The organism is Candidatus Krumholzibacteriia bacterium (genome assembly GCA_029865265.1).
Lineage (GTDB): Bacteria > Krumholzibacteriota > Krumholzibacteriia > WVZY01 > JAKEHA01 > JAKEHA01.
Genome location: JAOUHG010000027.1, coordinates 1 through 44,337 on the forward strand (window position 1 = coordinate 1; position 44,337 = coordinate 44,337).

Consider the following 44,337-nt stretch of genomic DNA (forward strand, 5'->3'; position numbering starts at 1 on the left):
AGGGCAGGCTTTGTGATCTTCGGGCTCTCAACAAGACGTATGCCGGGCTCTCGGCCATCGCGGTCATAGTGTTGGCGGGCTTCCTTCTCTACTGGCCGGAAGGTGGATATGGATAGTTGCCCTTCGATACTCCAAATCACAACGACCACGATGACCGCGCGCTGCTGGCTGGCAGAGCATCGTCAAGGCGGGGCCGTTCGAACGGCCGGGCCAGAGCATCAAGGTGGCTGCGAACCAGGCGTGGTTCGAATTCATTCCCGCACGCGTCGCCGCGCCGGGCGGGTCGCTGGAGCGCTTTGATCCTCCCGCGGTACACGACGTTCCCATCGAGGACTTCGACGACGACGGGCTGGGGGTGGAGCCCAACAACCTGACCGCGATCAACAGCCTCAAGGCATATCGCGCGCTGCGCTACGGGCGGTACCTGGACCTGATCATCACCGACCAGCACAGCTATCGGAGCGCGGATCCCTTCGGCGATCCGTCGCTCGCACAGCTCGGCGGCGACGAGTTTCTCGGCATGTTTCCGGAGCGGGAGATGCAGGTACTCGACGGCGGGCGCGCCTTCGACGGCGGCGATCCTCCCGCGGAGATCCGCTTCAACGACGCGCACGTGCCCAACCCGCAACGCAGCGCACCGCCGCAGACGATCCTTGGGGGCGACGTCGGCCTGTCGATGTGACGGTCCGGGCCGCCTGGCCTCACTCTGCGACCGTGAACATCTCCGCCACCTCGGACTCGGCGATGGTTTCGTCGAAGGGGTCGGCGTCGCGGTAGGCGCGGATGTACCAGCGCACGCGCGCGCCCGGCGCGAAATCCTCTTCGAACTGGAACTCGGGCTCCGTCACCGTGCGCGACAGATCCAGGAAGTGCCCCGTGCCGGCCTGCACCTGGTAACTGTCCGCCCCGGGCACCGGCTCCCAGCGCAGGATCGGACGCCGGTCGACACCCGTGGACCCGTTGGCGGGGGACAGCGGCACCACGGCCGGAACCACGCGGAGGTCGCCCACGTCCACCAACTCATCGCCCGCAACCTCGAAGATCGGGTCGTCGGCGACGCTTCCCACATAGCCGTCGTCCGGCAGGAACCCCGCGTCGATGTAGTACGTGCCCGGCGGGAGGTCGTTGAACTCGAACACGCCCTTCGCGTCCGTACGCAGCGAGGCTCCGAGCACCGGGACCCGCTGCGGTTTGTCGTCCCCCTTGGCGGGACCGTTCCGCGGTGGGTACGGGATGGTGGTGTAGTCGAGCGCCACCGGCAGACCGTCGACGGCGCGGCCGTTCACATCCACCACCCGTCCGTGGATCGCCGAATTGCCGTCCGCCGGCTGCAACGCGACATCGAACACCAGCACGCTGTCCGGATCGGCCGGTAGCGGCACGTCCAGCATGTAGATCGGCGCGTAGCCCTCCTTCGATATGCCGAGCTGGGCGGTGCCAGGGCTGTTGAACACCTCCATGGGTACCACGCTGTACTGACCCGCGGCGTCCGTCATGTCCTCCACATCAATCGAAATGCCGACAAAGCTGTGCCAGGTCGCAAACGCGAAGCCCGACACGTAGGCGCCCTCGAGCGGCCTGCCGTTCCGGGCATCGGTGACGGTTCCGGCGATGCGTGGCGGGTTCATGCCCCACAGCTCCGACCGCATCATCTCGATGTCGCGCTTGATGCGCTGGCCGCGGCGTACCGACACGCGCACGTCGTCGGTGTCGAACACCAGCGCGCTGTCGCTGAACACGAACAGGTACCAGTCGCCGGCGGGGGGATTGCCGAGCGAGTAGTGGCCGTTGTTGTCGGTGGTCACCGGACCGTTCACCACCCGGTAGGGAAGTGGCTCCACCAGGGCGACCCGCGCGCCGATGACGGGCGCGCCGCTGTACGCCATGGTGATGTGCCCGCTCACCGACGTATGCACGTAGGTGTTGGACCCGCCGGTGCCGGTGGGTTCGTCGTCGCAGGCGGTGATCATAAGCACGAGGGCAAGGACCGGGGCCAGGCGCAGCAAGCGAGCCATGAGGGTCTCCTTTCGCGGCGGCGTCCTCATGATAGGACATCCGCGCGGATGCTGCCAGTGCCCGCAACCCGCGCCCGCCGCGCCCCGTAGTTCCCCCCATGCCCGTCAACGCCCTGCCCGAAGTTGCCCGCGGCCGCCTCGCCCTGGATGGCTGCGTGGCCGTGGAGACGGTCCACGAGAGCGCCATCGTGCAGGTGGTGCTGTGGCGCTGCCTGTGCGAGGGCGACGCGCTGCGCGCCGAGCGCTGTCACAGCCACCACGTGCTGGCGGTGAGCCTGGACGGCGCCTGCCAGATTCACGACGGCGGCCGCCGCGTCATCATGGATCCGGCCAACGCCATCCTGCACCGCCCCGGCAGCGCGTACCGGACCACCCATCCCTACGGGTGCAACGACTCGGGCCTCAGCATCGCCTTTGCCGAAGATGTGGCGTCGGAGGTGGTCCGGTCGACACGCCCCCGGGCCGACACCCCCGCCGTCACCGTGGCCATGCGCCCCATGCGCCTGGCGCTGGGGCAGATGGTGCTGGCGCTGCGCCAGCGCGACGGGCGCGCGGTGGACCCGGTGGCCATGGACGAGATTGCGCTGGAGATGCTGGGCGCCGCGGTGGGCTCGGTACCGGCCGCATCCCGCGCCGCACGCGGGCGCACCCGCGACGACCACAGGGACATCGCCGACGCCGCCCGCGAGTATCTGAACGCGCACTTCCGCGAGGCGGTACGCCTGGACCACGTGGCGCGCGCGGTGGGCGCGTCGCCGTTTCACCTCGCGCGCGTGTTCCGCCACCACACCGGGCTTGCACTGCGCGGCTACCTGCACCGCCTCCGCCTGGGCGCGGCCATGCACGCGCTGGCCGGCAGCGACGCCTCCATCACGCGGATCGCGCTCGACACCGGCTTCTCGAGCCATGCCCACCTCACCGCTCTCTTCGCCCGCGAGATGGGCGTCCCGCCCAGCCACGTGCGCGGCCTGCTGGGCACCCGCCGCCGCACGGAACTGCTTCATTCCCCGTTATTTACGCCCCGTGGCGGCGCGCAGCGGCGTCACTAAGCGCCCCCCCCAAACGAGCAGGTTTCTGAAAGCCGCCGCGGTGGCGGTCCTTCTATTGTAGGGGAGTCAGTTCGGAAAACGCGCGTGCGTGTCCCGCGTTCCAACAACGTCAATAGGAGAGAAGTTCGATGAAACTCCTTTCAATCGTACAACTCGTCGGGACTGTGGCACTCCTGGGCGGTTCGGCGCTGGAGGCGCATGCCTCACGGAACGCGGGGCGCGACCGCGCCCTTGCAACCATCACCGAAGCGGACATGGGGCGGCACGTTTCCATTCTGGCCTCGGACGAATTCACCGGCCGTCTGCCTGGCACGCCGGGCGAGAAGAAGACCCTCGACTACATCACCGCGCGCTACCGCGAGGCCGGCGTGGGCGAGCCGAAGGGCGGGTACCTGCAGGAGGTGCCGCTGGCGCGCAAGACCGTGAAGGAGTCCTCGAAGATCACCATCAAGGGCAAGCGCGCCAGGGTCGAACTGGAACTGGGCGGGAACATGACCATACGGACCGGCGGCACCACCGACCGGGTCGTCATCAAGGACAGCGATCTCGTGTTCGTCGGTTACGGAATCGTCGCCGACGAGCTCGGGTGGAACGACTACGACGGAGTCGATGTGACGGGAAAAACCGTTGTAATCCTGATGAACGACCCGGCCGGCATTGCCGACAGTCTCTATTTCAAAGGACGCGCGCTCTCCCACTGGGGAACCGGCACGGCCAAGGCCGAAACGGCCGCGCGCCACGGCGCCGCCGGCGTGCTCTACATTCACGACCAGGACGTCATCGGCTATCCCTTCGATGCCATCGCTACCAACGCCATGCGCCCGCGCTACGAACTGGACAAGGCACCGGACGGTGAACCCACGCCGGCCTTCTGGGTCACGGTGTCCAGGCCCGCGGCGAAGGAGATCTTCGAGTCCGCCGGCGCGGACCTGGATGCACTCGCGGCCAGTGCGGCGTCGCGCGACTTTCACGCGGTTCCGTTGTCCGCGCGGGTGAACGGCAGGATCGACGTGTCCATCGAACGCTCGGTGTCGTACAACGCCGTCGGTTACGTGAAGGGAAGCGAACGGCCCGATGAGTACGTCGTGTACACCGCCCACTGGGACCACGTGGGGATTGGTGCGCCGGTGGACGGTGACACGATTTACAACGGCGCCGTCGACAACGCCACGGGGACGGCCGCGCTGCTCGAACTGGCGCAGGCCTTTGCGGCGCTCCCGGAGCCGCCGCGCCGCTCGGTCGTCTTCGTGGCGACCACCGCCGAGGAGCAGGGGCTGCTGGGCGCCTACCACTACGCCGACCACCCGGTGTTTCCACTGGAGAAGACCGTGGGTGTCATCAACATGGACGCGCTGTTCCCGTTCGGGGACTGGAACGGCATGACGGTGGTGGGTCTGGGGAGTTCGGAACTGGAAGACTACCTGCGCGCCGCGGCCGCGGAGCAGGGCCGCGGATTGCAGGCCGACCCCACGCCGGAGTACGGCGCCTTCTTCCGCTCCGACCACTATCCCTTCGCCAAGAAGGGCGTGCCCGCCATTTTCGCGGTGGGGGGTCCGCTGGACGAACCCGCACCGTCCGAAGACGTCATGAAGCGCTTCGAGGACTACATTACCAACAGCTACCACCGTCCCAGCGACGAGTACGGAGACGACTGGGACCTGCGCGGCATCGCCGGCGATGCGCGCGTGTACTTTCTCACCGGCTACGCCATCGCGGACGACGACCGCATCCCCAACTGGTACTTCACCAGCGAATTCCGCGCGCTGCGCGACCGCCAGCTCCAGCCACCCTCGGTGATGGGCGGGAACTGACGCCCTCATGACGCGGCCGCCCCGGTCCCCGGGCGGCCCACCACTCATTTCCTGCTTTCAGACCCGTGCCCCCGGTCGTACACTGCCGCAAGGCGGCGACGACGTCTTGCGGCCGCGCAGGGTGCGGAAATCGAGAGGAGCGGACATGAACGTGTTGCTGGTACGGGTGGCGCTGGTGCTCGCCTGCATCGCGTGCCTCAGTGGTTGTTCGAAGTTCAAGAGCTCGACGCGCATGGACATGGGGCCGTTTGCGGAGAACACCACAACGTTGCTGGTGGAGGCGCAGAAGATCCTCCAGCCACTGCCATGGTACTACCTGAGAGAGTACCAGCGGGCTGCCAACACCGAAGAAATCAACGATGACGTGGAGGTCATTCGCGACATCTTCCGCGGTGTTGGCATGTACTCGATCCAGGTCGTTTCGCTCAATGCGTCGCGAATGCCGGATGAGAAGCGGGCGGGAAAGCTTGCGGACTATCTCGCGGAGGTACTCCAGCCCATGCTGGATGCCGGCGCCGAGGAGAAGTACGGACTATCACGATCCATGGTGGACTCCACGCTCGCCGGCATCCGGGGCAGCACCACGTTCATGCAGGCAATTGGCGAGGCGGACCCAATGATCTATTCGATCGTCCAGTTCGGCATCGCACGCCTCGATGCGGTTCGGGATGCCATTGAGCCTTCTTTCGTGCTTATCGCGGTGGACATCGAAGCCCGCTACGCCGGGACACGCGCCGAGATCGAACGCCTCGACGCCAGTGAGGCAGCCGACGTGGAGACGTACCTGGCGTTGCAGGATTACCGGGTGGGGAAGGGAACCCGGGAAGCCGTGGTGGCGTTGGATCCGTTGCTGGCCGGGCCTCTCGCGGCCAGGGACGACGTGATCGCGTACGAGAAGGCGCAGAGCATACTCCGCCGACGCCTGGCCGCAACCGACTCCACCCGTGCCCAGCTCGCGCCCAAGGTTCAGGACTACCGCAATCGTTCCGAGGAGGTGGGGGAATTGAGCATGGAGCTCGATCGCCGGGTGCGCGCCGGGCGGATGATGCTCGTGTACTGGCTGCGCGCACACCGCAATCTCGCGCAGGGCATCCAGGTGCCGCCCGCGATCAACGTCGGGCAGATGGTGGGTTCGTCGGCCAAGAAGGCAGTTGGCGCCGTCGTTCCCTGAGGTCAACGCATGCCGCTTGCGCTCCTCGCGATTGCGTTCATGACCCTGCTCGTCGTGGCCTACCGCCTCTACGGCGGGTGGGTGGCGAAGCAGTTCCAGCTGGATGACAGCACCGAAACTCCGGCGCACGCCCAGGCGGACGGGGTGGATTTTGTTCCCACGCGGCCGTTCTACCTCTTTGCGCAGCACTTCTCCGCCATCGCCGCGGCCGGCCCCATCGCCGGCCCCATTCTCGCCTGCCAGTCCTTCGGGTGGTTGCCGTGCCTGTTGTGGATCAGCCTGGGCGTCGTCCTGATCGGCGCCGTCCACGACTTCTCCACCCTCACCGCCAGCGTGCGCCACGGCGCGCGTTCCATCGCCGAGATCGCGCGCGAACACCTGGGCACGCGCTCGGGCCGCGCGCTGATGATCTTCATCTGGATCGCGCTCATCTACGTGATCGTGGCGTTCGCGGACATCACCGCCGCGACCTTTGTGGTGGGCAGCGAGGAACTCCAGCAGGGGAACGTGACCTTCAACCCCGGCGGTGCGGTGGCTTTTGCGAGCGTCATGTACCTCGCGCTCTCGGTGCTGCTGGGAGTCGTGCAGCGCTTTCTCAAGCCACCGTTGTGGCTGGCCACGGTGATCTTCGTGCCGGCGACCTTCGCGGTGGCTTGGCTGGGCACGCACTTCTCCAATGTACTCGTCCTCGACCACAAGGCCTGGGCGCTCATCATCATCGGCTACTGCGCGGTGGCGTCGGTGGTGCCGGTGTGGGCGCTGTTGCAGCCGCGCGGCTATCTGGGCGGGTTCGTGCTCTACAGCGCGCTGGCGGTGGGCGTGTTCGGGCTGCTGTTTGGCGGCTACGAGGTGCAGCAGCCCGCGTTCAAGGGATGGAACGTGGGGGGCATGACCGGTGCCATGTTCCCGTTCCTGTTTGTGACCATTGCGTGTGGCGCGTGCTCGGGTTTCCACGGACTGGTGTGTTCCGGCACCACGTGCAAGCAGATCGACCGCGAGTCGCACATGCATCCCATCGGATACGGTGCCATGCTCGCCGAAGGGTTCGTGGCGCTGATCGCGCTGGTGACCATCATGATCGCGGCGCCGGGCGCGGTGCAGGGACTGGCACCGGGCACGATCTACGGCAACGGCATCGGCCAGTTTCTCACGCTCATCATCGGCCAGGACAAGATGGCGTTCGCGGTGACCTTCGGCGCGATGGCGTTTTCCACCTTCGTCTTCGACACGCTGGACGTGTCCATGCGGCTGGGGCGCTACCTGCTGCAGGAGCTGTTTGGCTGGCAGCACCGCGCCGGGGCAATCGGGGCCACGCTGGCGACCGTGGCAATTCCTACCTACTTTCTGGCCTTTGGAGAAAGCGGTTCCTGGCTCAAATTCTGGACCATTTTCGGGACCTCCAACCAGTTGCTGGCGGCACTTTCCTTGCTGGTGATCACGGTATGGTTGAAGCAGGCCCGCAAGCGTATCGCGTTCACATTGCTGCCGATGCTGTTCGTGCTCACCATCACGCTGTGGTCGATTACGAAGCTGTTTATTGCCAATTTGAGGATCATGCGGGGCTTCGATATCGCGTTTATGAACGCATTTGCGGCCGTGGTCCTGGTGCTGCTGGCGCTGTTTCTGGTGGTCTCGGCCCTGCTGAAACTCCGGGTAGAGCGGGGGGGCGGGGCGCTGGCGGGGCAGGTGGAATGACCCAAAGCCATCCGGAACGGCCCCCGGTGCCGACTATTGCTTTGACAGGCTCTCGAACATCGGACTATATTGAAAGGGAAGCTGGCGGGCACGCATGCGCCAGTGGCTAAGGATCCGTCGATACAAATGAAGGGACCTTGCTGGGTGCAGGGGCCCTTATTTTTTTGCCGCATTGAAGGGACGAACATATAGATGAACGCATTCGCAAATACCGCCGCCACCACCGCCTCCATCTCGGCGGAGTGGAAGCGCGCCGTCGCTCCCTACCGGCAGCCCCACCTGGGGCGCAGCATCTGGCAGATCGCGAACACGGTGGGTCCGTACATCGGGCTCTGGTTCCTCATGGTCTATGCGCTGGAGATATCGTACTGGATCACGCTGGCGCTCGCCCTCCCCGCGTCCGGATTCCTCATGCGCTCCTTCATCATCTCGCACGACTGCGGCCACGGCGCCTTTTTCAAGTCGCGCAGGGCCAACACCATCGTGGGAACGATCACCGCGTTGTTCGCCTTCACGCCCTACGAGCAGTGGCGTCACGAGCACGCCGTCCACCACGCGTCGGGCGGCGACCTCGACCACCGCGGCATCGGTGACATCTGGACCATGACGGTGGAGGAGTACATGAACGCGCCGCGTCTGCAGCGCTTCCGTTACCGGATCCACCGCAGCCCATGGGTGCTCTTCACCTTCGGCGCGTTCATCCAGTTCATGATCCTGCAGCGCTTTCCCCGCCGGCCCATGAGTGCCCGGGAGAAGAACAGCATCTGGTTTACCGATCTGTTGATCGCCGGGGTCACCGTGGGACTGTGTCTGTTGATCGGCTGGAAGGCTTTTCTGATGATCCAGATCCCGGTGATGATCCTGGCGTCGTCCATCGGCGTATGGCTGTTCTACGTGCAGCACCAGTTCGAGGGTGTGCACTGGTCGCGCCACGAGTCGTGGGATTTCGCGCGCGGTGCCGTGGAGGGAAGCTCGTTCTACAAGCTGCCGCCGGTTCTGCAGTGGATCAGCGGAAACATCGGGTTCCACCACATCCATCACCTGAGCCCGCGCATCCCCAACTACTACCTCGAGAAGTGCTACAAGGAGAACCCCATCTTCCAGGAAGTGAGCACGATCACGCTGCGCCAGAGTTTCAAGTCGGCCACCTTCCGCCTGTGGGACGAGGAACTGCAGAAGCTGGTGGGTTACGCCGGGGTCGACGCCTACCGCAAGCGCCACGGCCTCGCGCCGGGTGCCGCACCCCTGGCCACTTGAGCGAACACTCCGGCACGCGAGGCGCGCGCGCTTCCCGGCGGTTGCTCCTTCGCCCATCTGATGCCTTGACCGCCACCGGCCCGGCCCGTACCTTCGATCGGTCGGCGGGACCGCAAGCACCCGCCACCGGAAGGAAACCATGCGCTACCGTTCATTTGTTGCCGTGCGTCTTGTCGTGGTGGCCTTTCTTGCCGTGGCCGCGTCGGTCGTATTGGCCGCCACGCCGCGCTTCAATGAGCAGGTCGTGGTGCGCCAGGGCTTCGGATCGGCGCCCGAGCAGTTCGGGCGAGCCGGCATCGAGACCAGCAAGAAGTCCACCCGGCTGGTGATGTGTTTCGCGGCCGGTCCCGACGTGATTGCGGTGCACGACCGCGTCAAGCGCGACGTCAAACTCTTCACCGCCACCGGCGTGTTCCAGCGGGCCATCCCGCTGGTGGTGACGGGCGGCGCAAAGGCCGACACGGTGCGCGCGCGCGACATCGCGGTGGACTCCACCACGCTCTACGTGCTGGTCGACGACCTTCCCGACGGCTCCAAGGCCATCCCCGCCGCCATGCGCCTGGCCACCTTCGGTCTCGAATCCGGCAAGCCGGAAGCGGTACGCTCCCTGGACACTTCCTCGCTGATTCCCGCAGGAGGGGCGAAGTCCGCGCGCGGCGCCGACGCCTTCATCCTGCATCACGACGGCGGACACCTGTGGCTGGTGGATTCGATCCGTCAGATGGGTTTCGAAATCGTGTTCACCAGTGACACCGTGGCGGAGCTGGGAAAGCACCCGGTCTTCGGGTGGGGTGGCGGCGCCAACCGTGTCCGCACCGACGACAACGTCTCCTCCATCAACCTGTTGGATGATAGCGGGCAACTGCGGCGCCGGCTGGCCGAGTCCGGCGTCATGGTGACGGCCTCGCCCTCCGGGGGTGTGTTCGCCGTGCTGCAGTATGTCCCCATCGACGGCAAGATGGACTGGGGCATCACCATCTTCGACGCCGCCGGCGACCGCCTGGGCATGGCCCCGCGGCCCAACCGCTCGTGGCGCCCCTTCAAGGCCCCGGTGATGGAGCGCAAGTACGAGCTGGTGGAGACCGCCGCCGGGCCGGAACTCTACGAGCTCTACGCCAACGCCGACGGGGTGCGCGTCGTGCGCTGGGCGCGCTGAGCCCCGGGGCTGCGCGGTTGACGCCACCCCTGCTCCTAGGTTATTCTCTTTCACTATGTTAGACGCTATCAAGCTGCCGTTTGTGCTGTTGTGGCGCGGGTGGAAGAAGTTCGCCCACGTCCTCGGTATCATCAACACGCGTATCCTGCTTACCGTGTCGTACTTTGTCATCATCGCCCTCGCCTGGGTGGGGACGACGCTCGCGCGCGCCGATCTCATCGACCGGCGCATGACACCAAAACCATCGTTCTATCACCCGCGCGAACCGATGCAGCCGAGCCTCGAGTCGGCCCGGCGATCGTTCTAGCCGCCTTCCCGGAGCCCACGGATGTACGTACTCGGAATCTCGTGCTATTACCACGACTCGGCCGCATGCCTGCTCAAGGACGGCGAGATCATCGCCGCGGCGCAGGAAGAGCGCTTCACGCGCGTGCGCCACGACCAGGAATTTCCCACCCAGGCCATCAAGTACTGCCTCAAGCAGGCCGGTATCACCATCGACAGGGTCGACTACGTCGGCTTCTATGACAAGCCGCTCATCAAGTTCGAACGCATTTTGACAACGTACGTCGCCACCTGGCCGCGCTCGTATCCCTCGTTCATCAAGAGCACGCCGCTGTGGCTGCGCAAGAAACTGTGGATCCCGCACCTCATCAAGAAGGAGCTGGGCTACGAGGGCGAGGTGCTCATGTGCGAGCACCACATCTCGCACGCTGCCAGCGCGTTCCTGGTGTCGCCGTACCGGGAATCCGCCATCGTCACCGTGGACGGCGTGGGCGAGTGGGCCACCGCCACCATTTGCAAGGGCGAGGGCAGCGACATCCAGATCCTCAAGGAGACCCGCTTCCCGCACTCGCTGGGGCTCCTGTACAGCGCCTACACCTACTACCTGGGCTTCAAGGTCAACAGCGCCGAGTACAAGGTGATGGGGCTGGCGCCGTACGGCGAGCCGAAGTACATGGACCAGGTTCTCGAGACGATCACGTACAACGAGGACGGATCGTTCAAGATGAACATGGACTACTTCGCGTACGACTACGGCCTGGAGATGACCAACCGGAAGTTCGAGAAGCTGTTCGGCAGGCCCAAACGAGAGCCGGAATCCAAGCTGGAACAGTTCCACAAGGACGTGGCCATGAGCGTGCAGCGGGTGACCGAAGAGATCGTGCTGCGCATGGTACGCCACGCGCACGAAATCACCGGGTCCAACAACCTGTGCATGGCCGGCGGCGTGGCGCTCAACTGCGTGGCCAACGGCCGCGTCATCAAGGAGACGCCCTACAAGGATGTGTTCGTGCAGCCGGCCGCGGGCGACGCGGGTGGCGCGGTGGGCGTGGCGACGCACATCTACCACTCGGTGCTGGGCAACGAGCGCACGTGGCAGTGGCGGCACGCCTATCTGGGCCCGGAGTACAGCAGCGACGAGATCCGCGGTTTTCTGGACAAGCAGGGCGTCGTCTATAAGGAGTTCGACGAGGACGGCATGCTGGATGCCACCGTCGCGGCCATGGTGGACCAGAAGACCATCGGCTGGTTCCAGGGGCGCATGGAGTTCGGTCCGCGCGCGCTGGGCGCGCGCTCCATCATCGCCGACGCGCGCAACCCCGAGAACAAGAGCGTGGTGAACCTCAAGATCAAGTTCCGCGAGTCGTTCCGGCCCTTCGCGCCCTCGGTGCTGGAGGAGAAGTGCAGCGAGTGGTTCGACCTGGACGTGCCCAGCCCGTACATGCTGCTGGTGGCCGACGTGCGCGAAGGCAGGCGCACCATTCCCTCGGTGACGCACGTGGACAACTCGGCGCGCATCCAGACGGTGGACCCGCACACCAACCCGCGCTACTACAAGCTCATCAAGCGTTTCGATGAGAAGACCGGCTGCCCGGTCATCATCAATACGTCATTCAACGTGCGCGGCGAACCCATCGTGTGCACCCCCAACGAAGCCTACCTGTGCTTCATGCGCACCAACATGGACGTACTGGTGATGGACCGCTTCGTCATGTACAAGCCGGACCAGAAGCCGCTCGAAGAGGACGTCGACTGGCGCACGCTGTTCGCGCTGGATTAGGGCCGGGGCGTCACGCTTGCCCGGCTGTCGGCGCTGTGCTACGCTCCGCCCGGCATGAAAAGCGCCAGCGAGTCTAGGCTATCCCGCTTCCGAGTCAAGCCATCGCAGCTCCGCTACCGGTGTGATGCGAAGAAGCTTGGCTTCCTTACCACCGACGAGATTCAATACCGGCCCAATATCATCGGCCAGGAGCGCGCGCTCGACGCCATGCGCCTCGGGCTTACCATTCGCAGCGCGGGATACAACGTCTTCATCTCCGGTCTCACAGGCACCGGCAAGCTCACCGCCATCCGCTACATGCTCGACGGCATGGACCTGCGCAGCGAGATCCTGACCGACATCTGCTACGTTCACAATTTTTCCAACGAGGCGGAACCCACCTGTCTGCTGCTGCCCGCCGGCCAGGGGTGCAGGCTGCGCAAGCAGGTCCACAACCTGCGCGACACCGTCTCCGGATTCATTCCGGCGGCGCTGCGCAGCGAACAGTTCAAGCGCAAGCAGGCGGAGATCGCCGACAGCATCCGCGGGCAGCGCGACGAGATGCTCCGCTCCCTGGAGAAGGAGGTGAGCGAGCACGGCTTCTCCATGGTGCAGGTGGAGCACGACGGGTTCGCGCGCCCGGAGCTGGCACCGGTGATCGGCGGGGAGGTGGTCCCCATGGACCGGCTGGCGGGCCTGCTGGCGACGGGCAAGATCGGCAAGGGTGACTATGACAAGCTGCACAAGGCCTACCCCGAACTGTCGCGCAAGCTGGACGATTTCCTGCTCGCCGCCCGCGAACTGGAGCACGACCTCGACCACCGCACCGCGGACCTCGAGCGCGCCTTCATCGAACCGCTCATCGACCAGGCGCTGGACGAGATCAACAAGTCCTTCAAATCGGAGAAGGTCGCCCGCTTCGTGGCCGACCTGCGCGAGTACACACTGAGCAATCTGCCCATCTTCGTGGCCGTCAAGCCGGAGCGCGAGCGGCGCCGCGACATGCTCCCCTTCGAGGTCAACGTGCTGGTGGACAACACCGGGGTCAGGGAAGCGCCGGTGGTGATCGAGTCGTCGCCCACCTATGTGAACATTTTCGGAACCATCGAGCGCCATTTTGGCGCCGACGGCGAACAGACCACCGACCACACACTCATCCGCGGCGGGTCGCTGCTCAAGGCCAACAGCGGCTTTCTGATCCTGAACCTCATCGACATATTCGAGGAGCCGCTGGTGTGGGTGGCGCTCAAGCGCGTCCTCAAGAGCGAGCGGCTCACCATCCGGGGATTCGATTCGCTGCTGCTGATGCCCATCGCCGCCATCAAGCCCGAGGAGATTCCGCTGGACGTCAAGGTGGTGCTCATCGGCGACGCGTGGAGTTACCAGATCCTCTATGAGTATGACGAGGACTTCCGCTCCATCTTCAAGGTCAAGGCGGATTTCGACAACGAGATGCCCAACAACCTCGCCAACCAGAAGAAGTACGCCCAGTTCATCAAGGTATTGTCGCGTCTGGAGAAGCTCCCCGCCTTCCACCGCGACGCGGTGGGTGCCGTCATCGAGAACGGCGTCCGGCTGGCGGGCAGGCGCAACCGCCTGTCCACGCGCTTCAGCGATGTGGGCGACGTGGTACGCGAGGCGGTGCACTGGGCGGCCCAGGCGGGATCCAAAGTGGTACGCGCCGAGCACGTGCAACGCGCCGTCAAGGAGCGTATCAATCGCGTGAGCCTGGTGGAGGACCGGCTGCAGGAGCTGTACAACGACGGCCGCATTCTGATGGACACCTCGGGGGCCAAGGTGGGCCAGGTGAACGGGCTGGCGGTATACGACTACGGCGACCACTCCTTCGGGCGGCCCAGCCGCATCACCGCCGAGACGGGGGTGGGACGTCTGGGCGTGATCAACATCGAACGCGAGGCGGAGATGAGCGGCCGCATCCACAACAAGGGCATGCTCATTCTGGAGGGCTACCTGCGGCGGATGTACGCCCAGGACAAGCCCATCACCGTCACGGCGAGCCTCTGCTTCGAGCAGGGCTACTCCAGTGTCGACGGGGACAGCGCGTCCAGTACCGAGATGTACGCGTTGCTCTCCAGCGTGGCCGGAATACCGTTGCGCCAGGACATCGCGGTCACCGGCTCCATGAACCAGAAGGGCGAGGTGCAGCCCATCGGCGGCGTGAACGAGAAGATCGAAGGCTTCTTCGAGGTGTGCAAGCACCGCGGACTCACCGGCAAGCAGGGTGTGATGATTCCCGCGCTCAACGTGCCGGAGTTGATGCTGCGCGAAGACGTCGCCGAGGCGATTACCAAGGGAAAGTTCAACATCTACGCCGTCAGCACGCTCGACGAGGGCATCGAGGTGCTCACGGGCATGCCGGCGGGCCGGCGCCGCCCGCGCGGCCGCTTTGCGCGCGGCACCGTCCACCACATGGTGGATGAGGCGTTGCGGCACTTCCACGAGCAGCTGCGCAGTTCGGAAGACGGGCACGGTGAGGCGGGCGACAAGCACGAACGCATGAGCGCCTCCGACGAACGGCCACGCCCGCCGCGTCCCACCCGCAGCCGCAAACCCGCGCGCCGGCGCAAGTCCGCGCGCCAACCCCGTCGCGCCCGGTAGATGGTGCACCCCGCGCGCGAGCAGGTTGTCAAAGAGATCGCCCGCGACGTCGGCTTTTCCCTCGTCGGTATCGCGCCCCTCGACCCGCTTCCCGAGTCCAACGACACGTTCGCCGCGTGGCTCGACGCCGGCATGCACGGCGACATGGGCTACCTGGCCCGCCATAAACCTCTGCGCGAGGATGCCACCGCGTTGCTGCCCGGCGCGCGCAGCGCGGTGTGTGTGGGGCTCAACTACTACCACGATATCGAGGCGCAACAGCGCGGCATGGACGGCGGCGACGGCCGCGGGCGCTTTTCCATCTACGTGCACGGCCAGGACTACCACGCGGTGATGGACGGCATGCTGGAGGAGTTCGAACAACAACTGCGCGAGGCTTTCCCCGGCGTGGAGACGCTGGCGTGCTGCGACACCAAGCCGGTTTCCGACCGTGCGCTCGCGATGCGCGCCGGCATCGCCTGGCTGGGAAAGAACAGCAATGTCATCTCGCCGGAGTACGGTTCGTGGATATTCCTGGGCGAGGTGCTCACCACGCTGGATCTGCAGCCCGACCAACCGCTGGAGACGCTGTGCGGCAAGTGCACGCGCTGCATCGACGCGTGTCCAACCGGTGCGCTCGACACGCCCTTCGTGCTGGATGCGCGCCGCTGCATCTCCTACCTGACCATCGAGAAGCGCGGCGAGATCGATGCGGAGCTGGCGTCGAAGATGGGCCTCGACGTGTACGGCTGCGACACCTGCCAGAGTGTGTGTCCGTTCAACAAGGTGGCGAGCGAGTCGCTGGTGTTCAGCCGCGCGGCGCGCAGCCCGTTGATCGACCGCACGCTGGAAGATCTGGTCAATATTTCCGACGATGAATTCCGCGAGGCCACGAAGAACAGCGCCATCCGCCGCTGCAAGCCGGAAGGGATGCGCCGCAACGCGGGCATCGTGCGCGAGAACCTGCGCGGCGATTGAGAATGGCGACGAGAGTCGTGGCGGGGACTACCGCTCCGTCGTGAGCAGCAGTGTCGGGGGCATGGTTTCCTTGCCCTCGTGGAGGCGCTTGAAGTAACGCCCGCGCGCTTCCAGCAGCCAGTCGTACAGGAACTCCTTGTGCCAGAATTTCCCCGCGCGTTCGAAGTGTTTCGACGCGGCCTCGAACTCGCCGCGGCTGCCCAGCACCTCGCCCGCCCGCGCACTTGCCAGCAACTGGTAGCCTTCGTCCCAGCGCGCCGCCTTCGGGTTGATGGCGCCGGTATAGGCGTTGAGCGCCTGGCCGGCATCGCCGGACAGCAGGTGCGCCTCGCCCAGGTAGAACATGTCGGCCACTGAGGGGTCCTGCTTGGCGGCGAGGGCCTTACGCACCTGCGCGCGCGCCGCTTCGTCGTCGCCGTAGATGGCGGCCACGTCCGCCGGTCCCGCGCCGGTTCCGGCCGGATACTTGTCCAGCTCGGAGACCATGGACCTGACCTCGTCGTGCAGGTAGCCGATGCGCCCGTCCGCCAGCGCCTGATCCCACAGCGCACGCGCCTTCTCGACGTTGCCCCGCGCCGCCATCAACCGTCCCAGCTCGTACGCCGAGAAACCCACGACCCAGTCGGGATGCGGAGGATTGTCCTTCATGATGGTCTCGAAACGCTCGATGGAACGCGACGGGTTGTAGTAGCGGTCGGCAAACGCGCGTTCAAAGCGGATCAGCTCCTGGGTGGCGATGTCGCGTTCTCCGGGGGGAATCTGCCCCAGCCGCAGGATGGCTGCGTCCAGGCTGTCGCCGAACGCCGACCCGCGGTCCGGCAGCAGCGGATAAATGATGGCGAACGGCCGCACGAAAGTGGCGTGCTCGGGGAACTGGCGGCGCAGATGGTTGAAGCCCTCCAGCCCCTCCTCGTAGCGCCCTTCAAAACCCATGTAGACCGAATACAAAATGAGCGCGTTGTCCGTCTCCATGATGCTGTTCCAGCCGCGCGCCAGCTCCATCATCTGCAGGCCGCGGTCGCGGTCGCCGGAGGGGAGGAAGAGCAGCTTGGAGACGAACTTGTACGCGGCGGGGAGCGTGTCCGCAAAATACAGGAACGCACCCATCAGGCTCGACGCCACCGGGTCGCCGGGCTTCTGCCCGAGGTACCACTCCAGGTCTTCCTTGCCCTTCTTGGCGCTGCGCCCGGCGGACCAGAAACTCTTCTCGTAGGTCTGCACGTGCGACCTGAGCATGTAGGCCCAGCCGCGGTACAGGCGTAACTGCGGGTCGGTGTCGCCGGCGTCGATGCGCGTGTCGCAGCAGGCGATGGTCTCCTCCAGCTCGTGGTGGAGCGGTGCGGCGAGGCGCTTGACGTCTTCCTTCTGCTCGTCGTCCACCGGGATCAGCTCGCGGTAGAGCCGCGCGCGCATCAGGTGGTACATCGGCTCGCCGCCGCAGATCGGAGCGAGCGAGTCGCTCCAGGCCAGGCTGGCCCGGATCTGGGCCCGGAACACCTGGTCCATTGTCTTTCGCACTTCGGCGGTGGTCAGGTCGCGAGATGCGTCGGGGGTGGGTTTGCCGCCCGCCGCCCGGCGGGCCCCGTCCGCCGCCGCGAAACCGGCGATCACAGTGATAACTATAAGCAAATAAATACGTTTCATAGTTCTTTCCGCCGGGCTCACCGGTCCGAATGGGGGCGATTATGCACGAAACGGACCCGTTCGGCCAGCATGGGGTTGGGTGGGCCCGGTGGCACGACCGTTGCTGCATCCGGCCGGGGGTTCCCGATTCAGCCATGAAAGATACGTCCACCAAGGCCGGGCGCGAAAGCGCCACGCAGCCGGAAAACGCTGCGATCGTCGAGCAGGTCCTCAAGGCCCTGACGAAACTCGTCAATGGCCGGAAGATCTATGCCGAGAACAATCCACGCCTGGAGCAGTTCCGCAACGAATTCGACGCCGCGCTGCGCAAGTTCTTCGAGGTGGACGAGGCGCTGGTGCTGACGATTGACCAGTACACGATGCGCTGGAACGACCACGTGGTCTATGAGAACACGGGCCGGGAGGAAAGTCTTGCCTACATCCTCTTTCGCGACGGCATTGGCGAGGTGACAATTTTTCCGCAGGCGATCGGCGACGAGGTCCGCCTGCTGATCGACATCCTCACCAGCGAACTGCACAGCCGTGACGCCGACGAGGACGTGGTGACGCGCTTCTGGACGGCCAACTTCGAGCACATCACCTACCGGGTGATGGACGACTACCTCGCCGACGAGTACGGCGCGGGAAGCTCGCAGAGCCAGGAGGAGGCCCGCAACGACGAGACCAGCGACCATCCGGAACTGCTGCCGAGCCTGGAGGACAAGGGGCGCGTGATCATCCAGCAGGCCGACGCGCTGTACCCCATCGATACCTTCCTGCGGCGCACACTCGCCGCCCACCACCCCGAGGGCGATGACAGCCAGCGCGAGGCGCTCTACCAGCGCCTCCTGCGCACCAGCTTCGCCGTCGCCGGCGAGGAAGTGGCCATCTACACGCGGGAGCTCGAGGCCGAGAAGGCCGAGGACGGCGTGGCCGCCTTCGCGGAGGCCATTTTTGTATTCACGCTGCTCGGCGAGAGCGAAACCGCCGTGCGCGACGTGATGGGCATCATCGATCGCACCATGGAATACGCCATCAACGAGAAACAGCCCGCGACCCTCGCGCGCCTCACCGAGTTCGTGCGCGAGTTCGAGGTTCGCCCCGACCTGCCCGCGGGCGTGAGCGACTTCTGCAACAAGCTCATGCGCAAGCTGGCCGACCCCGAGGTGCTGGCCGCGCTGTTCGACCGCATCGACCGGCCCGGGCCGTACATGGAGGCCACCCTGCGCTACGCGAAATCCATCGGCCGCGACGCGGTGGAGCCGCTGACGCGCGTGCTGCACCGCATCGAGGGCGTCCAGGCGCACCGGCTGATCTGCGACGCGCTCATGCAGATCGCGGGCGACGACGGTGGCGCGGTCATGTCGGGGGCGCTGGACCGCTTTGACACCGAGCACCCCGCGGTGGCGCTGGACGCGGTATACATTGCGCGCGCCATGAACCTCTCGCTCACGCCGCGCCTGCGCGAACTGGTTTTCTACCCCGAGACACGCGTCAAGCTGGAGATGATCGACTGGATCTCCAAACGCGACGGCGATGACGCCACCGACCTGCTGCTGTCCTCGCTGGCCGACCTCGACAAGCGCATCCGGCTCAAGGTGCTGGAGGCGCTCAACGACCGCAACGTGCCCGGCGTGCGTGAGAAGCTGTCCGATCTGGCGTTCGGCAAGGACTTCAACGAGCGCGCCGCGGACGAGCAGGAGGCGTTCTTCCGCACCCTGGGCACGGTGGGCGACATTCATACCGTGGACCAGATCCGCGCCATGATCGAGCGCCGCCGCCGCATCGGCGGGGGCAAGGGCGCCGACGTCAAGCTGCTCGCAATCCGCGCCCTGGAGCGCATCAAGCACCAGACCGCGCTCGACGTGCTGGGCCGCCTGGTGGAGGACTCCAACGAGGCGGTGCGGCTGCGCGCCGCGCGCGCCAGCGAGACTCTGGCCACGGCCCTGGCCGCGGGCGAGCCGCGCGCCGAAGAGAGACGCAAAAGCGAAACCGAAGCCGGGGTGACCCAGTGATCAAGGACCGCGTGCACTTTGGCGCCGCCGGCACCACGGTGGGTGCCGCCACCGACGACGACGGACGCTCCATCGAGGACCGCTCCTTCCTGCGCGTGCAGGGCGAGTCGCTGGTCATCCATCTGTTTGCCGCCGGGCGCACGCTGCGCCTGTACGACTCCACCAACCGCGCCGCCCAGCGCGCTCTCTCCGAGATCATGCAGCCCATGCGCCGCCTGCTCGATCGCGAGGGCCGGGTATTTCTGCGCGTGTCCAACGACATGATGCTGATCAACGAGTTCCGCCTGCACGTGGAGCCGCAGCACTACCAGCCCTTCGAATTCTGGATCACGGAGATGAAGAAGCGGGGCATCGAAGCGCTGGAATTCGGCGAGTCGGTGAACGAGGAGCAGCTCGCCACCTTCCTGATCGAGTTCTTCAAGTCCGGCGAGGGCGAGGATGTCTGCAGCGAACTCGAGAGCCGCCTGGAGGCGGCCAAGGTGGGTTCCGTTACCCTCACCCGGTGGGTGGAGCGCGAGACCACGCTGACCGACACGCCGCGCAAGGGCGCCGACGTGCGCCAGGAGAGCCAGCGCGTGTACTTCCGCACGGTGGCGCTCATGGGCAACGTGCTGCGCACCGCGGAGGAGAAGCAGCTCTTGCAGGTGCGCAAGGCCAAGCGCCTCACCCAGCAGATGGTGGACATCATCCAGACCGACGAGTCCATGCTGCTCGGGCTCACAAGCATCAAGAATTTCGACGCCTACACCTTTGCCCACTGCGTGAACGTGTGCATTCTCTCCATGCTCATCGCCGACCGCATGCGCATGAGCAAGCCCGACGTGGCGCGCCTGGGTGTGGCCGCTCTGCTGCACGACATCGGCAAGACCTACGTGCCGGCCACCATTCTTAATTCCACCGGCAACCTCAACGAGCGCGAGTGGGACCTCATGAAGTACCACACCTTCTTCGGGGTCAAGGAACTCTCGCGCATCCACGCGCTGCGCGAAGCGGTGGATCCCATGTTCGTCGCCATCCAGCACCACGCGCAGTACAACAACGACGGCTACCCGCAACGCCCCGGCGGCTGGAACCTGCGCCTGTTCAGCCGCATCGTGACGGTGGCGGACTACTACGACGCCATGACGGCATGGCGCACCTACCAGAAGGAGCCCATCACCGCCGACCGCGCGCTCAACTTCATCCTGCAGAAGGCGGGCTCGATCTTCGATCCGTTCGTGGCCAAGATCTTCGTGCAGGCCATGGGCCTCTACCCGGTGGGGACCATCGTGGAGATGGAGCAGGGCGAGCTGGGCGTGGTGACGCGCCAGAACGCGGACACGCGCTTCCTGCACAGGCCGGTGGTCGAGGTGCTGCGCACCGAGGGCGGCGTCATGCGCCGCGAAATCATCGATCTCGCCGAACGCACCCCCGACGGCAACTACCCGCGCACCATCAGGCGTGCGCTGCACGAGAGCCAGGTCGACATCGACAAGCGGCTCTGCTTCCTCGCCGATGCCGAAAAAGACCCGGCGTAAGTGCCCGGTGACGCGTGAAGGCGCTGTACCGCGAGTGAGATTGTTTTTGTGTTTAAATAGACATTTGTCTTGACAGCCTCCCGGGGGCGCGCCTGCGCGCCCCCATGCTCGTTCGCGCACGCGTCTTCGTTTGCGCCTCATTTTCTCGTAGCTACATCATTGCGCACAACGCGGCGTTTTCAACTCCGGCGTGTGAGTTATCGCGTCTCACGCAAGCTGCGAGCATCGAACATCATCCTCTTATAATTCACACAGCAATACTTCCTCCCGCCAACGTCCCAACCAGGAGGTCCTGCTGTGAACACCCCGACGATTACCCTCCCCGAACATGACATCACCGCCCGCCTTCGCGGCCTGAGCGATCGCGAACTGGTTGCGCGGACATCCGCGCTCGCCCGGGAAGAGCGCGCGGCCACGATCGAGCTGCTGCATCACCTCAACGAGATCGCGCGGCGCAAGGTCTACCTGGAGCTCGGCTTCAGCTCGCTGCACGACTACTGCGTCCGTGGGCTCGCCTATTCGAGTCCCTCTGCGTGCCGGCGCATCCGCGCCGCGCGCTGCATCCGCGAGTTTCCGGATGTGCTGCGGCTGCTGGAGCGGGGTGAACTGGACCTGGGAACCATCTCGCTGATCGAGCCGGTCCTGACCGAAGACAACCACGGCGCCGTGGTCGCGCGGGTACGCGGCCGCACCTACCGGCAGGTCAAACGGGTGGTGGCGGAGTACGGTCCGGTGCTGGCGATCGCCGAAGAACGCATCGAGCCGGTTCGCACGCAGGTGATGCCATCCAGCATGGACGCCGTCCTGTTCGATCGTGAGACTGAGCGCGCCATGCCGGAGGGACCGGCGCGTGCGAACCCGAGCTGGGTGGTCTCGGAACAGAAGACGCTGGTGCAGTTCCTGGCGAGCGATGAACTGATAGCGAAGTACGAGCAGGCGAAGGCCCTGCTGTCCCACTCCAGAATAGACGCCACGTTCGCAGAGGTGCTCGAGGTGATTCTCAGCGAGTACATCGAGCGCCACAGTCCCGAAGCGAGACAGCGCCGGCGCGACGCGCGCAAGGCGGCAAGTGGCAAATCTTCGACCGTCGGCGCCGACGGTAACTCGCGGCATATTCCGGCGAGCGTCCGCGACGAAGTCTCTGTGAGGGACCAGGGCCGGTGCACGTTCGTCGCCCCCGACGGAACGCGCTGGGGAAGCACGTGATGGCTCGCTACTGGCGCCGGCAGTGAGCGCTAGTACTTCGGAATCGACGAATCGATCTCATCGGACCAGGCGTGGATGCCGCCGGTGAGATTCCACACCCTGTCGAAGCCTGCGTCCTGCAGGAAGCCCACCGCCTGCGCCGAGCGCACGCCGGTGCGGCAGTACACCACGATGTCGCGCGACGAATCCAGCTCGTGCACCCGCGCCGCCAGCTCGCCCAGCGGGATCAGCGTGCCGCCGATGTGACACAGTTGCTTCTCGTGCGGCTCGCGCACGTCGAGGACGAACACGTCCTCGCCCGCGTCGAGTCGTTTCTTCAATTCTTTGGGGCCGATGGCCGGAACCGCCATGTCGTCTTGCACCTCTTCTCCGCGGATGCCGCAGAATTCTTCGTAGTCGATCAGTTCGTGGATGGTGCGATTGGGCCCGCACACCGGGCACTCGTCGCTCCTGCGCAGCTTGAGTTCGCGGAAGCGCATCTTGAGCGCGTCGAACAACAACAACCGCCCCGCCAGCGACTCGCCCGCGCCGAGAATCCACTTGATGGCCTCGTTGGCCTGGATGGCGCCCACGATTCCGGGCAGCACACCCAGCACGCCGCCCTCCGCGCAACTCGGCACCAGCCCCGGCGGCGGGGGAGCGGGGTAGAGGCAACGGTAGCACGGCCCGTCCTGGGCCGCGAACACCGTGATCTGCCCCTCGAAGCGGAAGATGCTCCCGTACACGTACGGCTTGCCCGCGAGCACGCACGCGTCGTTCACGAGATAGCGCGTGGGGAAGTTGTCGGTGCCGTCGACCACGATATCATAGTCCTTGATGATCTCCAAAGCGTTGTCGCTGGTGAGCCGCGTCTCGTGCAGCTCGAAGGTCACCGCGGGATTGAGATCCTGCAGGCGCTCGCGCGCGGCCTGCAGCTTGGGCCGTCCCACGTCCCGGGTCCCGAACGTCACCTGGCGCTGCAGATTGGTGACGTCCACCACGTCGAAGTCCACCAGCCCGATGGTGCCCACGCCGGCCGCGGTGAGGTACAGCCCCGCGGGTGCGCCCAGCCCGCCGGTGCCGATCATGAGCACGCGTGCCCGCTTGAGCTTGAGCTGCCCGTCGACGGCCACCTCGGGCATGATGAGGTGGCGGCTGTAGCGCTTGATCTCCTCGGGCGAGAGTCCCTCCACCGCGTACACGTCCGGCGCGCCGCCCGCAATCGACGGCACGATGCTCACCACGTCGCCCGCCTTGAGCGGGGTGGCGTCCTTCTGCAGGTGACGCACGTCTTCGTCGTTGACGTACACGTTCACGAAGCTGCGCAAGCGCCCGTGTTCGTCGAACAGGTGCTTCTTCAGTTCGCCGTGCGCGGCCACCAGGCGCGACAGCGCTTCGCCCACGGTGGCGGCTTCCACCTCGACGGATTCGGCGGAACCGGTGAAGCGGCGCAGGGCGGAGGGAATCAGAATCGAATTGGCCATGAGAATCATCCTCGCTTCGGGGCGCGCGCCGGGGAGTCCGGCAGCGCCTCCACGATTGTCTCGGCCGCGAAGGCGGTGCGGTCGTCGTCGAGAATCCAGCTGGTGGTCTCGCCGGCGACACCGTCCCGCACGGACACGATCACATAGGAATACCACGGAAACGCGTGCTCGCGGTCGTAGTCCGACGGGCGCGCGGGGTGGTCGGGGTGTGAATGGTAGAAGCCCAGCACCTCGAGCGACCGCGCGCGCGCATCGCGCTCGATGGCGCGGTAGTCGTCGGGCGTGATGAGAAAGCGCCGCGCCGCCGCGGATGCCTCGCGCCGGTTGTCGGCCTCGTGCAGTGCTGCGACCTCCCGCGCGCCGTCCGCGGCCAGCGCCCCCAGCAGCGCCCCGCAGCACTCGTGCGGGTAGGTGCGCCGCGCGTGCGCGTGGATCGCGCGCATCAACTCCGGGGCAATGGCAATCACGGCGTGTCCTCCAGGTGGGCGAGCGACGGTGCCGCGGCTTCGTCGGCCACCGCCTCGGGGGTCTCCTCCCAGAAGCGCTCGCTCAGGTACTTCTCGCCGTTGTCGGCAAAGATTGTCACGATCATCGCGTGCCGCTCGCGCGGAATCGACCGCGCGACTTCGATGCACGCCGCGATGGCGGCTCCCGAGGAGACGCCCACCAGCATGCCCTCTTCCCGGATGAGCCGCTTGACCGCGCGGTGCGCGGTCTCGGTCTGGATTTCGATGTTCTCGTCCGCCAGCGACGGGTCGTAGATGCCGGGGACGCGTGCCGTGGGCATGTGCTTCATCCCCTCCAGCCCGTGGAAGGGCGCGTCCGGCTGCACGGAGATCGCGCGGATGGCGGGGTTCAGCTCGCGCAGGCGGCGCGCCGTCCCGGTGAACGTCCCGCTCGTGCCCAGCGCCGCCACGAAGTGGGTGAGGCACCCGGCGGTCTGGTTCCAGATCTCCGGCGCGGTGCTCTCGTAGTGCGCGCGCCAGTTGTCGTCGTTGTCATACTGGTTGAGATACGCGTAGCGCTCAGGTTCCGCGGCGGCGATGCGGCCCGCCGCTTCGATGGCACCGTCGCTGCCCAGGGCGGGGTCGGTGAGCGTGAGCCCGGCGCCGTACGCCTCGAGGATGCGAATCCGCTCCGGGCTGGCGTTGGCTGGCAGCGCGAGCCGCACCGGGTAGCCGCGCGCGGCGCCGATCATGGCGTAGCCGATGCCGGTGTTGCCGGAGGTGGCGTCGAGGATGGTCATGCCCGGCTTGAGGCGCCCGTCCTGCTCGGCGGCGAGGATCATGCGCAGCGCCGGGCGGTCCTTGACCGACCCGCCGGGGTTGAGCCACTCGGCCTTGGCGTAGATGGAGACGTTGGGAAAGGCGCGGTCTATGCGTTCGAGGCGGAAAAGCGGTGTACGGCCGATCCGCGACAGGATCGACTCGTTCTCCGAGCCCTGCAGGGACCGGGCGAGGCGGAGCGGGATGGACGACATGGCAGCTTCATTTGAATTCGGACTCGTTTGGTGCGATTTAGGTGTCGCTAAAAGCGCCCGCGAGGGCGCCAATGGGTGTAAGATACCACGGCATAACGAATTGATCAATACCCCACGTCCGTTTCCACCCCGCCGTGGGCCGCAAAACGGCGTGGAACCGATCTGCGCCGGACTGTATAATAACGAGGCACCCGAACGTGCAGCCGCAGGGCGCCGCCCGATCGAGACAGATTGTTGTCAGACAACAAGTTTCAGACTTCTGAAGACCTCAAGAGGAGAACGTTTGCCATGAGAAACCGATTCGTGCCGCTCGGGACCGGAGTGCTTGCCCTGTGTGTGGGGGCCGCCGTGGTCGCGAGCCTTCCCCGTGGGGCGGCCGCGGAGAACAAACCGTCCGTCGAGATTCCGCGCATGCGCCAGGACTTCGGCGAGGTATTCGAGCGCGCCAAGTACGAGTACTCGTTCACGGTGCGCAACCGCGGCACCGCCGACCTCGTGATCGAAGACGTCAAGCCCGCGTGCGGATGCACCGTGGCCAAATACGACAAGGTCATCGCCCCCGGCGGCGAGGGAAAGATCGAGCTCGTCCTCGACGGCGAGCGCGTGCACGGTGAGTTCGCCAAGACGGCCGTCGTGAAGACCAACGATCCGGAACACCCGGAACTCACCATCACCATCGCGGGCCACGAGATTCCATTTCTGAACGTTGTGCCCGAGGGAACCATCTACCTGCACGGGCGCTACGACGAGGCGGTGGAGAAGTCGGTCACGCTCACGTCCAATGAGAAGGAATTCGATCTCAAGATCACCGGCGTCACGTCCAATATCGACGACAAGATCGAGTACCAGGTGAAGCCGGGCGACGCCAGGGGATCGTTCGTTCTCGACGTGAAGAAGAAGATGAATACGCCGCCGTCGTCGGCGTATGGCAACATCACCGTCGCCACCAACAGCGAGAAGTCGCCCGAGACCATCCTGCAGGTGCACGTGATGACCAAGGGGTCCATCAGCGTGACGCCGCAGACACTCAACTACGGCATGGTCCAGTTCGGAGCCAAGGGTGCCGCGGGCAACCCGGTCACCAAGTCGGTAATGATCCTGAAGACGGACGGGACGTTCGACCTCAAGGACGTCGTCATCGACAACAAGAACTTCTCCGCCAAGATCGAGCCGGTGGAGCCGGGCAAGCAGTACAAGGTGGAAGTGACCTTTGTGCCGCCCGCGAAGACCAGCGCGACCCACCGCGAGGTGGGCGAACTCGTAATCGGCACGTCGGACCCGCGCGAGCCGTCGGTCAAGGTTCACCTGGTTGCACGCGCCATGTAGCGCGGGATGGTGTGGTGCATCGATGAATAGAGCAGTCACAGCAGCGGTACTCGTCGGCGTGTTGCTGATCGTGGCCGGCGCCATTGGCGCGCAGGACAACGGGCAACACCCCGTCGCCGAGTTTGTCGAGACCACCTTCGACTTCGGGGAGGTGTTCGAACAGGCCGAGTACAGGCACGTCTTCGTGGTGCGCAACCGCGGCAAGGCGGACCTGCTCATCGAGGACGTCAAGCCTGGGTGAGGATGCACCGTGGCCGAGTTCGACAAGGTCATCCCTCCTGGTCAGGAGGGCAAAATCAACATGGCGGTAGACGGGGCGAGGGTGCACGGGGTGTTCAGCAAGTCGGCGACCGTGCGAACCAACGATCCCGTCAAGCGGTCGTTCTCCATTGCCATCGCCGGATCGGAGGTCCCCTATCTCAACCTGAGGCCGGAGGGGACCGTGGTATTGCACGGCATGCACGGTGAAACCGTACGGCGTCAGCTCATGGTGACCAGCAACGAGAGGGACCTGGACTTCAAGGTAACCAGGCTCACCTCCAACGTGGACGACAAGATCACGTACACGTTCGCGCCCACCGGCACTCCGGGTGAATACGCGATCGACATCTACAAGAACCCGGAGCTTCCGACGCTCACCACCTACGGTTCGCTGTTCGTGCACACCAACAGCAAGCTGTCGCCCAAGTCGGAGATCCAGGTGAACGTGATGACCAAGGGTTCGATTTCGGTGAGCCCGATCACGCTGAACTTCGGGGCGGTGCGGTTTGGGGACCGTGAAGCCGGGGGTTCGGAGGTTACCAAGAGCGTGATGCTGTCGAAGGGCAGCGAGTTCGAGGTGACGGGTGTCGACCTGAACAACCCCAACTTCGTGGCGGTGCCCGAACCGATTTCGGGCGGGCGCCAGTACCGCGTCCTGGTGACGTTCCGTCCCCCCATGAAGCGCCAGTCCCGGCACATTGAATCGGCGGAGATGATCATTCACACCAATGACTCGCAGGAGCCGGCGATCCGCGTCGCGGTCGTCGCGCGCGCGATGTAGCAAGGACACGAGCCACAGATGAACAACAAAGTCGTTTTGGCAGCGGGTATGGGGATGGTGGTTCTGCTGGCCGGTGTTCTTGCCGTCGGCATGAAGAAGGGCGACGCCCAGGAGCCCAAAGGGGCCACCCAGGTGGAGGAGACCCGGCCGCTCGGCATCCCCGCGTCGGCGGCGGAGCTTCCCGCGGGCGCGGACGCGTCCGAGGTGTATGCGAACCTGACCGGCGAGATCGAGATGCTCTCCCGCCAGGCGTCGGGGTCCAATTCGCCCGAGGAGCAGATGCGGATCTTCGGCGAGATGCAGGCCAAGCTGAAGGCCTTCCGGGCCCAGTACCCCGGCACGCCGGAGGCGCTGGACGCCGCGTTCCAGCTGGGCGCGCTGAGCTACAGCGTGCAGGACAACGAGCAGGCCGCGCTGATGTTGAGCGAGTTCCTGCACAAGGCGGATCCGAGCGACCGGCAGAAGATCGCCTACGCGCATTTCTACCTGGCGGAGGCGTTCCGCGGCGCGGGTAAGTACGACGACGCCGAAGGCGAGTACAAGACCATCCTCACCAATTTCAGTGATGTGAACCCCAGGTTGACGCAGTTTGTTCAGAGCAACATGGCAATGCTGGGCGCCGAGCGCAAACTGGCGGTGGGCAAGGAACCCATCGCGTTCTCGGTCAAGGGGATCAAGGGCGAGAAGCTCTCCCCGGCGGACTACCGCGGCAAGGTGCTGCTCATCGACTTCTGGGCCACCTGGTGCGGCCCGTGCATTGCGGAGATGCCCAATGTGAAGAGCGTGTACAAGAAGTACCACGCCAAGGGCTTCGAGATCGTCGGCATCTCGCTGGACCAGTCGCGCGACAAGCTCGATGCGTACATCCAGCAGCAGGGAATCGAATGGCCGCAGTACTTCGACGGCAAGTTCTGGAACAACGACATCGCACAGATGTACGGGATCAAATCCATCCCGACCACGCTGCTGGTGGACCGGCAGGGCAAGATCCGCTACAAATCGCTGCGCGGACAGCAGCTCGAGGCGGCGGTGGAGAAGCTGATCGCGGAGACGTCGTGACGTTTCGGTGAGTGCCGGCTGAATTCGGGCGCCCGGGTGTCACCATCCGGGCGCCTTTTTTTGTCCGCGCGACTAGCGCGCCCCGAGCAGCGCCTCGATGATGGCCACTTCCATGGCGATGCGCGCGTCCCAGGATGCGAAGGTCTCGCGCGCTAAGCGCTGCGCCGATTCGCCCATGCGCGCGCGCGCGCTGTCGCTCTCCAGCAGCAGCTCGATGGCATCCGCCAGCGCGGTCACGTCGCCATCCGCCACCAGTGCGCCGCTCTCGCCGGGGCGCACCACGGTGGCGGTATCACCGGTGTCGTAGGCCACCACCGGCACGCCGCAGATCATCGCCTCGCAGGTGGGCAGCGCGCGGTTGGTGAGTGTGCTGGTGGAGACGAACACGTCACTCGCCGCCAGCAGGCCCGGCACGTCGTCGTGAGGCACCGTTCCCAGGAAGCGGATCGCGGCCGCGTTGTCCCCCGCGGCTGCTTCGCACCGGGCGCGTTCGACACCGTCGCCGGCGACGATGAAACTCACATCACCGTGGCCCCGCTGCACCAGCGACTGCGCGGCGCGGATGAAGTCCAGGGGCCGTTTGGAGGGTACCAGGCGGGCCAGAAACAGCACCACGCGTGCACCCGGGGCGATCCCCAGCCGCGCCCGCGCGTCTGCGCGATCCACCGGGCGCTCCATCCAGTCGAGGTCGAGTCCGTTGGGAAGGAAGTGAACCCTGTCCGCGGGGATACCCTGGCGTCGCAGAATTTCGCCGCCGCGCGTGCCGTCGTCGAGCACGATCCACGCATCCTGCGGGTAGCGGAGCGCGCGCAGTTGCTCCAGGTTCTTGAACCAGTACTTGAGCGGCGGCCACTCCGTGTGCACCAGGTCCATGACGCCGAACAACTTCACCACGCCGGGAATGCCAAGCGTGCGGCCGATGCGCCACGTGGTGCAGGTGGTGTAGTGCGAGTGCCCCAGCACCAGGCGCGCGTCGATTGCGCGTGCCAGACGCAGCGCCCTCGGCGCAACCACCAGGTCGAACAGCAGCGGCCACAGCGGCCGGCGCAGGAAGGTGGGCAACCGGCGCGTGGCGCGAAAGAAATTGGGATAGAAGTGCGTGTGTACGCGCGGGTCGCGCACGCGCGAACGCGGACGCAGAAAATGGATGGCGTATCCCGCCGCGGTGAAGCCGTCGATGAAGCGGTCGTCGTCGGAAACACCGGCGGCGATGTTCTGCTCGCCATCCAGCGACCACACCGTCTCCCACGGCGATACGATGAGGATGGGTCCGCGCGGCGGGCCTGAAGGCGGGGCTTCTGCGGGCGCCCGGCTCACCCGATGGTGCATGCGAGCGAACCGATGCGCTCGATGGTTGCGACCAGACGGTCGCCGCGCGCCAGAAAACGCGGCGGCTTGCGGTAGACCCCGACACCCGCGGGTGTTCCTGTGGCAACCACGTCGCCCGGTTCCAGGGTTGCGGTCTGCGAGATGTGATGCACCAGGAAGTCCACGGTGAAGGTCATGCGATCCGTGCGGCTGTCCTGCATGGTCTCGCCGTTGAGCGTCAGGGAAATGCCGAGCTGGTGCGGGGAGGGGATCTCGTCGCGGGTAACCAGCCACGGTCCCAGCGGACCGCTGCCGTCCACGCTCTTGGCGCGAAACCACTGCTTCTCGCGTGCCTGCAGATCGCGCGCGGACAGGTCCATGAACACCGCGTAGCCGGCCACGTGGTCGTACGCCTGTTCCAGCGGCACGCGGCGCGCGCGTTTACCGATGACGAAGGCCAGCTCGACCTCGTAGTCGAACTGTTCCACCCCCAGGGGGTAGGGAACCGTGTCGCCGTCTCCGCACAGAGAGTTGGGGCCCTTGGCGAACATCATGGGATAATCCGGCGCGGTCTTGCCCTGTTCCTCGGCGTGGTCCGCATAATTCAAACCCAGGCAGATGATCTTGGATGGATTGGTGATCACGGGGCCGAGACGCGTTTCCGCCATGGGCAAGCGCACGGTTCCCGGCAGTGACGCCGCGCGCGCGCCGATCGCGCGCACTTCGTCCAGCATGTCGCCGCCCAGCATCTCGCGCACCGTGGCCGGCAGCGACGGTGACACCGCACGCAGGTCGACGATGGTTTCACCCACCACCAGCCCCGGGCGCTCCTCTCCGGCGGGGCCGAAACTCGCCAGTTTCAACGTTCGCCTCCCTGCGCGGCCGACCCGGTGATTCCCGACAATCGTTCCAGGAACTCTTTCTTGTCGATGAACTCCACCGCGCGCAGGTCGTCCCGCTCCGCACCCCGGGCGTCGATGAAGACGATGGTGGGCACGCCGCGAATGTCGAACTTCTCGCGCACCGCGCGCACATCCGCCGAACCGTGCTCGGTGAGGTCCGCCTTCAGCGGAACCACGCCCCGCGCCGCCTCGATCACCTCGGGCTGGTTGAACGTCTGGTGCTCGAGCTCCTTGCACGGCAGGCACCAGTCCGCCGAGAAGTCGATCACCACCGGCTGCCCGTTGCCGATGGCCTCTGCCAGCGCGCTCTCCGTGTAGGGGATCCAGGCAATGCCGGGCTGGTCGCTACGCCCGAGGATATTGCCCGGCGCGAGGATCAGGTAGAGGCCGTAGAGCGGCATGGCCACGCCGACGAAGCGCCGGAACGCGTTGAAGAAGATGGAGGTCGACCGCGCACGCACCATGAAGCCCAGCAGCACGCCGCCGATCACCAGCACCGCACCCAGCAACCCGAAGTACAGCGAGTCGCCGGCCACCGGGCGCAGGAAGTACACCGCCATGGCCAGCAGCACCACGCCGAAGAGCTTGCGGATCCACTCCATCCACTCGCCGGACTTGGGCAGGCGCGCGATGTTGCCGGACGCCACCGCCAGCACCACGAAGGGAAGCCCCAGCCCCAGTGCCAGCACGAAGAACAGCGAGAAGCCGAGGAACAGGCTGCCCGACTCGCCCACGAAGGTCAGCAGGCCGAGCACGAACGGCCCGATGCAGGGTGCGGCCACGATGCCCACGGTGAGCCCCATCAGGAACGAGCCCAGCGCGCCCTGCTTGGCGGTGCCGGCGACACCCGCGAGCCGCATGGGGACGCGGATCTCGTAGAACCCGAACATCGACATCGCAAGCCCCACCATCACCAGCGCCACCACCACCAGCACCAGCGGGTTCTGCAGCGCGCTGCCGAACAGGCTGCCGGTGAACGCCGCCACCAGTCCCAGGGCGGAGTACATGGTGGCCATGCCCAGCAGGTACAGCACTGCCAGCAGCATGGTGCGCGAGCCACGGCCGCGCGATTGTCCGCCGAAGTAGCTCACCGTGATGGGAATCATCGGATACACGCACGGCGTCAGGTTGAGCGCCAGGCCCCCCAGGAACACGAGGATGTATCCGAACAGCAACCCGCGCCGGGCGATTGCGCTCTGCAGCGCGTTCTTCTCGCCGGGCTGTGTCGCGGACGCGATGGAAGAGAAATCCATGCGGTCGAAGACCTCGGTGTTGGCCAGGTCCACCGATTCGCGCGGCGACGAAATGCGCACCGGGATCTCCACGTCGATGGTCTGGGGCAGCAGGCACTTCTCGTTGTCGCACGCCTGGTAGGTCACGCGGGCGACCACGGTGGTCTCGCCCAGCGCGGCGTCCGCCGCCACGTCCACCACCGCTCCGATCCGCACCGTGCCTTCGTAGAGCAGCAGCGGGGACTCGGAAAAGTCGAGCTTCATGCTGACGCCCGCGGGGTAGACCGTGCCGCGCAGCGTCATCCCCGGCGGCAACTCGAAGGTGACCTCGGTCGGGACCAGGAAATCCTCGGTGACCTTGTGGGCGTTGACGTGCCACGGCTCACGGATCTGGACTTCGACCGCCAGTTGCGCGTTGCCGCCCTGCGGCACGTTGGACAGCGAGACAAAACCGGACGCGGTAACCGGTTCGGCGAACGGATCCGGCGCCAGATCGATGGCGCGCGCATCCGTAAATGGTTGCAGCGCCGACACGGCCAGCGCCAGGAGGACCGCACTAAATCGTTTCATCATAATGAGTGTCGGGAGATGGGTGACGGGTCGCACCGGATCCACACCACTTGTACACCGGGTGCGGCGGGGTTCGCCCCGATCATAACCGCTGGCGCCCGGCCGCGCAACCGGCCGCCGCGTCCTCAATCCGGGGCGGCCTGCGCCATGCGGTCGAGCAGATAGGGGGCGAGGCGCTTGTGGATCGGCCGCACCAGCTTCCACAGGTAGACGCTGCGCCTGCCGTGCACGCGCGCCATGGATACCACGGTGAGCGTGTTGGGGTTGGTCTTGCGCTCGAGCATGTAGGAAATGAAGAAGCGGATTCCGCCCCGGTACCCTTCGAACACCACCTCGTCCTCGTCGCGATAGATCTCCCGGGCGCCGAAGTGGTAGGCGTTCTCCGCCACGCGGTCGATATTACGATAGGTGTTGTAGACGAGCGGCGCGCGGTAGGCGTCCATGTAGTCGTTCTGATAGGAGGCCAGGTAGCTCGTGGACGGCACCGGGATGGGGACCACGTCGTGCGTGCTCGCGACCCCCGCCATGATGAAGATCCCGACGAGTCCCGCGAAGGCGACGATGACCGCTATCGCCACGAACGCCCTCAGGATTGTTCCGACCATGATTCCTCCCGCTGCGATGGCGCTGGCGCAGAGTATGGGCACAACCCGCTGTCCCCGTCGAGCGTCATGTGCGCAATCGCGGTCAGCCGCGCACCAGCCGGGCGAAGAAGGCCAACGGAATCAGCCCGAACCAGAGCGCAAACAGCAGGCCGTTGAGCAGCACACCGTCCATGGGGCGCGCGGATTCCGGGCGCCGGACCGCCGCCAGGGCTGTAACCGCCAGCCACAGCGCGTGCGGGACCGTGACCAGGTAGGCCGCGCCGTACCAGCCGGACACGATGCGGTCCTGCCAGAGCAGGATGCCGCCCAGGCTGGCCGCGATCGCCGCCGCCGCCGCGATCCCCGCCGCGCCGCGGGGGCCGAATACCACCGCGTAGGTTCGCCGCCGCACCGCTTCGTCGGCGCGAATATCGGGGATGCCGGCGAGCGTGCGAAACGCCAGCAGGGCGCAGAATGCCGGCATGGCGATGAGCCAGGGCAACGGGTCCGTGCGCGCGCCGCCCTGCGTGACCCATCCGGTCAGCGCGGGGAAAACGCCCAGGCCGAGGGCCGCGCTGATCTCGCCCAGGCTGCGCTGGCACAGGCGCACCGGTGGCGCGCTGTAGCCCAGCCCCAGCGCGAGCCCCAGCACCAGCAGGGCCAGCGTGGGCATGCGCAGCGCGTGCGGCGTGAGTGCCAGCAGCAGACCCGAGGCCGCACCCAGCGCGGCGATGGCGATCGCCGCGCCACGCACCACGGCGTCGCGGGTCATGGCGCCGGTCACGAGGGTACGCGATCCGCCCGAGAAGCGGCCCGGGCTGCGGTTGACGATGTCACCCGGATAATCGAAGTGCTCGTTGGTGAGCGCGGCCGCGACGTAGATCAGCAGCAGTGAAGCGCACGCGACGAGCGCGCGCGGGAGATCGAAGGCGCGCGCCTCCAGCGCGCCGGCCGCCGCTCCCGCGCCGAACATCAACACCACGAAGGGCATGTACTCGGCGCGCACCGCGCGCACCCACGCCGATATTCTGGAAACGGGCACGCCTTTGATCCTCCGGTTGCGCCTTGCCGTCAGCGTTTGACGGCCAGGGTCAGTCCGTCCCGCAGCGGCAGTACCACGCGCTCCACGCGCAGGTCGCGCGCAACGTGCTGGTTGAAGGCCACGATGGCATGGTCGTCCTTCTCGCGCGGATCCAGCACCTTGCCGCTCCACAGCACGTTGTCGGCCAGCAGCGCGCCGCCGGCGCGTACGTGCGGCACGCACGCCTCCCAGTAGCGGATGTAGTTCTGCTTGTCGGCGTCGATGAACACCATGTCGAACGGCCCTCGCAGGCCGGCGAGGGTCTCCAGGGCCGGGCGCAGTTCCAGCGTGATCTTGGCCCCGTGCGCGCTGCGCGCCCAGTAGCGGCGGGCGATGGCGGTGGCGCGGGGGTCGACGTCGCAGGTGATGACGCGGCCGTCCGCGGGCAGGCCCTCGGCCAGGCACAGCGAGCTGTAGCCGGTGAAGGTGCCGATCTCCAGCACGCGCCGCGCGCCCATCAGGCGCGCGAGCAGGCGCAGGAAGAGGCCTTCGGAATGCCCCACCATCATCTGCGGGCTGTCCATGCTGGCGCGCGTCTCTTCCGCGAGCTCGGCAAGCAGGGCTGGCTCCGGCGAGGAATGTTCCGCGGCGTAGGCGTCGATGGCTTCGGAGACGATCGGGATCATGGCGGCCTTTCCGCGCGGCGGGAGCCGCGCCGGTAACCGGGAGCATACGCGACCGGGTGCGCGCGGGCAATTCTTCCCGGTGCTGGTTGCGCCGCCGCCGCGCGCACATTACTATGCCCGCACCATGCAGGTGTTGTATCTCATTCGCCACGCCGAGACCGGATTCAACCGGGTGGGGCGGGTCCAGGGGCACACCGAGTCGACGTTGAGCCGGCTGGGTCACACCCAGGCGCGCCGCACCGGCGAGCGCCTCGGCTACGTGGACTTCGTGGCCGCGTACGCCAGCCCCTCCAGGCGCACGCTGCAGACCGCACGCATCGCCCTGGGCGACCGCGTGGACGTGAACGCGCGCGAGGGCCTGCGCGAGATCAACCTTGGCGCGTGGGAGGGGCTCAAGGCGAGCACGCTGCGCAAGCGCTACCCGCGCCAGGTGCACCTGTGGTTTCACAAGCCCAGCGCGGTGCGCATCGCGGGCGCGGAAACGGTGGCGCAGTTCCGGCGGCGCGTGGTGCGGGAGATGAAGGGAATCCGCGAGACGCACCCGAAGGGGGAGATCGCGGTGGTGACGCACGGCGGCGTGATCTGCGTCTATCTGACCGCGCTGCTGGGCATGAAACTCGATGACCTGTGGCAGTTCAAGATCCGCAACGCGTCGGTGACGCGGGTTCTGTTTCCGCAGGGCCGCGCGCGCGTCGACCTGCTCGGCGACATCCACCACCTCAACGGCGCCTTCCGCGAGATTCCCAACCGGCCGTTCCGGCTGTTTCCGTAGGCACACGTTCCCGTCCGTAACCCGCCTCAGTATCCGATCTCTTCCAGCGCGCGCTCCACGTGAACCAGCCGCTCGCCGGCGGCGACGCGACGCGCGTCGCACAGCGACTTCAGCATTGCCAGCGACGCCGCGTCGTCCACGTCGTACCAGGGCGGGGTCAGCGCCAACGACAGACCGGCCTTGTGTACCGCGTCGACCGTGCGCGCGAACACCGCCGCGCTGCCCCAGGGGATGTCGCGAAACAGCGCCGGCGCGATGGCGCGCAACCCCACCAGGTAATACCCGCCGTCCAGCGCGGGGCCGAGGACGACGTCGCGATGCTTGAGCAGCCGGAAGGCGCGCTTGACGTGGGTCAGGGGAAGGTCGGGGCTGTCGGAGCCGATGATGACCGCGCGGGCGCCGGGGGACTGCAGCAGCGTCTCGAAGGCAGCCGCCAGGCGCTCACCCAGCGCCTCGCCCCGCTGTTCGGCCACCGGCCAGCCGCGCGGGAGCACCGGGGCCAGGTCCGCGGGGCTGCCCCCGGAGACGAACACCGTGGGCCGCAGGCGGGTGCGCTGGAGCCTGGCGGTAAGGTCATGTAAAAAAGCAAGATAGAGCTTGGCAGAGCCGTCCGGGGTGAGCGGCGGGACGAGCCGGGTCTTCACCGCGCCGGGCACCGGGACCCGCACGAATATGCCTAATTTATTGTAATACATTGTGTTATGGCTCCGGATCGCACCCGGGAACGCCCGACTCTAACACGCCCGGGCCCCTGCCCGCAGCCGCGAAACCGGGCCGTTCCCGACCCCGCGATCCACGTTGACACCCCGCCGGGGTTCGCGGTAACTTGAGCACGGAGATCTTTGTGAAATTGGTTACAAAGACCCCCCGGTTCCAGAATCATCCCAAATTCAACGTCCGCGCTAGCGACACATGACGCTTGCCCTGAAATACGTCCCGGTGCTGGTTCTCTTTGCGCTCGCGCTCATGATCCCGTTGATCATGCTCGGGATCGCGGGCGTCACCGGCCCACGCCAGGGCAGTCCGCGCAAGTTCACGCCCTTCGAGTCCGGCGTGGAGTCGATCGGCGACACGCGGCACCGTTTCTCGGTGCGATTCTTCCTGGTGGCGCTGCTCTTCATCATCTTCGACATCGAAGCCGTCTTCATTTATCCGTGGGCCGTGCTCTTCCGTGAACTCGGTTTATTCGGACTGGTTGAAATGACGATATTCCTGACAGTTCTGCTCCTCGGACTGTTCTACGTGTGGAAGAAAGGGGCGCTGGAGTGGGAATAAACCAGGACATGATCAATCCGGTCACCAAGGACGAGACCGGCATCATCACCACGCGCCTGGACGACATGGTGCGCTGGGGACGGAAGAACTCGCTGTGGCCGCTGCCGTTCGGAACGGCGTGCTGCGCCATCGAGTTCATGGGCGTGGTGTCGAGCGATTTTGACATCTCGCGTTTCGGCGCCGAGCTGGTGCGCTTCTCGCCGCGCCAGTCGGACGTGATCCTCGTCGCGGGCACCATCAACTACAAGCTGGCCCCGGTGCTCAAGCGCATCTACGACCAGGTGCCCGAACCCAAGTACGTTATCTCCATGGGCGCCTGCGCGTGTTCCGGCGGTTTCTACGACAACTATGCGACGGTGCAGGGAATCGAGCAGTTCATCCCGGTGGATGTGTTCATCCCGGGCTGCCCGCCGCGCCCCGAGGCCATCCTCGACGCCATTTTGAAGCTGCAGGAACGGATTGCGAAGGAGCCCGTAACCAAACGCGGCGTGCCGCGCCGTCACGAGGTCGTGGACAAATTCCGCGACAACCAGGACTAGGAAGCCAGTGGCAGACAAGCAGAGCACCCAGCACGACGCCATCGTCACCGCCCTCAAGAGCCGGTTCGGCGAGGGCATCATCGACGTGGACCGCGCGTTCGGCGACTGCACCTTCGTGGTGAGCAAGTCCGCCGTGCACGACGTGCTCGCGCACCTCAAGGACGACCACGGCTTCAACATGCTCATGGACATGGCGGGCGTGGATTGCATGAACCTGCCGTCGTACCGCGAGCGATTCGAACTCAACTACATGCTGTACTCGGTGCCAAACAACGTGCGCGTGCGCGTGGAAGTGCCGGTGCCGGAGCTGGACATGGATGTGCCCACCGCCACCGACCTGTGGAAGTCGGCCAACTGGGCGGAGCGGGAGGCGTTCGAGATGTTCGGATTCAACTTTGTCGGGCATCCCTGTCTGAAGAGATTGCTGACGCACCACGAGTTCAAGGGGCACCCGCTGCGCAAGGATTACCCGGTGATGGCGGGGCAGTGGTGCTCGTCCACCTCGGACATGACCGAAGAACTGAACGAGCCGAAATAGACCATGGCCGACCCGAAGACATTCAACATCGAGGACTTCGTCCCCCGCGACGGCCAGGAACGCCCGCGGTATTCGGCGAAGGACTTCGACGGCGACGTGGACCCCTTGCGCGACGACTTCAACGAGGGCCTCACACTCCCCGACATCAACACCCAGCCGATGTTCATCAACATCGGGCCCACGCACCCGGCCACCCACGGCACCTTCCGCGTGTACTGCCAGCTCGACGGCGAGACGGTGGAGAAGGCCGGCGTGGACATCGGCTACCTGCACCGCGGTTTCGAGAAGATCGTCGAGATCAAGCAGTACAACCAGGTCATCCCGTACACCGACCGCCTCAATTACTGCAGCGGCCTCACCAACAACGTGGGCTACTGCAAGGCGGTGGAGCGGATGATGGGCCTGGAAGTGCCGCCGCGCGCCATCATGATCCGCGTGATCATCATGGAGATCCAGCGCATCATGGACCACATGATCTGCTGCGGCGCCAACATCGTGGACATCGGCGCGCTCACCAACTTCTGGTACTTCTTCAACGCGCGCGAGAAGCTGAATGACCTGCTGGAGGCGCTCACCGGCGCCCGCCTCACCTACAGCTACACGCGCGTGGGCGGCCTGGCGTGGGATCTCCCCGATGGCTGGCGCGACAACGTCAAGACCGTCCTCAAGGGGATCCCGAAGGCCATCGCGGACGTACGCGGCCTCACCCAGAAGAACCGCATCTTCCAGGACCGCACGCGCGGCGTCGGCGTGATCAGCCAGGAAGACGCCATGAGTTTCGGCTGGACCGGACCCACGTTGCGCGCCACCGGCGCCGACCTGGACCTGCGCAAGGTGCAGCCGTACTACGGCTACGAGAACTTTGACTTTGACATCCCGGTGGGCGTGAACGGCGATGTGTTCGACCGCATCCTGTGCCGTATCGAGGAGATGGACGAGAGCCTCAAGATCATCCACCAGGCCATCGACATGATTCCCGACGGTCCGGTGATCGTGGACGACAAGAACGTGGTGCTGCCACCCAAGCAGAAGGTGCACACCTCCATGGAGGCGCTCATCAACCACTTCAAACTGGTGATCGAGGGCGTGAAGCCCGCGCCGGGGCGCATCTACGACGCCATCGAGACGCCCAACGGCGAGCTCGGCTTCTACATCATAAGCGACGGCAGCGGCCACCCGTACCGCATCAAGGTGCGCCCGCCGTGCTTCTACGCGATGAACACGCTGAAATTTCTCATCGAGGGCGGCATGGTGGCGGACATCGTTGCCATCCTTGGCGGGCTCAACGTGATCGCGGGAGAGCTGGACCGGTAAGACCCATGTCGCACGGACACCACGCCATCGTCAGCACCGGGAAACCCTTTGCGTTCTCACCCGAGAACGAGAAGCGCTTCCAGGAGCTGCTGCCGAAGTACCCCAGCAAGCGCGCGGTGGTTCTGCCCGCGCTGTGGCTGGCGCAGGAGCAGGAGGGACACCTCACGGTGGAGTCCATGGAATACGTGGCGAAGAGGCTGGAGCAGACCGCGGTGAGCGTGTTCGCGGTGGTCGAGTTCTACTCCATGTTCAAGACCGAGGCCATGGGGAAGCACCACATCCAGATCTGCCGCACGCTCACCTGCGACATGCTCGGCTGCGAGAACCTGCAGGCAGTCATCCACAAGAAACTCGGCATCGGCCCCGGCGAGAAAACCGCGGACTGCAAGTTCAGCCTGGAGATGGTGGAGTGCCTGGGTTCGTGCGGAACCGCGCCGGTGATGCGCATGGATAACCGTTACTGGGAGAACCTGTCGGTGGAGAAACTCGAGCGGATCATCGACGCCTGCAAGGCGGGGCGCGATCCGGCATCGGAAGATACCGGCCGCTGAAGACGAAGAACGCGATGTCACACACCATCATCAGCACGCGCTTCGACAAGAAGGACAACCACACGCTGGCGGGTTATCTGGCCAACGGCGGCTACCGCACGCTCCCCAAACTGTTCGGCATGAAGCCCGACGAGGTGATCGAAGAGGTCAAGCGCTCCGGGCTGCGCGGCCGCGGCGGCGCCGGCTTCCCGACCGGCATGAAGTGGAGCTTCGTTCCAAAGAACACCGACAAGCCCAAGTACCTGTGCGTCAACGCCGACGAGGGCGAGCCGGGCACCTTCAAGGACCAGCTCATTCTCAAGTTCGACCCGCACGCGCTCATCGAAGGCATCATTGTGTGCTGCTACGCGGTGGGGATCAAGACCGCCTACGTGTATATCCGCGGCGAGTACGACTTTCCGATTGCGCGCTTCAGCGCCGCAGTGGCGGAGGCGTACGCGAAGGGTTACCTCGGCAGGAACATCCAGGGCTCCGGCTTCGACCTCGACGTGGTGGTGCACCGCGGCGCGGGCGCGTACATCTGCGGCGAGGAAACGGGCCTCATCGAGTCGCTCGAGGGCAAGAAGGGTCAGCCGCGTCCCAAGCCGCCGTTTCCGGCGGTGGTGGGTGCCTTTGGTTGCCCGACCGTGGTCAATAATGTCGAGACCATCGCCGCGCTGCCGTGGATCATGGAGAACGGCGCCGCCGCCTATGCGGCCATCGGCACCGAGAAGAGCAAGGGGACCATGCTGTTTTCCATCAGCGGCATGGTGGAGCGTCCCGGCGTGTACGAGAGCGAGTTCGGCGTGAACCTGTGGGACTTCATCGAGAAGTCCACCGGCGGCATCAAGGGCGGCAGGAAGCTCAAGGCCGTCATCCCGGGCGGTTCGTCGTCGGCCATTCTCACCGCCGAAGAGGCGCGCAACGTGAACCTGGATTACGAGTCGATCGCGGCGGCGGGCTCCATGGTGGGTTCGGGTGCGATCATGGTGCTCGACGAGGACACCTGCGTGGTACGCGCGCTCGAGGTGGTGCTGCGCTTCTACGCGCACGAGTCGTGCGGACAGTGCCCGCCGTGCCGCGAGGGAACCTACTGGATGTACCAGCTGGTGAGCCGCATCCGCGCGGGCAGGGGACGCCCCGAGGACATCGATACGCTGCTCGCCATCTGCCCCGACATGACGGGGCGCACGGTGTGCGTGCTGGCGGACTCGGCCGCCATTCCCACGGCCAGCTACATCAAGAAATTCCGCCCCGAGTTCGAGGCGTACATCGACAAGGCCAACCCGCCCGAGCGCAAGCTGATGCCGGGTGGCGTGAACCTGGAAGCGGGGGCGCACTGATGCCGGTAACGCTCACCATCAACGGCAAGCAGGTGCAGGCGGCCGAGGGCGCGCTGCTCATCGACGTGTGCGCCGAGCACGGCATCGACGTGCCGCACTTCTGCTACCACCCCGGGCTCGGCCCCGACGGCAACTGCCGCATGTGCCAGGTGGAATTTATTACAGAGCGCGGCGGGCGCCTGGGTATCTCGTGCAAGACGGTGGTGAGCGAGGGCCTGGTGGTGGACACCAACAGCGCCGCGGCGAAACGCGCGCGCGCGTCGGTGGAGGAGATGCTGCTGCTCAACCACCCGCTGGACTGTCCCATCTGCGACAAGGCCGGCGAGTGCACGCTGCAGAACTACTACATGGAGCACGACCTCCAGAACAGCCGCCAGGATTTCACGCGCTTCAAGAAGGAAAAGGCCAGTGACATCGGGCCCACGCTCATCCTCGACCAGGAGCGTTGCGTGCTGTGCGACCGCTGCGTGCGTTTCCTGCGCGATGTCGCGGGCGAAGAGCAGCTCTACATCGCCGGGCGCGGCCACGAGGCCTACATCACCACCTTCCCGGGACAGGAAGTGACGAGCCCGTACTCGATCAACACCGTGGACCTGTGCCCGGTGGGCGCGCTTACCTCCAAGGACTTCCGTTTCGACTCGGCCACCTGGTTCCTCAAGAACACGAACTCGGTGTGCACCACGTGCGCCCGCGGCTGCAGCATGCAGATCCAGAGCAAAAAGGGTCAAATATATCGCATGCGCCCGCGGCACAATCCGGACGTCAACGGCTACTGGGCGTGCGACGAGGGCCGCTTGAACTACCAGTTCGTCAATCACGACCGCCTGCAAACCCCCGCCCTGCGGCGCGGTGGCGAGATACTGCCGTGTTCGGGCCAGGAGGCGGTGTCGGCCATCCGCGAGATGCTGGGCCTGCGGCCGGCCGGCAAGGCGGACGCGGCCACGGCGCGCAAGAGCGTTATTCTGCTCTCCGCCACGGCCACGCTGGAAGAGATGTTCCTGTTCCGGCGCCTGGGGGCGGAGTGCCTCAACGCGACCGTGCTGGTGGCGCGGCACGTGCCCGACGGCGTCACCGACAAGATTCTGCGCCGCGCCGACCGGCACCCCAACACAAAGGGTGCCGAGATGCTCGGCCTGCGCGTCATCGATCTCACCGCCGGCGCGGACGCGTCGGTGGTGACGGGCGCACTGGGCAGCGACGGCGTCCTGCTGGCGGTTGGATTCAATACGCACATCTCGCCGGCGCTGGACGCGATCCTCGCCGACGCCAAGCGCATCGTGGCCTTCTCGGGGTGCGCGTCGGTGCTCACCGAGCGCGCCGAGATGGTCTTTCCGGGCCTGACCTTCGCGGAGAAGGACGGCCTGGTGGTCAATTTCGAGGGGCACGTGCAGCAGCTGCGTCCCGCGATCGACGCAAAGGGCGAGTCGGAGTGGCGCATCGCGGATGCGCTGCTGTCTTCGCTGCTCGGCGTGAAGCCGCACGAGTCGGTTGCGCACGTGCGCAAGGCAATCATGGACGTGGTGCCCGCCTTTGCGGGCGTGGACCTGAACAAACTGGGAGCCACGGGAGCGCGTGCCGCCGCGCAGCCGGTGGCGGGGTGATAGAAGTACCAACATGACACCCAACTGGGTTGACTTCGCCATCATCGGCGGCAAGGCCATCTTCATCTGGGCTTTTGCGCTGTCGCTCATACCGGTGCTGATCTGGTTCGAGCGCAAGGGCGCGGCCTTCATCCAGGACCGCGCCGGTCCCAACCGCGCCGCCGTCCTCGGCATCCGCCTCGCGGGCCTCATTCATAATATCGCCGACGTGGTCAAGCTCCTCATGAAGGAGATGATGATCCCCCCGCAGGTGAACCGGACCTACTTCATGATTGCGCCGGTGCTCGGGTTCACGTTCATCCTCACCTCGTTCGCGGTGATTCCCTGGGCGGACCATTTCCTGGTGGCGGGGCGCAACATCTCCATGCAGGTGGCGGACCTCAACGCGGGCATTCTCTATATCCTCGCGGTCACCTCGCTCAACGTGTACGGCATCGTGCTGGCGGGCTGGTCGTCCAACAACAAGTTTGCGCTGATGGGCGGGCTGCGCTCCACCGCGCAGATGATCAGCTACGAGATTCCGCTGGGGCTCGCGCTGGTGGGCGTGTTCATGGTGTTCTCCACCGTGCAGCTCAACGAGATCGTGCGCGGCCAGGGCGACCTGCTGTGGGGCTTCCTGCCGCGCTGGGGCGTGGTGGTGCAGCCGCTGGGCGCGATCCTCTTCATCGTGGCGGCGTTCGCCGAGACCAACCGCAACCCCTTCGACCTGCCCGAGGGCGAGTCCGAGATCGTGGCCGGCTACCACGTTGAGTACAGCGGCATGCGTTTCGCCCTCTTTTATATGGGTGAGTACGCGGCCATGGTGCTTTCCGCCGCCATGATCACCACGCTGTTCTTCGGCGGCTGGCAGATTCCGTGGTTCCCGACCGAGACCATCGTGGCGCATGCGCACGTGTGGCTCAAGGTGATGCTGGGCGTGGGTGGGGTGGGCGCGCTGGCCTTCGCGGTGATCATGTTCATCTGGGCACGCCGCATGCGCGTCGGCGGCTTCGGTGACATGCGCGACCAGGAGGGCAACGTGCTGGGCACACTCAACATCCTGGTGGGTGTGGCCATGTTGTTCTTCCTGTTCAAGGTGGCGGGTATGAATTCGCTCCCCGAGTGGGGCGCGCGCACGGTAACACTGGTGGCGCAGATCAGCGCGTTCGCCGTGAAGACCATCTTCTGGTGCTGGGTGTTCATCTGGGTGCGCTGGTCGCTCCCGCGCTTCCGGTACGACCAGCTCATGCGCCTGGGGTGGAAGAACATGATCCCGCTGTCGTTCGTGAACATACTGCTGACGGGTCTGGTCCTGATCCTGATGGGCAAATAAATGGCCATCCTGTTCTACATATTCGCCGCACTCGCGGTGCTGGGCGGACTGCTCATGGTGAGCCTGCGCAACCCGCTGTCGGGGGCGTTCTCGCTCATTCTTTCGCTGGTGTCGCTGGCGGGCCTCTTCGCCATGCTCAACGCGGAGTTCGTGTTCATCCTGCAGGTGCTGGTTTACGCCGGCGCCATCATGGTGCTGATCATTTTCACCATCATGCTCCTCAACCTGAACAAGGAGGAGCTGGAAGAGCCGCCGGTGGCGTGGATGCGTTTGATCTTCACCGCGCTGGTGTGCGCGGTGGCGGC

The 44,337-nt window shown here is 65.8% G+C and carries 40 protein-coding genes; 28 read left to right on the forward strand and 12 right to left on the reverse strand.

The window, feature by feature from the left end; translation table 11 throughout:
- Window positions 1-223: 223 nt before the first annotated feature.
- A complete protein-coding gene (locus OEX18_11450; GenBank protein MDH4337876.1) occupies window positions 224-682 on the forward strand; it encodes an alkaline phosphatase D family protein in 459 nt (152 codons plus the stop codon).
- A 19-nt stretch (window positions 683-701) separates the two neighbouring features.
- On the opposite strand, the gene OEX18_11455 is transcribed toward OEX18_11450, so the two are convergent.
- Window positions 702-2,015 carry a carboxypeptidase regulatory-like domain-containing protein gene (locus tag OEX18_11455; GenBank protein MDH4337877.1) on the reverse strand — a complete coding sequence of 438 codons (1,314 nt, stop codon included), beginning with the start codon at window positions 2,013-2,015 and terminating at the stop codon, window positions 702-704.
- 98 nt (window positions 2,016-2,113) lie between these two features.
- Between OEX18_11455 and OEX18_11460 the strand changes: the two genes are divergently transcribed.
- The 10 genes from OEX18_11460 to queG all read left to right on the forward strand — a co-directional run bounded on the left by OEX18_11460 (window position 2,114) and on the right by queG (window position 15,774).
- A complete protein-coding gene (locus tag OEX18_11460) occupies window positions 2,114-3,064 on the forward strand; it encodes an AraC family transcriptional regulator (protein MDH4337878.1) in 951 nt (316 codons plus the stop codon).
- A 128-nt stretch (window positions 3,065-3,192) separates the two neighbouring features.
- Entirely contained in the window at window positions 3,193-4,875 is a 1,683-nt protein-coding gene (locus OEX18_11465) for a M28 family metallopeptidase (GenBank protein MDH4337879.1), read from the forward strand.
- A gap of 145 nt (window positions 4,876-5,020) precedes the next feature.
- Window positions 5,021-6,046, forward strand: coding sequence for a hypothetical protein (locus OEX18_11470; GenBank protein MDH4337880.1), 1,026 nt, complete (start codon window positions 5,021-5,023; stop codon window positions 6,044-6,046).
- 9 nt (window positions 6,047-6,055) lie between these two features.
- Window positions 6,056-7,741 (forward strand): carbon starvation protein A, encoded by a 1,686-nt coding sequence (locus tag OEX18_11475; protein ID MDH4337881.1) that lies wholly within the window; start codon window positions 6,056-6,058, stop codon window positions 7,739-7,741.
- Window positions 7,742-7,933: 192 nt separating this feature from the next.
- Entirely contained in the window at window positions 7,934-8,998 is a 1,065-nt protein-coding gene (locus OEX18_11480) for a fatty acid desaturase (protein MDH4337882.1), read from the forward strand.
- Window positions 8,999-9,137: 139 nt separating this feature from the next.
- Window positions 9,138-10,154: a hypothetical protein gene (locus OEX18_11485; protein ID MDH4337883.1), complete on the forward strand. Its 1,017-nt coding sequence runs from the start codon at window positions 9,138-9,140 to the stop codon at window positions 10,152-10,154.
- A gap of 55 nt (window positions 10,155-10,209) precedes the next feature.
- Window positions 10,210-10,461, forward strand: a complete 252-nt coding sequence (locus OEX18_11490; protein MDH4337884.1) for a hypothetical protein — start codon at window positions 10,210-10,212, stop codon at window positions 10,459-10,461.
- Window positions 10,462-10,482: 21 nt separating this feature from the next.
- The gene (locus OEX18_11495) at window positions 10,483-12,219 is read left to right on the forward strand and encodes a carbamoyltransferase (GenBank protein MDH4337885.1); all 1,737 of its coding nucleotides are present in this window, start codon (window positions 10,483-10,485) and stop codon (window positions 12,217-12,219) included.
- Window positions 12,220-12,273: 54 nt separating this feature from the next.
- Window positions 12,274-14,817, forward strand: a complete 2,544-nt coding sequence (locus OEX18_11500) for an AAA family ATPase (GenBank protein ID MDH4337886.1) — start codon at window positions 12,274-12,276, stop codon at window positions 14,815-14,817.
- Window positions 14,818-15,774 (forward strand): tRNA epoxyqueuosine(34) reductase QueG, encoded by a 957-nt coding sequence (queG, locus tag OEX18_11505; protein MDH4337887.1) that lies wholly within the window; start codon window positions 14,818-14,820, stop codon window positions 15,772-15,774.
- A 27-nt stretch (window positions 15,775-15,801) separates the two neighbouring features.
- On the opposite strand, the gene OEX18_11510 is transcribed toward queG, so the two are convergent.
- Window positions 15,802-17,418, reverse strand: coding sequence for a hypothetical protein (locus OEX18_11510; GenBank protein MDH4337888.1), 1,617 nt, complete (start codon window positions 17,416-17,418; stop codon window positions 15,802-15,804).
- Window positions 17,419-17,552: 134 nt separating this feature from the next.
- Between OEX18_11510 and OEX18_11515 the strand changes: the two genes are divergently transcribed.
- The 3 genes from OEX18_11515 (at window position 17,553) to OEX18_11525 (ending at window position 22,135) form a co-directional block, all read left to right on the forward strand.
- Window positions 17,553-19,412 carry a HEAT repeat domain-containing protein gene (locus OEX18_11515; GenBank protein MDH4337889.1) on the forward strand — a complete coding sequence of 620 codons (1,860 nt, stop codon included), beginning with the start codon at window positions 17,553-17,555 and terminating at the stop codon, window positions 19,410-19,412.
- Window positions 19,409-20,929 carry an HD-GYP domain-containing protein gene (locus OEX18_11520; GenBank protein MDH4337890.1) on the forward strand — a complete coding sequence of 507 codons (1,521 nt, stop codon included), beginning with the start codon at window positions 19,409-19,411 and terminating at the stop codon, window positions 20,927-20,929. Before OEX18_11515 ends, OEX18_11520 begins: the two co-directional genes overlap by 4 nt.
- A 297-nt stretch (window positions 20,930-21,226) precedes the next feature.
- Window positions 21,227-22,135 carry a hypothetical protein gene (locus OEX18_11525; GenBank protein MDH4337891.1) on the forward strand — a complete coding sequence of 303 codons (909 nt, stop codon included), beginning with the start codon at window positions 21,227-21,229 and terminating at the stop codon, window positions 22,133-22,135.
- Between the two features lie 29 nt (window positions 22,136-22,164).
- Here the strand turns inward: OEX18_11525 and moeB are convergent, their stop codons facing one another.
- The 3 genes from moeB to OEX18_11540 are packed head-to-tail and all read right to left on the reverse strand — an operon-like array spanning window position 22,165 to window position 25,078.
- Window positions 22,165-23,598 carry a molybdopterin-synthase adenylyltransferase MoeB gene (gene moeB, locus OEX18_11530; GenBank protein MDH4337892.1) on the reverse strand — a complete coding sequence of 478 codons (1,434 nt, stop codon included), beginning with the start codon at window positions 23,596-23,598 and terminating at the stop codon, window positions 22,165-22,167.
- Window positions 23,599-23,603: 5 nt separating this feature from the next.
- Window positions 23,604-24,065, reverse strand: coding sequence for a M67 family metallopeptidase (locus tag OEX18_11535; protein ID MDH4337893.1), 462 nt, complete (start codon window positions 24,063-24,065; stop codon window positions 23,604-23,606).
- Window positions 24,062-25,078, reverse strand: coding sequence for a cysteine synthase family protein (locus tag OEX18_11540; GenBank protein MDH4337894.1), 1,017 nt, complete (start codon window positions 25,076-25,078; stop codon window positions 24,062-24,064). The genes OEX18_11535 and OEX18_11540 overlap by 4 nt, the downstream gene beginning before the upstream one ends.
- A 288-nt stretch (window positions 25,079-25,366) precedes the next feature.
- On the opposite strand from OEX18_11540, the gene OEX18_11545 reads away from it, so the two are divergent.
- The 4 genes from OEX18_11545 to OEX18_11560 are packed head-to-tail and all read left to right on the forward strand — an operon-like array spanning window position 25,367 to window position 28,505.
- Window positions 25,367-26,404, forward strand: coding sequence for a DUF1573 domain-containing protein (locus OEX18_11545; GenBank protein ID MDH4337895.1), 1,038 nt, complete (start codon window positions 25,367-25,369; stop codon window positions 26,402-26,404).
- Between the two features lie 22 nt (window positions 26,405-26,426).
- Window positions 26,427-26,645 (forward strand): DUF1573 domain-containing protein, encoded by a 219-nt coding sequence (locus tag OEX18_11550; protein ID MDH4337896.1) that lies wholly within the window; start codon window positions 26,427-26,429, stop codon window positions 26,643-26,645.
- Between the two features lie 9 nt (window positions 26,646-26,654).
- Window positions 26,655-27,446: a DUF1573 domain-containing protein gene (locus OEX18_11555; GenBank protein MDH4337897.1), complete on the forward strand. Its 792-nt coding sequence runs from the start codon at window positions 26,655-26,657 to the stop codon at window positions 27,444-27,446.
- Between the two features lie 18 nt (window positions 27,447-27,464).
- Window positions 27,465-28,505, forward strand: a complete 1,041-nt coding sequence (locus tag OEX18_11560; GenBank protein MDH4337898.1) for a TlpA family protein disulfide reductase — start codon at window positions 27,465-27,467, stop codon at window positions 28,503-28,505.
- Window positions 28,506-28,577: 72 nt separating this feature from the next.
- Here the strand turns inward: OEX18_11560 and OEX18_11565 are convergent, their stop codons facing one another.
- From OEX18_11565 to OEX18_11590, 6 genes are all read right to left on the reverse strand, one after another.
- Complete coding sequence (locus OEX18_11565; GenBank protein MDH4337899.1) at window positions 28,578-29,834, reverse strand: glycosyltransferase family 4 protein; 1,257 nt, start codon at window positions 29,832-29,834, stop codon at window positions 28,578-28,580.
- Window positions 29,819-30,676 carry a fumarylacetoacetate hydrolase family protein gene (locus OEX18_11570; protein ID MDH4337900.1) on the reverse strand — a complete coding sequence of 286 codons (858 nt, stop codon included), beginning with the start codon at window positions 30,674-30,676 and terminating at the stop codon, window positions 29,819-29,821. The genes OEX18_11565 and OEX18_11570 overlap by 16 nt, the downstream gene beginning before the upstream one ends.
- Window positions 30,673-32,520 (reverse strand): thioredoxin family protein, encoded by a 1,848-nt coding sequence (locus OEX18_11575; GenBank protein MDH4337901.1) that lies wholly within the window; start codon window positions 32,518-32,520, stop codon window positions 30,673-30,675. Before OEX18_11575 ends, OEX18_11570 begins: the two co-directional genes overlap by 4 nt.
- A gap of 122 nt (window positions 32,521-32,642) precedes the next feature.
- Window positions 32,643-33,122: a hypothetical protein gene (locus OEX18_11580; GenBank protein ID MDH4337902.1), complete on the reverse strand. Its 480-nt coding sequence runs from the start codon at window positions 33,120-33,122 to the stop codon at window positions 32,643-32,645.
- A gap of 82 nt (window positions 33,123-33,204) precedes the next feature.
- Window positions 33,205-34,143: a prenyltransferase gene (locus OEX18_11585; protein ID MDH4337903.1), complete on the reverse strand. Its 939-nt coding sequence runs from the start codon at window positions 34,141-34,143 to the stop codon at window positions 33,205-33,207.
- A gap of 29 nt (window positions 34,144-34,172) precedes the next feature.
- The gene (locus OEX18_11590; GenBank protein MDH4337904.1) at window positions 34,173-34,808 is read right to left on the reverse strand and encodes a class I SAM-dependent methyltransferase; all 636 of its coding nucleotides are present in this window, start codon (window positions 34,806-34,808) and stop codon (window positions 34,173-34,175) included.
- Here OEX18_11590 and OEX18_11595 point away from each other — a divergent pair.
- Window positions 34,783-35,580 (forward strand): histidine phosphatase family protein, encoded by a 798-nt coding sequence (locus OEX18_11595; GenBank protein ID MDH4337905.1) that lies wholly within the window; start codon window positions 34,783-34,785, stop codon window positions 35,578-35,580. The two genes, OEX18_11590 and OEX18_11595, sit on opposite strands and share 26 nt — an antisense overlap.
- A gap of 26 nt (window positions 35,581-35,606) precedes the next feature.
- On the opposite strand, the gene OEX18_11600 is transcribed toward OEX18_11595, so the two are convergent.
- Window positions 35,607-36,224, reverse strand: coding sequence for a TIGR04282 family arsenosugar biosynthesis glycosyltransferase (locus tag OEX18_11600; protein MDH4337906.1), 618 nt, complete (start codon window positions 36,222-36,224; stop codon window positions 35,607-35,609).
- Between the two features lie 268 nt (window positions 36,225-36,492).
- Here OEX18_11600 and ndhC point away from each other — a divergent pair, with 268 nt between their 5' ends.
- The 9 genes from ndhC to OEX18_11645 form a co-directional block, all read left to right on the forward strand.
- On the forward strand, window positions 36,493-36,855 hold the full coding sequence (ndhC, locus tag OEX18_11605) for an NADH-quinone oxidoreductase subunit A (GenBank protein ID MDH4337907.1): 363 nt from the start codon (window positions 36,493-36,495) through the stop codon (window positions 36,853-36,855).
- Window positions 36,856-36,863: 8 nt separating this feature from the next.
- Window positions 36,864-37,394: an NADH-quinone oxidoreductase subunit NuoB gene (nuoB, locus tag OEX18_11610; protein ID MDH4337908.1), complete on the forward strand. Its 531-nt coding sequence runs from the start codon at window positions 36,864-36,866 to the stop codon at window positions 37,392-37,394.
- Between the two features lie 7 nt (window positions 37,395-37,401).
- Window positions 37,402-37,932: an NADH-quinone oxidoreductase subunit C gene (locus OEX18_11615; protein ID MDH4337909.1), complete on the forward strand. Its 531-nt coding sequence runs from the start codon at window positions 37,402-37,404 to the stop codon at window positions 37,930-37,932.
- A 3-nt stretch (window positions 37,933-37,935) separates the two neighbouring features.
- Window positions 37,936-39,246, forward strand: coding sequence for an NADH dehydrogenase (quinone) subunit D (gene nuoD, locus OEX18_11620; protein ID MDH4337910.1), 1,311 nt, complete (start codon window positions 37,936-37,938; stop codon window positions 39,244-39,246).
- A 5-nt stretch (window positions 39,247-39,251) separates the two neighbouring features.
- On the forward strand, window positions 39,252-39,797 hold the full coding sequence (locus OEX18_11625) for an NAD(P)H-dependent oxidoreductase subunit E (protein MDH4337911.1): 546 nt from the start codon (window positions 39,252-39,254) through the stop codon (window positions 39,795-39,797).
- Between the two features lie 14 nt (window positions 39,798-39,811).
- Window positions 39,812-41,119, forward strand: a complete 1,308-nt coding sequence (gene nuoF, locus OEX18_11630) for an NADH-quinone oxidoreductase subunit NuoF (protein MDH4337912.1) — start codon at window positions 39,812-39,814, stop codon at window positions 41,117-41,119.
- Window positions 41,119-42,720: a 2Fe-2S iron-sulfur cluster-binding protein gene (locus tag OEX18_11635; GenBank protein MDH4337913.1), complete on the forward strand. Its 1,602-nt coding sequence runs from the start codon at window positions 41,119-41,121 to the stop codon at window positions 42,718-42,720. The genes nuoF and OEX18_11635 overlap by 1 nt, the downstream gene beginning before the upstream one ends.
- Window positions 42,721-42,733: 13 nt before the next feature.
- Complete coding sequence (locus OEX18_11640; protein MDH4337914.1) at window positions 42,734-44,032, forward strand: NADH-quinone oxidoreductase subunit H; 1,299 nt, start codon at window positions 42,734-42,736, stop codon at window positions 44,030-44,032.
- Window positions 44,033-44,337 (forward strand): NADH-quinone oxidoreductase subunit J (locus OEX18_11645; protein MDH4337915.1); only part of this gene is annotated, 305 nt, incomplete at its 3' end.

Excerpts from the sequence above, each read along its gene's own strand:
- OEX18_11455 (MDH4337877.1), bottom strand. The coding sequence starts at position 2,015 with ATGGCTCGCTTGCTGCGCCTGGCCCCGGTCCTTGCCCTCGTGCTTATG.
- OEX18_11460 (MDH4337878.1), top strand. The coding sequence starts at position 2,114 with ATGCCCGTCAACGCCCTGCCCGAAGTTGCCCGCGGCCGCCTCGCCCTG.
- OEX18_11465 (MDH4337879.1), top strand. The coding sequence starts at position 3,193 with ATGAAACTCCTTTCAATCGTACAACTCGTCGGGACTGTGGCACTCCTG.
- OEX18_11470 (MDH4337880.1), top strand. The coding sequence starts at position 5,021 with ATGAACGTGTTGCTGGTACGGGTGGCGCTGGTGCTCGCCTGCATCGCG.
- OEX18_11475 (MDH4337881.1), top strand. The coding sequence starts at position 6,056 with ATGCCGCTTGCGCTCCTCGCGATTGCGTTCATGACCCTGCTCGTCGTG.
- OEX18_11480 (MDH4337882.1), top strand. The coding sequence starts at position 7,934 with ATGAACGCATTCGCAAATACCGCCGCCACCACCGCCTCCATCTCGGCG.
- OEX18_11485 (MDH4337883.1), top strand. The coding sequence starts at position 9,138 with ATGCGCTACCGTTCATTTGTTGCCGTGCGTCTTGTCGTGGTGGCCTTT.
- OEX18_11490 (MDH4337884.1), top strand. The coding sequence starts at position 10,210 with ATGTTAGACGCTATCAAGCTGCCGTTTGTGCTGTTGTGGCGCGGGTGG.
- OEX18_11495 (MDH4337885.1), top strand. The coding sequence starts at position 10,483 with ATGTACGTACTCGGAATCTCGTGCTATTACCACGACTCGGCCGCATGC.
- OEX18_11500 (MDH4337886.1), top strand. The coding sequence starts at position 12,274 with ATGAAAAGCGCCAGCGAGTCTAGGCTATCCCGCTTCCGAGTCAAGCCA.
- queG (MDH4337887.1), top strand. The coding sequence starts at position 14,818 with ATGGTGCACCCCGCGCGCGAGCAGGTTGTCAAAGAGATCGCCCGCGAC.
- OEX18_11510 (MDH4337888.1), bottom strand. The coding sequence starts at position 17,418 with ATGAAACGTATTTATTTGCTTATAGTTATCACTGTGATCGCCGGTTTC.
- OEX18_11515 (MDH4337889.1), top strand. The coding sequence starts at position 17,553 with ATGAAAGATACGTCCACCAAGGCCGGGCGCGAAAGCGCCACGCAGCCG.
- moeB (MDH4337892.1), bottom strand. The coding sequence starts at position 23,598 with ATGGCCAATTCGATTCTGATTCCCTCCGCCCTGCGCCGCTTCACCGGT.
- OEX18_11540 (MDH4337894.1), bottom strand. The coding sequence starts at position 25,078 with ATGTCGTCCATCCCGCTCCGCCTCGCCCGGTCCCTGCAGGGCTCGGAG.
- OEX18_11545 (MDH4337895.1), top strand. The coding sequence starts at position 25,367 with ATGAGAAACCGATTCGTGCCGCTCGGGACCGGAGTGCTTGCCCTGTGT.
- OEX18_11550 (MDH4337896.1), top strand. The coding sequence starts at position 26,427 with ATGAATAGAGCAGTCACAGCAGCGGTACTCGTCGGCGTGTTGCTGATC.
- OEX18_11560 (MDH4337898.1), top strand. The coding sequence starts at position 27,465 with ATGAACAACAAAGTCGTTTTGGCAGCGGGTATGGGGATGGTGGTTCTG.
- OEX18_11565 (MDH4337899.1), bottom strand. The coding sequence starts at position 29,834 with ATGCACCATCGGGTGAGCCGGGCGCCCGCAGAAGCCCCGCCTTCAGGC.
- OEX18_11575 (MDH4337901.1), bottom strand. The coding sequence starts at position 32,520 with ATGATGAAACGATTTAGTGCGGTCCTCCTGGCGCTGGCCGTGTCGGCG.
- OEX18_11580 (MDH4337902.1), bottom strand. The coding sequence starts at position 33,122 with ATGGTCGGAACAATCCTGAGGGCGTTCGTGGCGATAGCGGTCATCGTC.
- OEX18_11595 (MDH4337905.1), top strand. The coding sequence starts at position 34,783 with ATGGCTTCGGAGACGATCGGGATCATGGCGGCCTTTCCGCGCGGCGGG.
- OEX18_11590 (MDH4337904.1), bottom strand. The coding sequence starts at position 34,808 with ATGATCCCGATCGTCTCCGAAGCCATCGACGCCTACGCCGCGGAACAT.
- ndhC (MDH4337907.1), top strand. The coding sequence starts at position 36,493 with ATGACGCTTGCCCTGAAATACGTCCCGGTGCTGGTTCTCTTTGCGCTC.
- nuoB (MDH4337908.1), top strand. The coding sequence starts at position 36,864 with ATGATCAATCCGGTCACCAAGGACGAGACCGGCATCATCACCACGCGC.
- nuoD (MDH4337910.1), top strand. The coding sequence starts at position 37,936 with ATGGCCGACCCGAAGACATTCAACATCGAGGACTTCGTCCCCCGCGAC.
- OEX18_11625 (MDH4337911.1), top strand. The coding sequence starts at position 39,252 with ATGTCGCACGGACACCACGCCATCGTCAGCACCGGGAAACCCTTTGCG.
- nuoF (MDH4337912.1), top strand. The coding sequence starts at position 39,812 with ATGTCACACACCATCATCAGCACGCGCTTCGACAAGAAGGACAACCAC.
- OEX18_11635 (MDH4337913.1), top strand. The coding sequence starts at position 41,119 with ATGCCGGTAACGCTCACCATCAACGGCAAGCAGGTGCAGGCGGCCGAG.
- OEX18_11640 (MDH4337914.1), top strand. The coding sequence starts at position 42,734 with ATGACACCCAACTGGGTTGACTTCGCCATCATCGGCGGCAAGGCCATC.